The 55,578-nt window shown below is 72.0% G+C and carries 55 protein-coding genes (1 of these 55 only partly in view); 30 read left to right on the top strand and 25 right to left on the bottom strand.

Annotated features, from left to right (window positions below; genetic code table 11):
* Nucleotides 1-107 precede the first annotated feature (107 nt).
* A complete protein-coding gene (locus AC068Z_RS39145; RefSeq protein WP_478567517.1) occupies nucleotides 108-1,226 on the top strand; it encodes an acyltransferase family protein in 1,119 nt (372 codons plus the stop codon).
* 75 nt (nucleotides 1,227-1,301) lie between these two features.
* On the opposite strand, the gene AC068Z_RS39140 is transcribed toward AC068Z_RS39145, so the two are convergent.
* Together AC068Z_RS39140 and AC068Z_RS39135 are read right to left on the bottom strand one after the other, a co-directional pair.
* Nucleotides 1,302-1,475, bottom strand: a complete 174-nt coding sequence (locus AC068Z_RS39140) for a CsbD family protein (protein ID WP_478567428.1) — start codon at nucleotides 1,473-1,475, stop codon at nucleotides 1,302-1,304.
* 85 nt (nucleotides 1,476-1,560) lie between these two features.
* Nucleotides 1,561-2,229 (bottom strand): ANTAR domain-containing protein, encoded by a 669-nt coding sequence (locus AC068Z_RS39135; RefSeq protein ID WP_478567425.1) that lies wholly within the window; start codon nucleotides 2,227-2,229, stop codon nucleotides 1,561-1,563.
* A gap of 132 nt (nucleotides 2,230-2,361) precedes the next feature.
* Here AC068Z_RS39135 and AC068Z_RS39130 point away from each other — a divergent pair, with 132 nt between their 5' ends.
* A complete protein-coding gene (locus AC068Z_RS39130) occupies nucleotides 2,362-2,712 on the top strand; it encodes a MarR family transcriptional regulator (protein WP_478567422.1) in 351 nt (116 codons plus the stop codon).
* Here the strand turns inward: AC068Z_RS39130 and AC068Z_RS39125 are convergent.
* Complete coding sequence (locus AC068Z_RS39125) at nucleotides 2,685-3,164, bottom strand: N-acetyltransferase family protein (protein ID WP_478567419.1); 480 nt, start codon at nucleotides 3,162-3,164, stop codon at nucleotides 2,685-2,687. The two genes, AC068Z_RS39130 and AC068Z_RS39125, sit on opposite strands and share 28 nt — an antisense overlap.
* Nucleotides 3,161-3,679 carry a hypothetical protein gene (locus tag AC068Z_RS39120; protein ID WP_478567416.1) on the bottom strand — a complete coding sequence of 173 codons (519 nt, stop codon included), beginning with the start codon at nucleotides 3,677-3,679 and terminating at the stop codon, nucleotides 3,161-3,163. The genes AC068Z_RS39125 and AC068Z_RS39120 overlap by 4 nt, the downstream gene beginning before the upstream one ends.
* A gap of 258 nt (nucleotides 3,680-3,937) precedes the next feature.
* On the opposite strand from AC068Z_RS39120, the gene AC068Z_RS39115 reads away from it, so the two are divergent.
* The gene (locus AC068Z_RS39115) at nucleotides 3,938-4,552 is read left to right on the top strand and encodes a lipoprotein (protein ID WP_478567413.1); all 615 of its coding nucleotides are present in this window, start codon (nucleotides 3,938-3,940) and stop codon (nucleotides 4,550-4,552) included.
* Between the two features lie 175 nt (nucleotides 4,553-4,727).
* On the opposite strand, the gene AC068Z_RS39110 is transcribed toward AC068Z_RS39115, so the two are convergent.
* From AC068Z_RS39110 to AC068Z_RS39095, 4 genes are read right to left on the bottom strand one after another with little or no spacing between them, the layout of a single operon-like run.
* Nucleotides 4,728-6,086, bottom strand: coding sequence for a GH1 family beta-glucosidase (locus tag AC068Z_RS39110; protein ID WP_478567410.1), 1,359 nt, complete (start codon nucleotides 6,084-6,086; stop codon nucleotides 4,728-4,730).
* A 20-nt stretch (nucleotides 6,087-6,106) separates the two neighbouring features.
* Nucleotides 6,107-6,946, bottom strand: coding sequence for a carbohydrate ABC transporter permease (locus AC068Z_RS39105; protein ID WP_478567514.1), 840 nt, complete (start codon nucleotides 6,944-6,946; stop codon nucleotides 6,107-6,109).
* A gap of 7 nt (nucleotides 6,947-6,953) precedes the next feature.
* Complete coding sequence (locus tag AC068Z_RS39100; RefSeq protein WP_478567407.1) at nucleotides 6,954-7,949, bottom strand: carbohydrate ABC transporter permease; 996 nt, start codon at nucleotides 7,947-7,949, stop codon at nucleotides 6,954-6,956.
* A 4-nt stretch (nucleotides 7,950-7,953) separates the two neighbouring features.
* Nucleotides 7,954-9,270, bottom strand: coding sequence for an ABC transporter substrate-binding protein (locus tag AC068Z_RS39095; RefSeq protein WP_478567404.1), 1,317 nt, complete (start codon nucleotides 9,268-9,270; stop codon nucleotides 7,954-7,956).
* Between the two features lie 182 nt (nucleotides 9,271-9,452).
* On the opposite strand from AC068Z_RS39095, the gene AC068Z_RS39090 reads away from it, so the two are divergent.
* Complete coding sequence (locus AC068Z_RS39090; protein WP_478567401.1) at nucleotides 9,453-10,754, top strand: ROK family protein; 1,302 nt, start codon at nucleotides 9,453-9,455, stop codon at nucleotides 10,752-10,754.
* Nucleotides 10,755-10,803: 49 nt separating this feature from the next.
* On the opposite strand, the gene AC068Z_RS39085 is transcribed toward AC068Z_RS39090, so the two are convergent.
* A complete protein-coding gene (locus AC068Z_RS39085; RefSeq protein ID WP_478567398.1) occupies nucleotides 10,804-12,966 on the bottom strand; it encodes a discoidin domain-containing protein in 2,163 nt (720 codons plus the stop codon).
* A gap of 335 nt (nucleotides 12,967-13,301) precedes the next feature.
* On the opposite strand from AC068Z_RS39085, the gene AC068Z_RS39080 reads away from it, so the two are divergent.
* The 10 genes from AC068Z_RS39080 (at nucleotide 13,302) to AC068Z_RS39035 (ending at nucleotide 24,045) form a co-directional block, all read left to right on the top strand.
* On the top strand, nucleotides 13,302-13,829 hold the full coding sequence (locus AC068Z_RS39080) for a hypothetical protein (RefSeq protein ID WP_478567395.1): 528 nt from the start codon (nucleotides 13,302-13,304) through the stop codon (nucleotides 13,827-13,829).
* Between the two features lie 391 nt (nucleotides 13,830-14,220).
* Nucleotides 14,221-16,335 (top strand): hypothetical protein, encoded by a 2,115-nt coding sequence (locus tag AC068Z_RS39075; RefSeq protein ID WP_478567392.1) that lies wholly within the window; start codon nucleotides 14,221-14,223, stop codon nucleotides 16,333-16,335.
* Nucleotides 16,336-16,424: 89 nt separating this feature from the next.
* The gene (pelF, locus tag AC068Z_RS39070; RefSeq protein ID WP_478567389.1) at nucleotides 16,425-17,909 is read left to right on the top strand and encodes a GT4 family glycosyltransferase PelF; all 1,485 of its coding nucleotides are present in this window, start codon (nucleotides 16,425-16,427) and stop codon (nucleotides 17,907-17,909) included.
* A complete protein-coding gene (locus AC068Z_RS39065; RefSeq protein ID WP_478567386.1) occupies nucleotides 17,906-19,258 on the top strand; it encodes a hypothetical protein in 1,353 nt (450 codons plus the stop codon). Before pelF ends, AC068Z_RS39065 begins: the two co-directional genes overlap by 4 nt.
* Before the next feature lie 33 nt (nucleotides 19,259-19,291).
* Complete coding sequence (locus AC068Z_RS39060) at nucleotides 19,292-20,293, top strand: GDP-mannose 4,6-dehydratase (RefSeq protein ID WP_478567383.1); 1,002 nt, start codon at nucleotides 19,292-19,294, stop codon at nucleotides 20,291-20,293.
* A gap of 32 nt (nucleotides 20,294-20,325) precedes the next feature.
* A complete protein-coding gene (locus tag AC068Z_RS39055) occupies nucleotides 20,326-21,039 on the top strand; it encodes a nucleotidyltransferase family protein (protein ID WP_478567381.1) in 714 nt (237 codons plus the stop codon).
* Nucleotides 21,040-21,046: 7 nt separating this feature from the next.
* Nucleotides 21,047-21,940 (top strand): NAD-dependent epimerase/dehydratase family protein, encoded by an 894-nt coding sequence (locus AC068Z_RS39050; RefSeq protein ID WP_478567378.1) that lies wholly within the window; start codon nucleotides 21,047-21,049, stop codon nucleotides 21,938-21,940.
* Complete coding sequence (locus AC068Z_RS39045) at nucleotides 21,937-22,599, top strand: spherulation-specific family 4 protein (protein WP_478567375.1); 663 nt, start codon at nucleotides 21,937-21,939, stop codon at nucleotides 22,597-22,599. The genes AC068Z_RS39050 and AC068Z_RS39045 overlap by 4 nt, the downstream gene beginning before the upstream one ends.
* On the top strand, nucleotides 22,596-23,540 hold the full coding sequence (locus tag AC068Z_RS39040; RefSeq protein WP_478567372.1) for an endo alpha-1,4 polygalactosaminidase: 945 nt from the start codon (nucleotides 22,596-22,598) through the stop codon (nucleotides 23,538-23,540). Before AC068Z_RS39045 ends, AC068Z_RS39040 begins: the two co-directional genes overlap by 4 nt.
* A gap of 28 nt (nucleotides 23,541-23,568) precedes the next feature.
* Nucleotides 23,569-24,045 (top strand): molybdenum cofactor biosysynthesis protein, encoded by a 477-nt coding sequence (locus tag AC068Z_RS39035; RefSeq protein WP_478567369.1) that lies wholly within the window; start codon nucleotides 23,569-23,571, stop codon nucleotides 24,043-24,045.
* A gap of 9 nt (nucleotides 24,046-24,054) precedes the next feature.
* On the opposite strand, the gene AC068Z_RS39030 is transcribed toward AC068Z_RS39035, so the two are convergent.
* The 8 genes from AC068Z_RS39030 to AC068Z_RS38995 all read right to left on the bottom strand — a co-directional run bounded on the left by AC068Z_RS39030 (nucleotide 24,055) and on the right by AC068Z_RS38995 (nucleotide 30,069).
* Entirely contained in the window at nucleotides 24,055-25,437 is a 1,383-nt protein-coding gene (locus AC068Z_RS39030; RefSeq protein WP_478567366.1) for a glycoside hydrolase family 10 protein, read from the bottom strand.
* 178 nt (nucleotides 25,438-25,615) lie between these two features.
* Nucleotides 25,616-26,263 (bottom strand): SRPBCC family protein, encoded by a 648-nt coding sequence (locus AC068Z_RS39025; protein ID WP_478567363.1) that lies wholly within the window; start codon nucleotides 26,261-26,263, stop codon nucleotides 25,616-25,618.
* Complete coding sequence (locus AC068Z_RS39020; RefSeq protein WP_478567360.1) at nucleotides 26,256-26,606, bottom strand: ArsR/SmtB family transcription factor; 351 nt, start codon at nucleotides 26,604-26,606, stop codon at nucleotides 26,256-26,258. Before AC068Z_RS39020 ends, AC068Z_RS39025 begins: the two co-directional genes overlap by 8 nt.
* A gap of 76 nt (nucleotides 26,607-26,682) precedes the next feature.
* Nucleotides 26,683-27,195 (bottom strand): SAM-dependent methyltransferase, encoded by a 513-nt coding sequence (locus AC068Z_RS39015; RefSeq protein WP_478567357.1) that lies wholly within the window; start codon nucleotides 27,193-27,195, stop codon nucleotides 26,683-26,685.
* Between the two features lie 11 nt (nucleotides 27,196-27,206).
* Complete coding sequence (locus AC068Z_RS39010) at nucleotides 27,207-27,992, bottom strand: alpha/beta fold hydrolase (RefSeq protein ID WP_478567354.1); 786 nt, start codon at nucleotides 27,990-27,992, stop codon at nucleotides 27,207-27,209.
* Nucleotides 27,993-28,071: 79 nt separating this feature from the next.
* Nucleotides 28,072-29,214, bottom strand: a complete 1,143-nt coding sequence (locus AC068Z_RS39005; protein WP_478567351.1) for an RNA polymerase sigma factor — start codon at nucleotides 29,212-29,214, stop codon at nucleotides 28,072-28,074.
* A complete protein-coding gene (locus tag AC068Z_RS39000; RefSeq protein ID WP_478567348.1) occupies nucleotides 29,207-29,623 on the bottom strand; it encodes a YciI family protein in 417 nt (138 codons plus the stop codon). The genes AC068Z_RS39005 and AC068Z_RS39000 overlap by 8 nt, the downstream gene beginning before the upstream one ends.
* A 209-nt stretch (nucleotides 29,624-29,832) precedes the next feature.
* On the bottom strand, nucleotides 29,833-30,069 hold the full coding sequence (locus AC068Z_RS38995; RefSeq protein WP_478567345.1) for a hypothetical protein: 237 nt from the start codon (nucleotides 30,067-30,069) through the stop codon (nucleotides 29,833-29,835).
* 153 nt (nucleotides 30,070-30,222) lie between these two features.
* Between AC068Z_RS38995 and AC068Z_RS38990 the strand changes: the two genes are divergently transcribed.
* The 9 genes from AC068Z_RS38990 to AC068Z_RS38950 all read left to right on the top strand — a co-directional run bounded on the left by AC068Z_RS38990 (nucleotide 30,223) and on the right by AC068Z_RS38950 (nucleotide 38,134).
* Nucleotides 30,223-30,894 (top strand): TetR/AcrR family transcriptional regulator, encoded by a 672-nt coding sequence (locus AC068Z_RS38990; protein WP_478567342.1) that lies wholly within the window; start codon nucleotides 30,223-30,225, stop codon nucleotides 30,892-30,894.
* Nucleotides 30,891-31,670 (top strand): SDR family NAD(P)-dependent oxidoreductase, encoded by a 780-nt coding sequence (locus AC068Z_RS38985; protein WP_478567339.1) that lies wholly within the window; start codon nucleotides 30,891-30,893, stop codon nucleotides 31,668-31,670. The genes AC068Z_RS38990 and AC068Z_RS38985 overlap by 4 nt, the downstream gene beginning before the upstream one ends.
* Nucleotides 31,671-31,711: 41 nt before the next feature.
* Nucleotides 31,712-32,752, top strand: coding sequence for an NAD(P)-dependent alcohol dehydrogenase (locus AC068Z_RS38980; RefSeq protein WP_478567336.1), 1,041 nt, complete (start codon nucleotides 31,712-31,714; stop codon nucleotides 32,750-32,752).
* 192 nt (nucleotides 32,753-32,944) lie between these two features.
* Entirely contained in the window at nucleotides 32,945-34,309 is a 1,365-nt protein-coding gene (locus AC068Z_RS38975) for an ATP-binding protein (RefSeq protein WP_478567334.1), read from the top strand.
* On the top strand, nucleotides 34,306-34,728 hold the full coding sequence (locus tag AC068Z_RS38970) for a roadblock/LC7 domain-containing protein (protein WP_478567331.1): 423 nt from the start codon (nucleotides 34,306-34,308) through the stop codon (nucleotides 34,726-34,728). Before AC068Z_RS38975 ends, AC068Z_RS38970 begins: the two co-directional genes overlap by 4 nt.
* Nucleotides 34,725-35,087 (top strand): DUF742 domain-containing protein, encoded by a 363-nt coding sequence (locus tag AC068Z_RS38965; RefSeq protein WP_478567328.1) that lies wholly within the window; start codon nucleotides 34,725-34,727, stop codon nucleotides 35,085-35,087. The genes AC068Z_RS38970 and AC068Z_RS38965 overlap by 4 nt, the downstream gene beginning before the upstream one ends.
* Complete coding sequence (locus AC068Z_RS38960) at nucleotides 35,059-35,667, top strand: GTP-binding protein (RefSeq protein ID WP_478567325.1); 609 nt, start codon at nucleotides 35,059-35,061, stop codon at nucleotides 35,665-35,667. The genes AC068Z_RS38965 and AC068Z_RS38960 overlap by 29 nt, the downstream gene beginning before the upstream one ends.
* Nucleotides 35,664-36,902, top strand: coding sequence for a cytochrome P450 family protein (locus AC068Z_RS38955; protein ID WP_478567322.1), 1,239 nt, complete (start codon nucleotides 35,664-35,666; stop codon nucleotides 36,900-36,902). The genes AC068Z_RS38960 and AC068Z_RS38955 overlap by 4 nt, the downstream gene beginning before the upstream one ends.
* Complete coding sequence (locus AC068Z_RS38950) at nucleotides 36,899-38,134, top strand: cytochrome P450 family protein (RefSeq protein ID WP_478567319.1); 1,236 nt, start codon at nucleotides 36,899-36,901, stop codon at nucleotides 38,132-38,134. The genes AC068Z_RS38955 and AC068Z_RS38950 overlap by 4 nt, the downstream gene beginning before the upstream one ends.
* Nucleotides 38,135-38,264: 130 nt before the next feature.
* Here the strand turns inward: AC068Z_RS38950 and AC068Z_RS38945 are convergent, their stop codons facing one another.
* Nucleotides 38,265-39,755 carry a helix-turn-helix domain-containing protein gene (locus AC068Z_RS38945; protein WP_478567316.1) on the bottom strand — a complete coding sequence of 497 codons (1,491 nt, stop codon included), beginning with the start codon at nucleotides 39,753-39,755 and terminating at the stop codon, nucleotides 38,265-38,267.
* Between the two features lie 252 nt (nucleotides 39,756-40,007).
* Here AC068Z_RS38945 and AC068Z_RS38940 point away from each other — a divergent pair, with 252 nt between their 5' ends.
* The 3 genes from AC068Z_RS38940 (at nucleotide 40,008) to AC068Z_RS38930 (ending at nucleotide 42,274) form a co-directional block, all read left to right on the top strand.
* The gene (locus AC068Z_RS38940; protein WP_478567313.1) at nucleotides 40,008-40,628 is read left to right on the top strand and encodes an L-threonylcarbamoyladenylate synthase; all 621 of its coding nucleotides are present in this window, start codon (nucleotides 40,008-40,010) and stop codon (nucleotides 40,626-40,628) included.
* 88 nt (nucleotides 40,629-40,716) lie between these two features.
* A complete protein-coding gene (locus AC068Z_RS38935; RefSeq protein ID WP_478567310.1) occupies nucleotides 40,717-41,472 on the top strand; it encodes a dienelactone hydrolase family protein in 756 nt (251 codons plus the stop codon).
* A 22-nt stretch (nucleotides 41,473-41,494) separates the two neighbouring features.
* The gene (locus AC068Z_RS38930) at nucleotides 41,495-42,274 is read left to right on the top strand and encodes an SDR family NAD(P)-dependent oxidoreductase (RefSeq protein WP_478567307.1); all 780 of its coding nucleotides are present in this window, start codon (nucleotides 41,495-41,497) and stop codon (nucleotides 42,272-42,274) included.
* On the opposite strand, the gene AC068Z_RS38925 is transcribed toward AC068Z_RS38930, so the two are convergent.
* Together AC068Z_RS38925 and AC068Z_RS38920 are read right to left on the bottom strand one after the other, a co-directional pair.
* Nucleotides 42,228-42,920, bottom strand: a complete 693-nt coding sequence (locus tag AC068Z_RS38925) for an HAD-IA family hydrolase (protein ID WP_478567304.1) — start codon at nucleotides 42,918-42,920, stop codon at nucleotides 42,228-42,230. The genes AC068Z_RS38930 and AC068Z_RS38925 overlap by 47 nt on opposite strands.
* A gap of 33 nt (nucleotides 42,921-42,953) precedes the next feature.
* Entirely contained in the window at nucleotides 42,954-44,153 is a 1,200-nt protein-coding gene (locus tag AC068Z_RS38920; protein ID WP_478567302.1) for an MFS transporter, read from the bottom strand.
* Between the two features lie 90 nt (nucleotides 44,154-44,243).
* Here AC068Z_RS38920 and AC068Z_RS38915 point away from each other — a divergent pair, with 90 nt between their 5' ends.
* Nucleotides 44,244-45,005 (top strand): DeoR/GlpR family DNA-binding transcription regulator, encoded by a 762-nt coding sequence (locus AC068Z_RS38915; protein ID WP_478567299.1) that lies wholly within the window; start codon nucleotides 44,244-44,246, stop codon nucleotides 45,003-45,005.
* Between the two features lie 275 nt (nucleotides 45,006-45,280).
* On the opposite strand, the gene AC068Z_RS38910 is transcribed toward AC068Z_RS38915, so the two are convergent.
* The 3 genes from AC068Z_RS38910 to AC068Z_RS38900 all read right to left on the bottom strand — a co-directional run bounded on the left by AC068Z_RS38910 (nucleotide 45,281) and on the right by AC068Z_RS38900 (nucleotide 49,377).
* Nucleotides 45,281-47,674: an ATP-binding cassette domain-containing protein gene (locus tag AC068Z_RS38910; RefSeq protein WP_478567297.1), complete on the bottom strand. Its 2,394-nt coding sequence runs from the start codon at nucleotides 47,672-47,674 to the stop codon at nucleotides 45,281-45,283.
* A 97-nt stretch (nucleotides 47,675-47,771) separates the two neighbouring features.
* Entirely contained in the window at nucleotides 47,772-48,182 is a 411-nt protein-coding gene (locus AC068Z_RS38905) for a VOC family protein (RefSeq protein WP_478567294.1), read from the bottom strand.
* A gap of 253 nt (nucleotides 48,183-48,435) precedes the next feature.
* The gene (locus AC068Z_RS38900; RefSeq protein ID WP_478567292.1) at nucleotides 48,436-49,377 is read right to left on the bottom strand and encodes a DMT family transporter; all 942 of its coding nucleotides are present in this window, start codon (nucleotides 49,375-49,377) and stop codon (nucleotides 48,436-48,438) included.
* 208 nt (nucleotides 49,378-49,585) lie between these two features.
* Between AC068Z_RS38900 and AC068Z_RS38895 the strand changes: the two genes are divergently transcribed.
* Nucleotides 49,586-50,590: an AraC family transcriptional regulator gene (locus tag AC068Z_RS38895; RefSeq protein WP_478567289.1), complete on the top strand. Its 1,005-nt coding sequence runs from the start codon at nucleotides 49,586-49,588 to the stop codon at nucleotides 50,588-50,590.
* Between the two features lies 1 nt (nucleotide 50,591).
* Here the strand turns inward: AC068Z_RS38895 and AC068Z_RS38890 are convergent, their stop codons facing one another.
* The gene (locus tag AC068Z_RS38890) at nucleotides 50,592-51,545 is read right to left on the bottom strand and encodes an alpha/beta hydrolase (protein WP_478567286.1); all 954 of its coding nucleotides are present in this window, start codon (nucleotides 51,543-51,545) and stop codon (nucleotides 50,592-50,594) included.
* Nucleotides 51,546-51,773: 228 nt separating this feature from the next.
* On the opposite strand from AC068Z_RS38890, the gene AC068Z_RS38885 reads away from it, so the two are divergent.
* Nucleotides 51,774-52,715 carry a helix-turn-helix domain-containing protein gene (locus AC068Z_RS38885; RefSeq protein ID WP_478567283.1) on the top strand — a complete coding sequence of 314 codons (942 nt, stop codon included), beginning with the start codon at nucleotides 51,774-51,776 and terminating at the stop codon, nucleotides 52,713-52,715.
* Nucleotides 52,716-52,996: 281 nt separating this feature from the next.
* Here the strand turns inward: AC068Z_RS38885 and AC068Z_RS38880 are convergent, their stop codons facing one another.
* A complete protein-coding gene (locus tag AC068Z_RS38880) occupies nucleotides 52,997-53,893 on the bottom strand; it encodes an AraC family transcriptional regulator (protein ID WP_478567280.1) in 897 nt (298 codons plus the stop codon).
* A gap of 183 nt (nucleotides 53,894-54,076) precedes the next feature.
* Between AC068Z_RS38880 and AC068Z_RS38875 the strand changes: the two genes are divergently transcribed.
* Nucleotides 54,077-55,578, top strand: partial view of a BREX system ATP-binding domain-containing protein gene (locus AC068Z_RS38875; protein ID WP_478567277.1) — the 5' portion only. 1,210 nt of this gene lie beyond the right edge of the window; the window shows 1,502 of its 2,712 coding nt (coding positions 1-1,502); the start codon lies at nucleotides 54,077-54,079; its stop codon lies off the right edge, out of view.

Here is a 55,578-nt window from a genome sequence, read left to right as displayed (position 1 = left end):
TACGCGGCTGAGGTTGCGTGACTACGGTGTCCCGGTGTCGTCACAAGGGCCACACAGTTAACTCTTGTTAGAGGTGTTCTGCTCTGTCTGGGTTCCGTCAGGATGGGATCGCGCAGCAAACGCTGCCCACGCGCAGCCTCGGACAGGCTCAGGCACCCCCCGGGGCTGACGCCGCCGCGCAGACCGGACGGACTGCTCGGTCGGTCAAGGAGCGGGACGCGTTCTTCGACAACGCCAAGTACCTGGCCATCGTGCTGGTGGCGATGGGGCACGCCTGGGAGCCCCTGCGCGACGAGAGCCGGACGGTCACGGCGCTGTACATGGTCGTCTACGCCTTCCACATGCCCGCGTTCATCGTCATATCCGGCTACTTCTCGCGGAGTTTCGACGCGACCCCGGGACGCGTGAAGCGGCTGGTGACCGGCGTCGCCGTGCCGTACGTCGTCTTCGAGGTGGCGTACACCTTCTTCACGCGCTGGACGGACAACGAGCCGGACCGCGACATCAGCCTGCTGGACCCGCTGTATCTGACGTGGTTCCTCGCGGCGTTGTTCATCTGGCGGCTGACGACGCCGATCTGGCGGATCGTGAAGTGGCCGCTGCCCATCGCCCTCGGCATCGCCATGCTGGCCACCCTGACGCCGACCATCGGCAACGAACTCGACCTCCAGCGGGCGCTGCAGTTCCTGCCCTACTTCGTCCTCGGTCTGGTGCTGAAGCCGAAGCACTTCGAGCTGGTGCGCCGTCGTGAGGTGCGGATGCTGGCGGTGCCGACCTTCCTGTGCGCGGCCGTGGTGGCGTACTGGGCGGTCCCGCGGATGAACTACGCCTGGTTCTTCCACCGCACCAGCGCCCAGGAGCTGGCCGCGCCGCACTGGTACGGGCCGGTGATGACCCTGGTCCTGTTCGGCTGCTCGGTCGTCCTGGTCGCCTGCTTCCTCTCCCTGGTGCCCCGGCGCGGTACGTGGTTCACGGCCCTGGGCGCCGGCACGCTGTACGGCTATCTGCTGCACGGCTTCGTCGTCCAGGCCGCCAACCACTGGCACTGGTCCCACCTCGAAGGCGCTCACACACCGCTCGGGAAGATCGCGGTCACGCTGGTGGCCGGTGCGGTGGTGACAGTGCTGTGCACGCCGCCGGTGCGGCGGATGTTCCGGTTCGCGATGGAGCCGAAGATGGACTGGGCCTTCCGGCGCGATCCGGCGGACGTCGCCCGGTCCCGCTGAGACCGGGCGGCGGGGGCGGCGGCCACGCAGGCGCTCGGAGGCGGGCGTGGGGGCGCAGTGCCGGGACGCGGGGGCTCAGTGCCGGGTCGCGTCCTTGGTCTTCTCCTTGGCCTGGCGTACGTCGCCCTTCGCCTGTTCCACCCGGCCCTCGTCGGCCATCCGCTCATTGCCCATCGCGCGGCCTGCCGCTTCCTTGGCCTTGCCCTTGGCCTGCTCCATCTTTGCCTTGGCCTTCTGCTGTCGCGCCATGACGCCTCACCCCACACCGTGCTCGGGATCACTGTTCGGCCCCCGGGTGAACCAGGACGCGGAAGCTAAACGGAGCACATGGGCATCAGCGCTCGTCGCAGACCCTGGCGACCGCCGCCGACAGCTGCTTCTGCACCGGCTCACTGAGCGCCTCGCCCCTGACCGTCGCCACCAGGTCCTGGGCCAGGTGGTGGAGCTTGGTGTTGGTGTTCTGGGAGGCCATGACCAGGACCGCCCAGGCGTCCTCGGGCTTGAGCCCGAAGGAGGCCATCAGGATGCCCCGGGCCAGATCGATCGTGGGGCGGGTCTGCATGGCCCGCCGCAACTGGACGACTTCGATCCGCAGGTCTTGCAGCATGATCTCGTCCTCGGTCTCGTCCGAGAGGGAAGACTCCATGTCGTCGGCGTCCTCCTCCGCCGGGGCGAACAGGGAGAAGGTGCTGGTCAGCGTGAGGAGCCGTTCGGCCACGGGACCGGCCGAACGCACCAGCAGGGTCTTGCCCTCACGCAGGGCGCGCTGCCGCAGGCCGAGGAGGATGTTCAGCGCGGCGCAGTCCCAGAACTCCACTCCCGTCAGATCAAGGTCGACGCCATGGACCGAGCGACCCAGAGCCTCGCGCAGGGCGCGCTCCAGGTCCGGGACCACCTCGAGGTCGAGCTCGCCTCTGACGGCCACGGCCATACGGTCGCCGTCCGGCCGGATCCGGATCTCCGGCGCGTACGGCGAACCCATCGCCGACGTCGTGTCAGTCATGACCGCCTCCACCGGCCACCCGGGCCTTTCTGTCGCTTCCAGCGTCACTGCTACCCACGTAACACGTCAAGTGATACATGAAATCTTGTTCGTGTTTTTGAATACGCGAATGATCAACCGTACAATCGCCGCATGGAGGGAGTTCCGGAACCACACAGCGGATGGACGTTCTTGACCAATCACGCCCGCGTCCTGGCCGCCATCGCAGACGACCACAGTGCCCGTATCAGGGACATCGCCGTGCACTGCCGGCTCACCGAGCGGGCCGTGCAGAAGATCATCGCCGACCTGGAACAGGCCGGATACCTCTCCCACACCCGGGAGGGACGCAGCAACACATACCGGATCGAACCCGGTAAGGCGCTGCGTCACCCGGCCGAAGCGGCGGCGGGGGTGACAGTCGCGTCCCTGCTGTCGCTGCTCGCCCAGGACGAGGCCACGCGCAGCGGCCGGACTCAGTCGACGTCGACGGGAAGGGCGTAGCGCCGCTTCTCCTTGGCACGGGCGCCGAGACGGTCGTAGAACCTGATCGCGTCCGTGTTCCAGAGCGGTGTGTTCCACTGGACCTGGGCGAGTCCGCGCTCGCGCGCCTCGTCCACGACGGCCTTCATCAGCAACGGGCCGACGCCCAGGCCCCGGTGGCCGTCGCGGAGGAAGAGACAGTCCATGTGGAGGTACTCCGTGCCCTCCCAGGTGGACACTTCGGGGGCGCAGGAGGCGTAGCCGATGAGCGCGCCGCCGTCGAGCTCCGCGACGAAGCAGGACAGCCGTGGCGGGCTCGCCGGGCCGAACAGGAGCGTTTCCAGGCGCCGGGCCAGGTCTGCCGGGGGCGGCGACGCCTTCTCGTAGGCGGCGTGCTCGGCCGCCAGGGCGGCGACGTCCGCGAGGTCTTCGGGGCGGGCGGGCCGTACCCGCGCGGACCGGGCGGCCGTCAACGGACCTCACCCTCGAGTGTGTCGGCGCGCCAGGCGTCCAGCCGGGCGTCGAGAGTGCCGTCCCCGTCCAGCACCTGGCGGCTGAACGCGTCCCGTTCATGGGCCAGTACGGCCGCCTCCCACACGCAAGGCGCCAGCCCCGTGCGGCCGGGGCGCAGGGCGTCGGGGTCCCCGGCCGGGCCGGTGAAGACCGCGAGGTCGGACATGTGGCCCTCGATCCAGGTGTGCACCAGGACGTAGTCGCCGTCGCCGCCCGCGTGCAGCAACAGCACGGCAAGGCCCAGGGAGCCGCGCAGCCAGGCCGAACCGAGGTGGTCCTCAGCGATCCGCAGCGCCGCCTGGGCGTCCTGGTCCGTCAGCACACGTCCGGGCGCCTCGATGGCGTACGACTTCACCAGATGCCCGGCGATCTCATGTCCGCCCAGGGAGCGCACGGCACGTGCGTGGTGGCCCTCGGCCAGCGCCAGCAACCCGGCCGCCCGGGCGGAGGAGCGCAGTTCGTCGATGTCCGTCACCCGCTCATCATGCACTGCCGCCGGTCCCGCCATAAGTACCGCCTGCCGCCGACCAGTTGGCCCTCGACCAGCGCGTCTGCACTTGGTGCGGGGCGGCTGTCCTGCCGACACGGCCGAGGTCGACCTCGGTCGCAACCCAAGCAGCCGGAACCCGCGCCTCCGCGCGCGCCCCTGCATGGGAGCACCGCAGTCGGTGCTCGGGGGACCTGGCGGGCTCGGTTAGTCTGTGCCGCCGGGTTCGCGAGGGGGAGAAGAGAAGTGACAGGACGTCGTGCGGCTTGTGCTGCGGTGCTGGTCGCGCTGGTGACGGGGTGTTCGGAGGCGACGGAGGGGAGCGGCGACGCGAAGGCGTCGGCCAGTGCGTCGGCGACCACCGCCGGCTCCTCCGCCGTCCGCAGGGGTGGATCCATCGGGGCCGGGGGCTCCGCGTGCGAGCTGCCGGTCACGTTCGACACCGCCGAGAAATGGACGTCGGAGGCCGTCGAGGCCCCGTTGGAGCAGGGTCCGGTCGCCCTGGCCTGTGAGATCGACGCCAAGCCCGCGGGCAGCATCGGCTTCCTGCGGGTCTGGACCGGCAAGCCGGGCAACGCCGACGCCCGTGGCGTGCTGCAGGCCTTCGTCTCGGCCGACGGCGAGGCGAGCAAGGAGAAGTACGCCACCTTCACCGTCGGCGCCCTCAAGGGTGTGGAGGTCTCGTACCTCTACACCAACGAGTTCCTGGACGGGACGAAGGAAGAGCGGGCCCTGGCCGTCGAGACCGACCAGGGACCCGTCGTCCTGCATCTCGGCGGCCTGGACACCGAGGAGCACCGCGCGATGCTCCCGGCGTACGAGCTGGCGAAGAAGACCCTGCGCACCGGCGGGGACGAGTAGGGGCACTCAGCCCCTCTGTTCCACCCGCACCCAGTCCACCTCCGCCTGCGCTCCCCCGGCCGCGATCGGGTCCACGCTGGACCGCGGCAGGCCCCGGTAAGGGCCTCATGACGTGCACCGCTCCCCGCAGTGCGGTGGGCGCGGGCTCCGGCCCCCGCGCCCACCGCGGTCCGCGTCAGGCCGCCTTGCGGGCCTGGTTCCGGTGGTCCCGGATGACGTCGGCGTAGCGGCGTCCGGTGCCCTTGATCGTGCGCTTCTGGGTCCGGTAGTCCACGTGGATCAGGCCGAACCGCTTCTCGTAGCCGTAGGCCCACTCGAAGTTGTCCAGCAGCGACCAGGCGAAGTAGCCGGCCAGCGGGGCGCCCTTGCGGGCCGCCGAGGCGCAGGCGGCGAGGTGCCGGACCAGGTAGTCCTGGCGCTCGGGGTCGTCGACGGTGCCGTCGGGCCGTACCACGTCCGGGAAGGCCGAGCCGTTCTCGGTGACGTACAGCTTGCGCGGCCCGTACTCCTCCGTCAGGCGCAGCAGCAGTGTCTCCAGACCGCCCGCGTCGATCTCCCAGTCCATGCCGGTGCGCGGGGCGTCCGGGCGGCGCACCATGCGGGCGTACGGCGCGGGGCCCTCGGGGTCGTCCACCAGGTACTGCGGGAAGTAGTAGTTCAGGCCCAGCCAGTCCAGCGGCGTCGCGATCGTCTCCAGGTCGCCCGGAAGCTCGGGGAGGTCGACGCCGTAGGTCTCGATCATGTCGGCCGGGAAGCCGCGGCCGTGCACCGGGTCCAGCCACCAGCGGTTGACGTGGCCGTCCTGGCGGCGGACCGCCGCCAGGTCCTCGGGGCGGTCGCCGCCGGGGAACATCGTGGAGAGGTTGTTGACGATGCCGACCTCGGCGCCGGGCGCGGCGGCGCGGATCGCCTGGGTGGCCAGACCGTGCCCGAGCAGCAGGTGGTAGGAGGCGCGGACGGCGGCGGTCAGGTCGGTCAGGCCCGGCGCCATCTTGCCCTCCAGGTGGCCGATCCAGGCCGAGCAGGAGGGCTCGTTGAGGGTGGCGAAGTGCTTCACCCGGTCGCCGAGCCGGCCCGCGACCACCGAGGCGTACGCGGCGAAGTGCTCGGCGGTCTCCCGCTCGGGCCAGCCGCCGCGGTCCTGGAGGGCCTGCGGCAGGTCCCAGTGGTACAGCGTGACCGAGGGGGTGATGCCCGCCTCGAGCAGGGCGTCGATCAACTGGTCGTAGAAGTCCAGGCCCTTGGCGTTGACCGCGCCGTCGCCGCCGGGCAGCACCCGCGGCCAGGCGACGGACAACCGGTAGGCGTCGGTGCCCAGTTCACCCATGAGCGCGATGTCCTCGCGCCAGCGGTGGTAGTGGTCGCAGGCGAGGTCGCCGGTGTCGCCGTTCGCGACCTTGCCGGGGGTGTGCGAGAAGGTGTCCCAGATCGACGGCGATCGGCCATCCTCCGCCACGGCTCCCTCGATCTGATAGGCCGCTGTGGCCGTGCCCCACAGGAAGTCGTGCGGAAGCGCGCCGAAATCGATGGTCACGTAATTCCTTTCAGAGACGGTCACTTGACGGCTCCCGCCGTCAGACCGGCGACGAGGTAGCGCTGCATGAGGAGGAAGCCCGCGACGACCGGGACGCTGACGACCAGCGAGGCGGCCATGACCTGGTTCCAGTAGACGTCGTAGAGCGTGGAGTAGCCCTGGAGGCCGACGGCGAGGGTGCGGGTGGTCTCGTTGGTCATCACCGACGCGAACAGCACCTCGCCCCAGGCGGTCATGAAGGCGTAGACGGCGACCGCGACGATCCCGGGGATCGCCGCCGGCACGACCACGCGGAACAGCGCGCCGAGCGGGCCGCAGCCGTCGACCAGCGCCGCCTCGTCGAGATCGCGGGGCACCGAGTCGAAGTACCCGATCAGCATCCAGATCGAGAACGGCAGCGAGAAGGTCAGATACGTCAGGATCAGTCCGCCGCGCGAGCCGAACAGGGCGATGCCGGTGGCGTTGCCGATGTTGACGTAGATCAGGAACAGCGGGAGCAGGAACAGGATGCCCGGGAACATCTGCGTCGACAGGACGGTGACCGTGAAGACGCGCTTGCCGCGGAAGCTGTAGCGGCTGACGGCGTAGGCCGCGAAGACCGCGATCACCACCGAGCAGAAGGCCGCCGCGCCCGCCACGATCAGCGAGTTCACGAAGTACCGGGCGAGGGGGACGGTCGACCAGATGTCGATGTACGGGCGGATCGTCAGCTCGCTGGGCAGCCACCGGAACTGGCCGGTGACGTCGGACAGCGGCTTCAGCGAGCTGGAGATCATGACGTACACCGGCAGCAGGACGAAGCCGGCCAGCAGGGTCAGGAAGATCCGTCGGGTCCACAGGAACGAACGCGGGGGCGCCATCGGTGAGTCAGCCATGCTTGGGGCCCTTCCGTTCGCGCGAGGTGACGGCGAGGTAGACGCCCGTGACCAGCAGCAGGAAGAGCAGCAGCAGGACCGACATGGCCGAGCCGGTGCCGAAGTTCCAGCTGACGAAGGACGCCTGGTAGATGTGGACCGAGATCAGGTCGGCCGCCTCGGGCGGGGTCTTGCCGAACAGGACGTACGGCGTGTTGAAGTCGTTGAACGTCCACAGGAACAGCACGATCACCAGGACCTGGTTGACCGGGCGCAGCGAGGGCAGGGTGATGCGGCGGATCTGCTGCCAGATGCCGGCGCCGTCCAGGTTGGCCGCCTCGTACAGCTCCTTCGGGATGTTCTGCAGTCCGGCCATCACGATGAGGAAGGCGAACGGCCAGCCCTTCCACACGGACACGACCAGCAGCGCCCAGAAGCTGTTGTCGCCGATCAGCCAGAAGGACGGCTTGTCGGTGAGGCCGAGCTGGTCGTGCACGACATGGTTCACCAGGCCGTTGTCGTGCTGGAACATGAAGACCCAGGTGATGACGGCCGCGTAGACGGGCAGCGCGTACGGCACCAGGAACAGGGCCCGCAGCAGACCGCGGCCGCGGAAGGTGTCCTGCATGCAGATCGCCGCCGCCGTGCCGATCAGCCAGCACAGGCCGACCGAGGCCACGGTGAAGCCGACGGTGACGAAGAAGGACTTCAGCAGCGCCTCTCCGACGGCGCCGTCGAAGTCCACCGACACCTGGTAGTTGTCCAGGCCCGCCCAGGGGGCGGCGCCCCAGTCGCGGATGTAGAACTGGGTGAGTTCCTTGAAGCTCATCACGATGCCGATGGCCATCGGCACCAGATGGACGAGGAGTTCGAGGAGCAGTGCGGGCAGGAGGAGCAGGTAGGGCAGTCCGATGCGGCGGACGCGGTCCGGGAGGCGGCGGCGCGGTTTCCGCGCCGCCGTCTTGCCGGGAGCTCCCTCACGCACCGGGAGTTCGACAGTGCTGGTCATGCGCTCACGCCGCCGGCATCTGCTGCTGGGCCTTCTCCAGGGCCGCCTTCACCGACTCCGTGGTCACCTCGCGGCCGGCGGCCGCGTCGGCGAACAGCTCCTTGATGGCCGTACCCACGGCCGTCTCGAACTGGGACTCGTCGGCGACCTGGGGAGCGGCGACCGCGCTCTTGGCGAGGGTGTCCTTCAGGACGGCGTTGGCCGGGGTGTTGAAGGCCTCGTCCTCCTGGGCCGTCTTGACCGGCGGAATGGAGCTGTAGGCGGTGTTGAGGATCTTCTGCTCGGCGTCGCTCGTCATGAACTTGACGAACTCCTTGGCGCCGTCGACGTTGTCGGTGTTCTTGAAGACGGCCATGTTGATGCCCATGACCATCGAGTTGACGCCGGTGCCGGTGCCGGGGGTGCCGGACTTCACCGGCACCGGGGCGATGCCGAAGTCGTCCTCGCTCATGCCCTGCGAGATCAGGTTGGCGGAGGCGGACTGCCACAGCAGCATGCCGGTCTTGCCGGTCGCGAAGTCGCTCACCGACTGGTTCTGCGCGTACTCGGCGTTGCCGGGCGCGATGACCTTGTCCTTGGACATCAGCTCGACGAACTGCTTGACGCCGGCGACGGCGCCGTCGTTGGTGAAGTCGGCCTTGCCGTCGGGGGTGAAGAAGTCACCGCCGTTCTGCTTGGCGAAGACGACCGCGTGGTGGATGTTCTCCGACGGGTTCGCGCCCTCGAAGGCCGCGCCCCACTTTCCGTCCTTGGACAGCTTCTTGCCGGCCGCGACGAACTCGTCCCAGGTGACCGGCGGCTTCGCTATGCCCGCGTCGGCGAACATCTTCTTGTTGTAGTAGAGCGCGTAGGACATCGAGTACAGCGGCACGGCGGCCGGGTCCTGGCCCTCGGCGCCCGCGGAGGCGAGCGCCGAGTCGACGAAGCGGTCCTTGCCGCCGATCGCGTCGAAGTTCTTCGCGTCCCACGGCAGCAGGGCGCCGGTGGCCTGCAGCGAGGCGCTCCAGGTGTTGCCGATGTTCAGGACGTCCGGGCCCTGGCCCGAGGTGGTGGCGGTGAGGATCCGGTTGAGCAGGTCCGACCAGGGCACGACCTCCAGCTTCACCTTGATGCCGGTCTGCTTCTCGAACTTGTCGAGCTCGGGCTGGAGGACCTCCTTGTCGACCTCGATGCTCTTGCCCTGGTTGGAGGCCCAGTAGGTGAGGGTCTTGGGCTCGGCGTTGGATCCTTCCGAGTCGGACGACCCCCCGCCGCAGGCAGCCACGGTGAGGGCGAGCGAAAGAGTAAGGGCGCCGATGGCTGCGACTCTGCTTCTGCGCATGCTTCAGAGGCCTTCCGGGAAGTGGCACTGGTCGCCCGCAGGGGATCCGGAGCATCGCCCCGTGTGCGGACCCGCACCCCCCACGGCTTAATTTAGGACGTGAGTTAAGCGTCAAGCTAAGATCGCGTCAAGAGCCCCGGCCCAGGTGGTCGCGGCGAAGGCGTCGAGCCTAGGGAGCAGGGGTGAAGGGGCGCAGCGGCCGTACGGTACGTGACCTGCGGCGGGAGAATCGCACTGCCGTTTTGCAACGGCTCTATTTCAATGGGCCGCTGAGCCGCTTCGCGCTCGGTCCCGCCACCGGACTGAGCTCGGGCTCGGTGAGCAACGTCGTCTCCGAGCTGATGGCGGAGGGCCTGGTCGAGGAGGCCGGCAGCGTCGACTCGGTCGGCGGCCGGCCCCGCACGCTGTTGCGGGTCAGCCCGCGCAGCGGCCACATGATCGGCATCGACGTGGGCGAGACGAGGGTCCGCATCGAGCTGTTCGATCTCGCGCTCACCGAACTGGCGCGGGTGGAGAGGCCGCTGGCGACCGACGGACGCCGCATCGACCGCTACGACGTCGACGTGGTCGTGCGTCACCTGCGCGAGGGCATCGCCGAGGTGCTGGAGCGGGCCGGGATCGCCGCACAGGGCCTGCTGGGCGTCGGCATCGGCGTACCGGGCATCGTGGCGCACACGCCGCGGGAGGGCGCCCTCGTACACGGCCAGACGATCGGCTGGGACGCCGTACCGCTGGAGCGGTACCTGCGGGAGTCGCGGCTGCTGCCCGAGTCGGTGCCGTACTACGTCGACAACGGCGCCAAGACGCTCGGCCAGGCGGAGATGTGGTTCGGTGCCGGGCGGGGGGCGCAGAGCGCGGCCGTGGTGCTCTTCGGCTCCGGTGTCGGCGCGTGCGTGGTCACCGGCGACATGGGTCCGGGCCGGGCCGTGGAATGGGGGCATCTGACCGTACGGGTCCGGGGGCGGCGCTGCCGGTGCGGCGCCCAGGGCTGCCTGGAGGCGTACGCCGGCGCCGAGGCGCTCCTGGAGCGCTGGGCGGAGGCGGGCGGAGTGCCGCCTGCCGGGGTGGACGAGGAGACCGCGCTGACCGCGATGCTCGCCGCCGCCTACCCGGCCGAGGGCCCCGCCGACGACACGGCGCTGGCCGTGCTGGAGGAGACCGCCGAGTATCTGGGCGCGGGCTTCTCCGACCTGATCAACCTGTTCCAGCCGGAGCGGATCCTGGTCGGCGGCTGGGCGGGCCTGCAGCTGGGGCGCCGTTTCCTGGACGCCGTGAAGGCCCACGCCACCGCCTACTCGCTGCGCTACCCCGCCGCCCACGTCCGGATCGACCTGGGCACGCTCGGCCCGGACGCGGTGACGGTCGGCGCCGCGATCCTGCCGCTGGCGGACTTCTTCGCGCGGGGCGGGCGGCCCGTGGAGGTGGAACCGAAGGAGCCGGATCCGGCCTGGCAGACCAACCTCCAGGACCGCGCCGCGCAGTAGGGGCCCTCCGGGCCGGGTGCGGGGAAGACCCCGGCCCGGAGGGAGTCGGTCACGGATAGGACGTGACGGTGGACGGCACGGTCGAGGTGCCGGAGGGGACGGTGGAGGCTCCCGTGTCGTTGATGACGTGCTCGTAGTGGCCGTTGCCGCTGAGCGAGACCACCAGCAGGCTGTGGAACTTCACCCCCGCCTTCACCGGTGCCTTGAAGCCGTGGTCCTGGCGGATGCTCGGGTCGACGTTGTAGAAGCAGTAACTGCCCAGCCCCCACGCCTCGTGCGTGTTCACCGAGTCGTCGACGCGATAGGCCGCGTACCCCTTGGTGGTGCCGTTCTGGATGGCGGCCTGGTTCGGGGCGTCGTAGGCCTTCTCGTTCTGGAAGAAGATGGTCCGGCCGCGTTCGCCGTACCACTCGACGTCGTACTTGTTGAAGTGCTCAACGAACAGGCCGGTCGCCAGGACGTCGTCACCGTTGACCCGGACGCCGTAGTCGGCCCGGTTGGTCTCCCAGCCGACGCCCTCGCCGTGGTCGGCGCGCCACACCCAGGTGTGGTCGATGATCGTGTCGTCGTTGTTGATCACCATGCTGGTGGTGGCCTTGCCGGCGCCCGCGCCACCGATCCGGATGTAGACGTCCTGGACGGTGGTGGGGTTGCCGGCGTGGTCGGCGCTCGCGCCCTGCGGACCGACCTCCAGCAGGGTGATGGAGTTGACCGTGCCCGCGTCGATCAGGAAGCCCGCCAGCCGGACGCCGTCCACATCACCCACGCGCATCGCCGTGACGCCGTTGTCCGGGATGATCGTGGCCAGGCCCAGGCCGAGCACGATCGTGTTCGCCCGGTCGATCTGGATCGTCTGGTCGACGTGGTACACGCCCGGCGTGAACAGCAGGTGCAGGCCCTGGCGCACGGCCTGGTTGATGGTCGCCGCGCTGGCGCCCGGCTTGACGACGTAGAAGTTGCTGAGCGGGATGGACTGGCCCTGCGGGGTGCCGCTCTCCCACGTCGTGCCGCGCGCGTTAGTGCGCAGCGCGGGCGCGAACACCTTGTACTCGTTGCCGTCCAGGTAGAGGAACGGCTTCTCGCGCGAGAGAGGCGTGTTGGCCAGCGTGGTGTACCTCGGCTCGGGGAAGCCGGTCGCCGGGGCGCCGACCGTGCCGGAGAAGACCTGGTTCCACACCGAGTTGGACCAGCCGCCGATGGAACTGTCCCGCGTGTACCACTGCTGCTGCGAGTAGTTGCCGACCTGGCCGTCGATCTTCGAGTCGGCGATGTAGCCGCCGCTGGCCCAGCCGTAGCCGTTCGGCGCGAGGTTCAGGCCGCCCTTGACGTGCATCCGGCGGAACGAGGAGGCCTGGGAGACCGCCCAGCGGTTGGTGCCGTTCACCGGGTTGACGGCGAGGTTCTCGGCTCCGCGCCAGAAGTTCTGGGTGGCGTTGCCGTTGAACCAGCCGGCGTCGACCGTGATGTCGCCGTTGATGGTGGTGTCGTCGGGGCGCAGGCCGAGCCCGGCGATCTGGGTGTAGAAGCCGATCTGGGCGTTGAGGCCGCTGTAGGTGCCGGGCTTGAAGAGGAAGGCGTGCCGGCCGCTGCCGAACTGGGCCGACTCCTGCTGCCGGAACACCTCGTCCAGCTTGGCCTGGATGCCGGGCGTGGACGGTTCGAAGACATGGACGTTCGGGCCGAGGTCACCGCCGCCCGGGATGGTGGGGCCGCCGTCCTGGGTGCCGTAGACCTTGAACTCCCAGAGCGAGTAGCCGTATCCGGTGGCGCGGGCGGTGCCGTACACCCGGACGTAGCGGGCGGTGCCGGAGACGTTCAGGGTCTGGACCCCGCCCGTGGCGGTGGTGGTGGAGTAGGCGGTCGACCAGTCGGTGCCGTTCTGCGAGATCTCGATGCGGTAGGCGGTCGCGTAGGCGGTCTCCCAGCGCAGTTCGACCTGGCTGAGCGCCGCGGGGGCGCCGAGGTCGACGCGGATCCACTGCGGGTCGGAGAAGGCGCTGGACCAGCGGGTGCCGTTGTCGCCGTCCACCGCGGCGGTGGCGGGTGTGCCGGCGTTCTCCTGGCTGGAGGCGGTCACCGGCTTGCCCTGCGAGAGGAGTGCCGGGGCGGCCTCGGCTCGGGGCGCGGGCACCACGGCGAGCAGGGCCGCGGCCAGGACGAGGACCAGCACGGCGATCAGTGAGCGTCTGTGGGGCGGATCGGCTGCGGACATGAATGCGGCTCCTGAGTACGAGAGTTGACGGAAAAGCGCGCGCTCTCGGGAACCCTGCCGCTGGTCCTCCGGTCCGGTCAATAACTCCGTCACGACTTTTCTTTCGCCTTTCATTAAGTAGGGATGGGCACCCTGCCGGCAGTCGGCCCCCACTCGTCACCCCTGCGATACGAGCCAATCGGCGCCCGAGCGGGCGAGACGCCGGCCGCACCGCCCGCACGCCTTCCCGCCACTTCACATGGCCCCCACGAATCCATCACGTGAGGATCACTTCCGGTCGACCCGGCTCCAGTGGTGCAGACGGGGCGGCCGGCGCCTGCCTAGCCTCCCGGGCCATGCGATCACCTCTGATGAGACGCTTCGGTCTCACCGCCGTCCTCGCTCTTCTGCTCGCCGCGTTCGGCCTGGCCCCGAGCGCGAGCGCGGCCGAACCCGCACCGGCCACCCTGACGTTCAGCTCCGACAGCGCGACCACCACGCCCGGCGGCACGGTGAACCTGTCGATGACGCTCACCAACAACGCCACGTACGACATCTGGTTCATGTACCAGACGATCGACCCGACCTGGCTGACCACTCAGCGCCCGGACCTGAAGTACTCCTTCACGTCCTGCACCCTGACCACCGCCACGGGCGGCACGCCGTGCGCCGGCACCGGTCCCGCCAACCTCGGCGCCAACTACGGCGCCACCGTCCCGCCCGGCCAGAGCCGCACCGTCACGCTCACCCTCCAGGTCGCCGCCGACTCCGGCTGCAACGGGAACATCGGCTTCTACTCCTACTTCTACGCCGAGTTCAGCGACCGCACGAGCCTCAGTGACGGCCCGGTCTACACCCCCGAGACGCGGGTCCTGTGCGCCTGATCGGCCACGGTTGACCTGAAACAGGTCTGTGATCGGCATCCCCGCGTGGTCCAGACCTCCGGAAGAAACACCGGCGGGCCCCAGTGGCCCGCCGGTGTCGTGTTCAGGCCCCCGGCCAGCACTCCAGCCACTTCGCGCCCCCCTTTCACCACCCCTTCGGCCAGGCATCGGCACGTCATGTACCGCCCGGTCATGACCAGTTGGACACCTGCGCTTTTCCGTCATGTTTCGCAAGATGACCACGAAAGCTACACAGAGACACCACCATGTGACGCGACGGATGCGTGGGCGACCGGCTACTGAGGGGGGCTCGGCGTCGCGCAAGGGGGTGCGTCCGCTCGTCTCGTCTGCGAGCAGTGCCCACCCCTGCCCGGGGAGGGGACAAAGCCGCATGAAGCGGATGTTATGCACGACCGCGCTGACGGTGGGCGCGCTCATCGCCGCACTCGGCCTGCCGGCCGGAGCGGCGGCCGCCGACAGCGCACCACGCGTCGATCTACGGGTCCTGGTCGTGAGCGACGGCGGCCCGTCCACGGACGCGATCGCCGCCGAACTCGACGTGGCGGGAACGCCGTACACCGAGATCGACCTCACACGGGCCGACCGGCCCGTGATCGACGCGGAACTGCTCGCGGACACCGTCGACGGGCGGCCCCGGGCCAAGTTCCAGGCGGTCGTCCTGCCCAGCGACAACCCGTTCGCGCCCGGCTCCGCCGAGATGGCGGCCCTGGTCGCCTACGAGCAGACGTACGGCATCCCGCAGGTCGACGCCTACACCTACGCGCGTCCCGAGGCCGGGCTGAAGTACCCGGTCGAGGGCGGCTACTCCGGCAGCCTCGACGGGGCGCGGGCCGAGGTCACCGCCGCCGGGCTCGCGGGGCCCTTCGGCTACCTCGACGGCGCGGTGCCCTTCGAGGACAACTCCCCCACCGTCGGCGAGAGTTACGGCTACCTCTCGACCCCGGCCGCGGGCGCCGACTTCACCCCGTACGTCGAGGCGACGGTCCCCGGGACCACCCGGCGCGGCTCGCTGGTGGGCGAGTACCGGCACGACGGGCGCCGCGAGCTGGTCGTCACCTTCGTCTACAACCAGTACCAGCAGCAGTTCCGGCTGCTGGCCCGCGGGATCGTCGAGTGGATGACGGGCGGGGTGCACCTGGGCGCGGCACGGAACTACTTCGCCGTCCACGTGGACGACGTGTTCGCCGCCGACGACCGCTGGAACACCGAGCTCAACTGCACGCCCGGTGACGTCGACTGTCCCGAGGGGGCGGGCACGCCCGACCCGATCCGGATGACACCCGAGGACGTCACCTACGCCGCCGACTGGCAGGACGGCCACGGCTTCACCCTCGACATGGCCTACAACGGCGCCGGGAGCGTCGAGCACCGCGAGGACAACGGCGGCGCCGACCCGCTCGCCGACCGCTTCCTCGCCGACCGGGCCCGCTTCCGCTGGATCAACCACACCTACACGCACGCCTTCCTCGGCTGCGAGCAGGACACCACCGTCGTGCCGTGGCGCTGCGCCACCGAGGCCGACGGCAGTGTGCGCTGGGTGAGCCGGACGGCCGTCGCCGACGAGATCGCCGCCAACGAGGCCTGGGGCACGAGCGCCGGACTGCCGCTGGAGAAGGACGAGTTGGTCACCGGGGAGCACTCGGGCCTGAAGGTGCTGCCGCAGCAGAGCGAGGACAACCCGAACCTGGCGCTCGCCCTGGCCGACACCGGCATCGAGTGGCTCGCCTCGGACAACTCCCGGGATCCGCGTCAGCGGCAGGTCGGCCCCGCGGTCACCGTGCCCCGCTACCCGATGAACGTCTTCTACAACGCGGGCCGGGCGGCCGAGCAGGTCGACGAGTACAACTGGATCTACACCAGCCGAGCCCAGGGCGGAAGCGGCATCTGCGAGGACAACCCGGCCACCTCCACCTGCCTGACCGAGCCGCTGAACACGGCCACCGGCTACGGCGACCACATCGTGCCGCTGGAGACGCGGACGGCCCTCGGCCATGTGCTCTCCGGCGATCCCCGGCCGCACTTCATCCACCAGTCCAACCTCGCCGAGGACCGCATCGCCTACCCGGTGCTCAACGGCGTCCTCGACGGGTACGCGGCGCTGTTCGCAGCGGACACCCCTGTGGTGAACCTGCGGATGAAGGACATCGGCGTCGAACTCCAGCGGCGCGCGGCCTGGCGGACGGCGCTGGACGCCGGGCAGGTCACCGCCTACCGCGTCGGCGACACGGTCACCGTCGAGGCCCCGGAGGGTGTCGCGGTCACCGCCACCATGCCCGACGGCACCACCCTGGCAGGCGCCGCGTTCGGCGAGGCGTACGCGGGCGAGCGGTCCGGCTGGACGGCCTCCGCGGGGGCGCCGCTCACGCTCGGACTGCCGTCGTCGGTGACCGAGGTCAGCGGCAGTACGGCCGACTCGGCACCGGTCACGAGCCCGGCGCCGGACACCTTCGTCCCGGAGGGGACGAAGGAGCCCTCGGTGAACTGAGGCGGCGCACCGACCGACGGTCCCGGCCGCCCCCTGCGCGGCTGCCGGGACCGGCACGACCACCCACTTCCCGGCCGTGGAGCACATCGATGCACGTTCCCCACGGCGCGCGACGCCTCGACGCGACGCGCGTCACCCTGCTCACCGAAGGCACCTATCCGCACAGCCACGGAGGCGTGAGCGTCTGGTGCGACCAGCTCGTCCAGGGCATGCCCGACCTGGACTTCGACATCGTCGCCGTCACCGGCACCGGCCACGAACCCGTCGTATGGGAGCTGCCCTCCCATGTGTCCCACGTCTGGTCCGTCCCCATGTGGGGCGCTCCCCCGAAGGGCGACCCGCCCCGAGGACGCGCCCGGCGCCGGCTCACCCACGCCTACGAGCGGTTCCTGACAGCGCTGCTGGACCCCTGCGCCGAGGACGGCTTCGCGCCCGCCCTGTATGTGATGGCGCGGGCGGCGGCGGACGGCACGCTCAGCCCCTTCCTCCGCGGCGACGGGGCGGTCGCCGTGCTGGCCTCCGTCTGGAACCGGCCCGGGCTCGTCGTCCGGGAGGCCCGGCCGTCCCTGCACGACGCGCTCACCGCCACCGGACTGCTGGAGCACGCCCTGCGGCCGCTGACCGCTCCGGTGCCGAGCACCGGGGTCACGCACGCGGTGAGCGGCGGCGTCGCCGTGCTGCCCGGCCTCGCCGCGCTGGAACGTTACGGCACTCCCCTGCTCCTCACCGAGCACGGCGTCTACCTGCGCGAACGCTACCTCGGCTATCGCACCGCCCCCTACCGCTGGCCGGTGAAGGCGGTCGTCCTGGGCTTCTTCCGGCTGCTGGCCGAGGAGACCTACCGCAGGGCCGCCCTGATCACCCCCGGCAACCGCTACAACCGGCTGTGGGAGGAACAGGGCGGCGCGGCACCGGAGTCGATCCGTACCGTCTACAACGGCGTGGATCCGGCGGCCTTCCCGCCCGCCGGGCCCGAACCGGAGGGGCTCACCCTCAGCTGGGCCGGCCGGGTCGACCCGATCAAGGACCTGGAGACCCTGATCCGCGCCTTCTCCCTCGTGCGGGAGCAACTGCCCGACGTAAGCCTGCGGTTGTTCGGCGGGACACCCCGCGGGGGCGAGGCCTACCGGGAGCGCTGCGAGGCGCTGGCCGCCGAACTGGGGCACGCGGACGCCGTCACGTTCGAGGGCCGGGTGGACGACATCAAGGACGCCTACGCCGCGGGCACGGTGGTGATGCTCTCCAGCATCAGCGAGGGCTTCCCGTTCACGCTGATCGAAGCGATGTCCTGCGGCCGGGCGACCGTCTCCACCGACGTGGGCGGGGTACGGGAGGCCGTCGGCGACACGGGGTTGGTGGTGCCGCCGAGGGATCCGGCCGCTATGGCGGCCGCCGCCGTGGAGCTGCTGAGCGATCCGGCGCGGCGGACGGCGATGGGCGAGGCGGCCCGGCTGCGGGTGATCGAGCAGTTCACCCTGCGCCAGACCATCGACACCTTCCGCGCCATATACCACGAACTCCCCGACACGGAACGGCGGTTGCCCGCCGCGCCGAGAGTGGCCGTGGCCCTGTGAGCGGCCCCATGGCACTCGAGCCCGGCGGCATCGAGCAGGACACGCTCGCGCTACGCCTCGCCGACGACGCCACCCTCGCCCTGCGGCTGCCGGGCGGCGCCACGCACCGGGCCGAGGTCGACCTCCTCGCCGCCGAGCTGGCCGACCGCATCGGACCGGCCGTCCATCCCTACGAGGTGGCGGCCCTGCTGGAGTCGGAAGGGCTGTCCCCGGCGGTGGTCGAGGAACGGTACGGGCATCCGACCGTCTTCTCGCTCGCCTCCGCCCTGTACGAGCGGGTCCCCCGGGTCTTCCCCGAGCCCGCGCCCGCGCCCGATCCCTGGCGTCCGGACCATGTGCGCTGTCTGCTGCGCGGGGCGCTGTTCGCGCTCCCCGGGCTCGCCTACCTGCTCACCGCGCCGCTGTGGCACGCCGAGCGGCACGTCGCCGCGCTGATCGTGGCCGGACTCGTCTCCTGGGCGTGGGGCCAGGCCCTGGGCCACCGGGCCCACCTGCGCCTGGCGGCGGGCCGTCGGGAGGCGGGCCGCACGCTGCTCCTCGGCGCTCCCCTGGGCGCCGCGCTGGCGACGGCCTGCGCCGCGGTGCCCGCGCAGGGCGGCCCGGTGACCCTGGTGGCGGCCGCGCAGGCCGTCTATCTCGCCGCCGCGGGCGTGCTGCTGGTGCTCGGCGCCGAGTGGCTGCTGCTGGCCGCGCTCACTCCCCTGGTGGCCGGGGCGGCGGTCCTGCCGTGGTGGGACCCGGGCACGACGCTGCGGGCCGGGCTGCCCCTGCTGGCACTGCTCGCCACACTCGCCGTCACCGCCCTCACCCTGCGCACGGTCCTGGCCACGGCACCCGGGCCCGCCGCTCCCCCGCCCGCGGCGCACCGGTCGCTGCCGTACGGCCTGTTCGGGCTCGCGGCCGGGGTCCTGGTGCTCGTGGAGGGTCGGGAGCATCCGTACGCGGTGATCGCGCTGACCGTGTCCATGGGGCCCGCCGAATGGCTGCTGTACCGCTACCGGGGCCTGTCCGTCGGCGCACTGCGCGCCGCCCCCACGCCCACCGCGTTCCTGTGGCGCTCGGCGGGAGTCCTCGGCCTGTGCCTGCTGGCCTACCTGCTGCCCCTGCTGCCCGCCGCGCTGCTCACCGGCAGTGACCCGGGCGCGCTGCTGCCGCTCGCGGCCACCCTGTGGACCGCGCTGCTGCTCCAGGCGTTCGGCATCGCCTGGCCACCGGCGGCGATCTGCCTGACCGCCGCGGCCGGCGCCGCCGCGACCCCGGACCACCTCTTCCTGCCCTACGGGGCGGCCGCCCTGTGTCTCACGGTCTGCGTGCTATGGACCCTCGGCCGCCCCGCGCTCCATGTCTGATCCCAGGCCCGACCATCCGGAAGGACAACAGAGTTGACCTCTGCACCGCTCGCCGCCGTCACCGGAGCCGAAGGTTTCATCGGCTCGCACCTCACCGAGGCGCTCGTCGCCTCCGGGCACCGGGTCAGGGCGATGGCCCAGTACAACTCCTTCTCCTCCTACGGCTGGCTGGAGACCCTGTCGCCGGACGTCCTGGAGCACGTCGAGATCGTCCTCGGCGACGTCCGCGACCCCGGCTCGGTCCGGGGCCTGATGGAGGGCGCCGAGGCCGTCTACCACCTGGCCGCCCTGATCGCGATCCCGTACTCCTACCAGGCGCCGCACAGTTACGTGGACACGAACGTGACCGGCACCCTCAACGTCCTCGAGGCCGCCCGCTCCCTGGGCACGCCCCGGCTGGTGCACACCTCCACCAGCGAGACCTACGGCACCGCGCAGACCGTGCCGATCACCGAGGACCACCCGATCAACACCCAGTCCCCGTACGCCGCTTCGAAGGCGGGCGGCGACCGGCTGGCCGACAGCTACCACGCGAGCTTCGCCATCCCGGTGGTGACGCTGCGGCCGTTCAACACCTTCGGGCCCCGCCAGTCCATGCGCGCCGTGATCCCCACGGTGATCGGGCAGGTGGCCGCCGGAGAACGGACGATCACGCTCGGCGATCTGCGGCCCACCCGGGACTTCACCTACGTCAAAGACACCGCGCAGGCCTTCCTCGCGGTCGGCACCGCGCCCGCCGAGCAGGTCGTGGGCCGCACCTTCAACGCCGGTACCGGCGGCGAGATCTCGGTCGGCGACCTGGTCGCGCTGATCGGCAAGGTGATGGACACCGCCCTCGACGTCCGCGAGGACCCCGAGCGGCTGCGGCCCACCGCGTCCGAGGTGATGCGGCTGGTCGCGGACGCCTCCCGGCTCACCGCGGCCACCGGCTGGCAGCCCGCCCACACCCTGGAGGAAGGCCTCGCCCACACCGTCGAGTTCTTCCGCGACCCGGCCAACCTGGCCCGCTACAAGACCGGCATCTACAACATCTGACCCCCCTCGGCACGTCACGAAGGAGCACCTCCATGCACGCAGTGATCCTGGCCGGAGGCAAGGGCGTCCGGCTGCGGCCCTACACCACGGCCCTGCCCAAGCCGCTCGTCCCCATCGGCGACCAGCACGCCATCCTGGAGATCGTGCTGCGCCAGCTCTCGGCGTCCGGTTTCACCCACTGCACCCTCGCCATAGGTCATCTCGGCGAGATCATCCGCGCCTACGTCGGCGACGGCTCCCAGTGGGGCCTGCACGTCACCTACGCCACCGAGGACAGCCCCCTCGGCACCATCGGCCCGCTGCTGTCGCTGCGCGAGCAACTGCCGGAGACCTTCCTGGTGATGAACGGCGACATCCTCACCGACCTCGACTACGCCGACGTGCTGCACCGGCACCGGGAGTCCAAGGCGCCGCTGACCATCGCCACCTACGCCCGCAAGGTGCACATCGACTTCGGGGTGCTGACCACAGACGCCAGCAAGGTGGTCGCGTTCACCGAGAAGCCGAGCATGGACTACCGCGTCTCGATGGGCGTCTACGGCCTGTCCCGCGACACCCTCGACACCTACACCCCCGGCCTGCCGCTCGGCTTCGACGAACTGGTCCTCGACCTGCTCGCCGCCGGAAGCCCGCCGCACGCCTACGAGTTCGACGGATACTGGCTGGACATCGGCCGCCCCGACGACTACGACCGGGCCAACGCGGAGTTCACCAGCCGCAAGTCGCTTCTGCTCAAGGGAGCCTGAGCACCGTATGCGCATTCTCGTCCTGGGCTTCACCGGCTATCTGGGCGGCCACGTCGTCGAGCGACTGCGGGCCCTGCCGGGCACGCGGGTGCTCGGCGGCGGTCGCTCGCCGGACGCCGACCATCACATCGACCTCGCCACGGCCGACCCCGAACGGCTGGCGAAGACCCTGGCGTCGGCGGCTCCCGACGCCGTCGTCAACTGCGCCGGCGCCACCGCCGGTGACGCCGTCACCCTCGCCGAGGTCAACGCCCGCGGCCCCGCCGTCCTGTGCGCGGCGCTGCGGGAGGCGGCACCGGCGGCCCGTCTGATCCATCTGGGCTCGGCCGCCGAGTACGGCCCCGGAACCCCCGACGTCCCGGTCACCGAGTCGGCGCCGACCACCCCGGTCGGTCCCTACGGCGCGACCAAGCTCGCGGGCACGGTCGCGGTGACCGCCTCGGGGCTGGACGCCGTGGTCCTGCGCGTGGGCAACCCGGTGGGGCCGGGCGCCCCGGTGACCGGACTGCCCGGCCGGGTCGCCGCCCTGCTGCGCGAGGCGGGCGAGGACCCGGAGGCGGTGCTGCGGCTCGGGGACCTGTCGGCCTACCGCGACTTCGTCGACGTACGCGATCTGGCGCGGGCCGTGGAACTGGCGGTAGGGGCGAACGGGCCACTGCCGTCGGTGCTGAACATCGGCGGCGGGGCGGCCGTGCGGGTGCGCGAAGTCGTGGACCGACTGGCCGAGGCGGCCGGATTCCGCGGCCGTATCGAGGAGTCCGCCGCCAGCTCGGCACGTTCGGCACGCGTGTCGTGGCAGTGCTCGGACATCACGGCCGCGCACGACGCGCTCGGCTGGCGGCCGGCCCGCACCCTCGCGGAGTCGCTGGGCGCGCTGTGGGACGGCGGCAGAGCACCGTGAGTCTGCTGATTCCGCTCTACGTCCATCCCGCCGAGGACCCGGGCGCCTGGCACCGGCTGATCTCGGGCGCCGCCCGCACCTACGGGGTGATCCTCAACCCCGCGAGCGGACCCGGCCGGGAACCCGACCCCGCGTTCACCGCGGCGGCCCGGGCACTGCGCACGGCCGGGGCCCGGCTGCTCGGGTACGCGGACACGGCGTACGGGCGCCGGGATCCGGCCGAGGTCGTGGAGGACGTGCGCCGGCACCAGGAGTGGTACGCGGCCGACGGCTGCTTCCTGGACCGGGTGCCGGCGGAGCGGGCCGGACTCGCCGGGTGCCGCAAGCTGGTCCGCTCCGTCCGGCGGACCGGCGCCGGCACCGTGGTGCTCAATCCGGGCGTCCACCCGGCGCCGGGGTACACCCGGCTCGCCGATCTGACGGTCACCTTCGAGGGCCACTGGTCGACGTACGTCTCGGCGTTCAGCCGCCCGGACTGGACCGCGCGGCACCCGGCCGAACGGTTCTGCCATCTGGTGTACGGGGTGCCCGAGGCGCTCGTCCCGCTGGCCGTGCGGACGGCGCACGAGCGGGGGGCCGCGGTGTCGGGGCCGGTCACGGGGGAACAGCCCAATCCCTGGGCAGTACTGACGCCCGCGCTGACGGGGGTCGGGGGATGAGGAGGTTGCTCACGGCGCTCGTGGCCCTGGGGCTGCTGACCGGCTGCTCCGGCACGGCCGGCGACGCCACGGGCGGCGACGATTCGACGACCCGGCCCGCCGCGTCCGCAGGCACCACCCCCTCCGCGACCCCCACCGTCTCCGCGACCCCCACCGGCTCCGGGAGCCCGCCGAAATCCGCGAGCCCCACCGCCTCCGCGAGCCCGTCCACCCCCGCAAGTCCAACCGCCTCCGCCGCCCCCGCCCGCTGGAAGCCGCGCCCCGGTCTCGCCTGGCAGTGGCAGCTCGACGGCCGCGTCAACCCGTCCGTGGACGTGCCGGTCTACGACATCGACGGCTTCGAGAACTCCAAGGCGGACGTGGCCCGCCTGCACCGCGACGGACGCAAGGTGATCTGCTACGTCAACGTCGGCGCCTGGGAGGACTTCCGCCCCGACAAGGACGCCTTCCCCGCCTCGGTCCTCGGCCGCCCCAACGGCTGGCAGGGCGAGCGCTGGCTGGACATCCGCCGGCTGTCCGTCCTCCGGCCGATCATGGAACGCCGTTTCGACATGTGCCGCGACAAGGGCTTCGACGCGGTCGAGCCCGACCTGATGGAGGGATACGGCAACGACACCGGCTTCCCGCTCACCGCGCGCGACCAGCTCCGCTACAACCGCATGATCGCGGACATCGCCCACCGGCGGGGCCTGTCCGTGGGGCTCAAGAACGACCTGGCCCAGATCCCGCAGCTGGTGCGCCACTTCGACTTCGCCGTCAACGAGGAGTGCGCGCAGTACGACGAGTGCGAGGCCCTGAGGCCGTTCATCGCGGCGGGCAAGGCCGTGTTCCATGTGGAGTACGCCGTACCGACGGGCGCCTTCTGCGCCGACTCCCGGCGGCTGAAGCTGTCGTCGATGCGGAAGGAACTGGAGCTGGGGGTGTGGCGGGCGCCGTGCTGACCTGGGCGGTCGTCCGTAGGGTGAGGGCATGCGGATAGAGGTCGTGCAATTGCTGGTGTCCTCCGAGCACCGGCTGGCCGGGCGGCCCGCCGACGGGCTGCCGGTGGAGCGGGAGGGGGAGCTCGTGGAGCGGGCCGAGGTGCGCGCGGGGCTCGGTCTGGTCGGGGACCGGTACTTCGGGCAGCGGGCGCACCGGGATGCGTCGGTGACGCTGATGAGCGCCGAGAACCTGCCGGAGCCTGCGGTCGATCTGCGCAGCACTCGCCGCAATGTCCTGCTGCGGGGTGTCGACGTGGACTCCCTCGTCGGCTCGGTGCTCAGCCTGGACTGCGGTGAGGGGCCGGTGGCCTTCGCGGTGAACCGCCCGGCCCGGCCCTGCGCCTGGATGGACGTGACCATCGGGCCGGGCGCCCAGCGTGCGCTGCGCGGGAAGAGCGGTGTGCGATGCACCCCGCTGTCGGACGGGGTGCTCGCAGTCGGACCGGCGACGTTCCAGGTGCGGTGACGCGGGTCGTCAGGACGCGGTGCAGGAACCCAGCACCGGCGCCGCGCTGTTGCCGTTCTTCATGACGGTGAAGCCGAAGCTCGTCGACGCCCCGGCGGCGAGGCTGCCGTTGCCGTTCGGGCGCATCGTCATGACGTTGCCGGAACTGTCCCAGGTGGGCGTGCCGTTCCAGGTGGCGGAGATCTTCTGCGGGGAGGTGACGGTGACGGTGGTCGTCCAGCCGGTGATCGCCGAACTGCCCGCGGTGACGGTCACCCTGCCGTTGAAGCGGTCGCTCCACTCCTCCTGCTTGCTGTAGCTCACGGAGCAGGAAGCGGTTCCCCCGCCCCCGCCTCCGCCGGATCCCGATCCGCCGAGGGCGGTCAGTACGGCCGTGTAGGCGGGCTTCTTGGCGTAGTTGCCGTCGAAGAGCAGGGGCGTTCCGGAGGCGCGCCAGGAGTACTTGTCGGTGACGCCCCAGACGGTGATGCCGGTGCAGCGGCTCACCGCGAGACAAGCCCGCACCACGTTGCTGTAGCTGTTGGCCTGAGCGGTGCCGGAGCCCTCGATGTCGAGTTCGGTGATCTGGACGTCGACACCGAGGTCGGCGAAGCGCTGGAGGTTCGCCTGGTAGTCGGAGGGCACGGGCGAGGCGCTGTTGAAGTGGGACTGGAAGCCGACGCAGTCGATCGGCACGCCGCGCGCCTTGAAGTCGCGGACCATGTTGTAGACGGCATTGCTCTTCGCGTTGACGCCGTCGGTGTTGTAGTCGTTGTAGCAGAGCTTGGCGGCCGGGTCGGCGGCGCGGGCGGTGCGGAACGCCTCCTCGATGAAGCCGTTGCCGAGCTTGTCCTGGAAGGGCGAGCTGCGCCGGGCTCCGCTGGAGCCGTCCTGGAAGGCCTCGTTGACGACGTCCCAGGAGTGGATCTTGCCCTTCCAGTGGGTCATCACCTGGGTGATGTGGTTGTTCATCGCCGACCTCAGATCGGCGGCGGACAACGAGCCGACCCAGCCGGGCAGTTGGGAGTGCCAGACCAGGGTGTGGCCGCGGACCTTCATGCCCCGGCTCTGGGCGTGGTTGACGATCTGGTCGGCGGCGCCGTAGGTGAAGTTGCCGCGACTGGGCTCGACGGCGTCCCACTTCATCTCGTTCTCGGGGGTGGCCGAGTTGAACTCGGTGTTGAGCGTCGAGGCGTAGGCGGCTTCGCCGAGGTGGTTCGCGGCGACCGCGGTACCGAAGTAGCGGCCCTTCTCGGCCGCCGCCGCGCCGAGCGTGGACGCGGCCTGCGCCGGCGAGGTCAGGGCGGTGACGCCGGCGGTCGCGAGCAGGCCGGCGAGGCCGAGGATCAGGGCGGTGCGGGGGCGGCGGTGCGGACGTTCGGGGGCCTTGCGGATGGATGTGCGGGTAACCATCTCGTCCCCTTCCGGGCTCCGAAAGTTTCGGAATCATTTCCGAATTGCGTCGCAGACCATACGGGTGGACTGACGCACCGTCAACGCTTCGCGTGGCCACCTGTCACAGTTGACTCGCGACAGGCGGCCACACGCACCCATATCATCCAACGCCAGGAGCTTCGAAAGTTTCGACGCGTCAGGAAGGAGATTCGGCACCCGTGTAGAACGCGATGGTCGCCGCCGTGGTGGATGCGACGGCCTCCGGGTCCGCGCCCGAGGCGGTGTATGCCGCGCCCCACAGCTCGCCCGACCGGGTGTGGGCCGCCTTGCCCTCGTCGGACATCGCCCACTCCTGCGCCTTCTCCGGGCTGCTGAATCCGCCGCCCGCGAGATGCAGGCCGAGCCCGAGGAGGACCATGTCCCAGCCGACACCGGTGGCGCCGGGCCCGTACTGACCCCAGAACTCCTCCGGGACGACCGCCACATGCTCCAGTTCGAGGACCGTACGCTCCTCGCCTTCCGGAGTAAGGCGCAGGACGACCTCGCTGAAGCCCGGGTCGGGGCCGAACAGCCAGCTCACGCGCAGCAGGTTCGGCTCGTCGCACTGGAGGATCTCCCCTCCGGCCTGCCCTTGCAGCTGGTAGCGGCCGCCGACCTTGAACTCCCCGCTCACCGGCAGGAACCAGCGCGCGATGCGCTCCGGGGAGGTCACCGCGTCCCACACATCGGCGACGTCGGCGTCGTAGGACCGGCGCAGCAGTACGGTCCGGGCGTCTCCCGCCGCGACCCGCCTGGTGCCGACCTCGCGGTGCAGCCGGTTGATCTCGTCGACGAAGTCAGTCATCCCTGGTCCCTTCATTGAGTCGGCGCGCGCGTCTGCCGCGCGCCAGTTCCGTCCCGAGCGCGTCGAGCCGCTGTTCCCAGAAGCCCCGGAACCGTTCCAGCCAGTCGTCCACCTGGCGCAGCGGAGCGGCGTCGACGGCGTACAGCCGCCGGGTGCCCTCCGCGCGCACGGACGCGAAGCCGTTCTCCCGCAGCACTCTCAGGTGCTGGGACACGGCCGGCTGCGAGATCCCGAACTCCTCCTGGATGGCGGCACTGATCTCGCCCGATGCCCGCTCACCCGTGGCGAGCAGCTCCAATATCCGGCGCCTGACCGGATCCCCCAGAACATCGAAGGCGTGCACACGGCCGACTATGCCACTCCCCGCTTATATAAGGCAACTCTTAAATAGAGGCCCTGCGGAGATCCGGCCCTCGACGTCAGCGGCGGCCCACGATGCCCACGAGCGGCGCCGACCGGATCACCTCGGGGTTGAATCCGGCCATCTCGAAAGCGGCCGCCACCTTCGCGGCGACCTCCTCCTCGCGCTGCCCGGGGGTTTCGTAGAACGCGTACAGCGCGCCGCCGGGAGCCAGCAGGGCGGCCGCGAGGGCCAGTTCGGCGCCGGCCGGGCCGGTCCAGAAGAGGTTGACGTTGATGGCGAAGATCTTGTCGAAGCGCCGGCCGGACAGGCCCGCGGCCGACAGCTCCGGTGCGGTGAAGGAGACCTGGGCGAATGCGGCCCGCCCGGCCTCGACCTCGCCGGTATTGCGTCCGACGGCCCGTTCCACGGCGGTCGCCGAGCGGTCGACGGCCGTGATCGTGCCGGTCTCCAGGAGCGGGCAGACCAGCTGGACGGCGACTCCGCCGCCGCAGCCGATCTCCAGGAGGCGGTCGGCCGGGCGCACGTCGAGCAGGGCCACCGCCCGTGTGATGCGTTCCGGGACCGCCACGGGCGTACCTCTCAGACGGGTGTCGGCGCCGTCACGAAGGAGTCGATCGCCGCGGTGAGTTCCTTCGGCCGCTCCACGGGGAGTTCATGGCCTGCGTCGATGATGCGCACCACGGCGTCGGGGTACGCCTTCGCCATCCGCAGCATCTGGGTGACGGGCAGCTGGATGTCGTGGTAGCCGTGCACTATCAGGGTGGGCGTGCGGATCTCGCCGAGCCGGTCGAGGACGTCGAACGCGCGCATGGCGCCGTACAGCGTCATGACGACCTCGCGCGGGGTGCCCGCGGAGGCGCGGATGTACTCGCGGATCTCCTCCTTGGGGTGGCCGGGGGCGAAGGCACGCTGGATGTTGGCGGCCACGAAGAGCTTGAAGGGCGCCAGCGTCGAGGCGGCCATCAGCAGGCCACGGCCGCGGCTGTACGTCATCCTGCCGATGGAGTTGACCAGCACCAGCCGTTCGACCCGGCCGGGGTGGGCGAGGGTGACGGTCTGGGCGATCATGCCGCCCATCGAGTGGCCGACCAGGACGCACCGTTCGATCTCCAGGTGGTCCAGGAGCGCGAGGACGTCCGCGGCCAGCTCCTCGATCGTGCGCACGCCCGCCCCGCCGCTCTCGCCGTGTCCGCGCAGGTCGAGCCGGACCACCCGGCGCCGCTCGGCGAAGTGGGACATCTGGTGGTCCCAGCGGTGCCGGTTCGCCGTCCAGCCGTGGATGAACACCAGCGGCGCCTCGGCGCCGTCGCGGGGGCCCTCGTCGTCGTACGTCAGCGCTGCGCCCTCGACTTCGAGCTGCGGCATGAAGGCCTCCTGCGTGCGGTCCGGTTACTGGCCGGTACGGTAGCCGGTCACCGGGCTTCGCGTCACGGGTCCGCTGCCCTCAACGCCGCCGGGTGTTGAGCCGGGCCGCCTGCCGGGTCAGATGGTCGAGCTCGGCGAGGTTGGACGCCTTGCGGGCCGCCTCGGCGTACAGCCGTGCCGCCGTCGCCAGGTCGCCGTCGCGCTCGTGGAGGTAGGCGGCCACCGCGGTCCAGCGGGGCAGGGAGTCGTCCAGAGCCGCGAGTTCCGCGAGTCCGGCGCGCGGTCCGTCGGCCTCACCCACGGCCACCGCCCGGTTGAGGCGGACGACCGGACTGTCGGTCAGCCGGGCCAGTTCGTCGTACCACTCCACGATCTGCACCCAGTCGGTCTCCTCGGCGGTGGGCGCGTCGGCGTGCAGGGCGGCGATCGCCGCCTGGGCCTGGAACTCGCCCAGCCGGTCGCGGGCGAGGGCCGCCTGGAGGATCTCGACGCCCTCCGCGATCAGCTCGGTGTCCCAGCGGCCGCGGTCCTGCTCGGCGAGCGGGACCAGGCTGCCGTCGGGGGCGGTGCGGGCGGCGCGGCGCGCGTGGTGGAGCAGCATGAGGGCGAGCAGCCCGGACACCTCGGGGTGGTCGACGGCGCCCGCGAGCTGCCGGGTGAGCCGGATGGCCTCGGCGGCGAGGTCGACGTCGCCGGAGTAGCCCTCGTTGAACACCAGGTACAGCACGCGCAGCACGGTGGCGACGTCGCCCGGCTGGTCGAACCGTACGCCGGAGACGGTGCGCTTGGCCCGGCTGATGCGCTGCGCCATGGTCGCCTCGGGGACCAGGTAGGCCTGGGCGATCTGGCGTGTGGTGAGGCCGCCGACGGCGCGCAGGGTGAGCGCGACCGCGGAGGACGGGGTCAGCGAGGGGTGGGCGCACAGGAAGTAGAGCTGGAGCGTGTCGTCCGACGCGGGCGCCGGACCGGGCGCGGGTTCCTCGTCAACGCGGTCCTCACGGCGGCGGCGGGCGGTGTCGGCCCGGGTCGCGTCGAGGAACTTGCGCCAGGCGACGGTGACCAGCCAGCCCTTCGGATCCCGGGGCGGATCGTCGGACCAGCCGCGGACCGCCTCCACCAGCGCGTCCTGCACGGCGTCCTCGGCCGCCGCGAAGTCTGCTCCGCGGCGGACGAGGATCGCGAGCACGCTCGGGGTGAGGCTCCTCAGGAGGGCCTCATCCATGGCAGTCCGCGGTGGTGGGCGGCGCGGCCAGGAAGGGACGCAGCTCGAGCCACTCGTGGATCGGCTTGCCGCCCGCGCCGGGGGCGGCGGACAGCTCGCCGGCCAGCTCGACGGCGCGGTCGTAGCTGTCGACGTCGATCACCATCCAGCCGGCGATGAGGTCCTTGGTCTCGGCGAACGGGCCGTCGGTGACCGGGGGGCGCCCCTCGCCGTCGTAGCGGACCCAGGTGCCCTCGGGGGCGAGGGCCTGGCCGTCGACGAACTCGCCCGTCTTCTCCAGGCGCTGCGCGAAGTCCCGCATGTACTGGACGTGCGCCGAGATCTCCTCGGGCGTCCACTGCTCCATGGGGACGTCGTTGGCGGGGGCCGGGGCGCCGCGGTAGTGCTTCAGCAGCAAGTACTTGGCCATGGTGTGTCTCCCGGGTGCTGGTGCGACCCATTGTGGTCGCGTTCACCTCGGGGACGGAGCGGATCACGGGTTCTCGACATCGCCGCAGGAAGATTCTCGCCGGGAATCTCAGTGCGGCGCGTACGCCGCGAATCTCAGCGAGGCGCGTACCGAAGCCCGGACACCGCTTGCGGCGCGATGTCCGGGCAGGTCCGCGGGGCGGGTGCCGTTCAGCCGCCGCTGAGGCGGCTGCGGAGCAGTTCCTTTCCCAGTTCCGCGCCCTTGCGGCTGTCCGCCTGGGCCTTGCGGAACAGGTCCGCGACCTCGCTGTCCTTCTCGCGCTCCGCGTCCTGGATGTACGACTCCAGGCGCAGCGCGTTGTTGAGGCACGCCTCGACGTACCAGATCAGGTTGTAGTCCTTGTCCGCCGTGCCGGTCACACCGCCGGTCTCGGCACTGCTGGCCATGAGGGACTCCTTCCTCGGTCGGGCCGGTTCTCCCGGCCCCTCTGTGGGTGCGGGCCGAGTACCCGGCGTGGTCGTGGCCAGTCCGCACAGAACCAGACATGTCTCGTCGGGACACATGTCCCATTGGGACATCACGGGTGTACCGTAGAAAGCATGAAGGCGACACAGCCCCCCGAGGACCGTCGGCAGCGCAAGGCGCGGCAGACCCGCAACGCGCTCGCCGCGGCCGCCCTGGATCTGATCCTGGAGCGCGGTCTGGCCGGTACGACGGTGGAGGAGATCGCCGAGCGCGCGGACGTCACGCGCCGCACCTTCAGCCGGCACTTCACCGGCAAGGAGGACGCGGCCCTGGACTTCGTCCGCGGTGACGGCGACCGGATCAACGCCCTGCTGCGCACCCGCCCGGCCGCGGAACCGCCTCTGCTGGCCTACCGGCTCGCGGTGCGCGCCTGGCTCGCCGACCAGGAGAACCCGGCCTGGCATGTGCGCCCTCGGATGCGGGAGCTGCTGGCCCTGGTGGACCGGGAGCCCGCTCTGTTCGCCGCCTACGAACGCATCCGGGTCGACGCCCAGGAGGAGTCGATCCGGATCGTCGCCGACCGGCTCGGCACCGACGACGTCCGGGACGTGCGCCCGGCCGTCGTGGTCGACGCCGCCGCCGGTGTCCTCACCGCCGCCCTGCGCAACTGGGCGCGGCGCGGCGACGACCCGGAATCGGGAGCCGCAGACCTCGCCGCCCTGGTGGAGCAGGCCTACGACGCCCTCACCTCGCAGGCCGCGGCCGCGGTCTCGCACAGCACCACCGAAAGGCCCACAGCACCATGAGCACCTCTCCCCTCACCGACTACTCCGCCGAGTTCGCCGGCCGGACCGCCCTGGTCACCGGTGCCGCCTCCGGTATCGGTCTGGCGACCGCCCGCCGCCTCGGGGCCGGCGGCGCGCGGGTCGTCATCGCCGACTTCAACGCCGAGGGTGCCGAGAAGGCCGCCGCCGAACTGGCCGCCGAGGGGATCACGGCCGCGGCCGTGGAACTGGACGTCACGCGTCCGGAGTCCGTCGAGGCGGCCGTGCGGTTCACCGTGGACACCTTCGGCGGCCTGGACCTGGCCGTGAACAACGCCGGTATCGGCGGCCCGAGCGCGCCGACCGGCGAGTACGACATCGCCGCCTACGACCGCGTGGTGCGCACCAACCTCGACGGCGTCTTCTACTCGATGCGCCACGAGCTGCCCGCCATCGAGGCCGGCGGCAAGGGCGGCGCGATCGTCAACGTGGCCTCGATCCTCGGTTCGGTCGCCTTCGCCGGCTCCCCCGCCTACGTCGCCGCCAAGCACGGCGTGGTCGGCCTGACCAAGGCCACCGCCGCCGAGTACGCCGCCAAGGGCATCCGCGTCAACGCCGTGGGTCCCGGCTTCATCGACACCCCGCTGCTGAAGACCATGGACCAGGACGCCTACGCCGGCCTCGTCGCCCTGCACCCCGCCGGCCGCCTCGGCCGCCCCGAGGAGGTCGCCGAGCTGATCGCCTTCCTGTTGTCCGGGCGCGCCTCCTTCGTCCACGGCAGCTACCACCTCGTGGACGGCGCCTACACCGCCGTCTGACCACACCCCCGCACGAACCCATCGGACGAAGGAGTCCGGCCATGAAGGCACTGCAGTACCGCACCATCGGCGCCCCGCCCGAGGTGGTGACCGTCCCCGATCCCGAACCCGGCCCCGGGCAGGTCCTGTTGAAGGTCACCGCCGCCGGTGTGTGCCATTCCGACATCGCGGTGATGAGCTGGCCCGCCGAAGGCTTCCCGTACGCGCTTCCGCTCACCCTCGGCCACGAAGGCGTCGGCACGGTCGCCGCGGTGGGCGCGGGCGTGACCGGCGTACGCGAGGGCGAGTCGGTGGCGGTGTACGGGCCCTGGGGCTGCGGCACCTGCGCCAAGTGCGCCGAGGGCAAGGAGAACTACTGCCTGCGCGCCCAGGAGCTGAACATCTTCCCGCCCGGGCTCGGTGCGCCGGGCTCGATGGCCGAGTACATGCTCGTCGACGATCCGCGCCACCTGGTGCCGCTGGACGGTCTCGACCCGGTGCTCGCGGTCCCGCTCACCGACGCGGGCCTGACGCCCTATCACGCGATCAAGCGCGCGCTGCCCAAGCTGGTGCCGGGATCGACCGCGGTGGTCATCGGCACCGGCGGGCTCGGCCATGTCGCGATCCAGCTGCTGCGCGCGCTCACTCCCGCCCGGGTGATCGCCCTGGACGTCAGCGCGGACAAGCTGCGCCTCGCGCGGGAGGTCGGCGCCCATGAGGCGGTGCTCTCCGACGAGCGGGCCGCGGGTGCGGTACGGGAGCTGACCGGCGGGGTGGGCGCCGAGGCGGTGTTCGACTTCGTCGGGGCTCAGCCGACGGTCACCACCGCGGGGGCCGTGGCGGCGGTCGAGGGCGAGGTCGTCATCGTCGGCATCGGCGGCGGGGCGCTGCCGGTGGGGTTCGGGCAGCTGCCGTTCGAGGTGTCGGTGAGCGCGCCGTACTGGGGCAGCCGCAGCGAGCTGGTGGAGGTGCTGGCGCTGGCCCGGTCCGGGGCGGTGTCGGTGCACACGGAGACCTTCTCGCTGGACGAGGCTCCGCTCGCCTACGAGCGACTGCACGCGGGGAAGATCAACGGGCGTGCGGTGATCCTCCCGAACGGCTGACTTCTGGTCAACTCGCCGCAGCCGTACGGCAATTCAGACACTTAACGCAGAAGTGAACAGAGAGTGGGCGGATTCGGAGCGAAGTACCTCCGGACCGTGCGAGCGCGGTCGATGACGGTGTGTACTGTGCTGCGAGCGCCTCGTGAGGGGATCTCGCACTCACCCCTGCCCACTTCTCTGGATACCGATTCGATGATCGAATTACCGGACCTGGCCGTCGGCGGCCTCGCCGTCGGCACACTGTCCGCGCTCGCCCTCGGCGGCGGGCTGTTCCGGTCGCGACGGCAACGGGCCGCGCAGCGCGACGAGATCGCCGCGCTGCGCGCCCATCTCGACGGCGTGGTGCAGACGTTCGCCGCCGAGATCGAGCATCTGGCCGCCAAGCGCGTCCCCGCCGCCGCCCGCCGGCTCGCGCACCCGCACGTCGCGGTGCCGGGCCCGCTCCAGCTCCGGGCCGCCGGGTCCTCGCTCGGGGTCGCGATGGAGAACGTCCTCGACCAGCTGCGCGTCGAACTCACCGCGCAGCACCTGCGGGTCGACGCCGCCGCCCAGGCCGGAATGCGCGGCGCCACCCGGGAGATCCAGGCCGCGCTCTACCGGCTCCAGGACGCCCTGCGCGGCCTCCAGCAGCGCTACGACGACCCCGAGTTGACGCAGACCCTGTTCGAACTGGACCACGAGAACGAGCAGTCGCTGCGGCGCGCCCAGGTCGCCGCGGTGGTGTGCGGGGCCTGGGTGGGCCTCGCCCGTGAGGAGTCCCACCTCGTCGACGCGGTGACCGGCGGCCAGGCCCGGCTCGCCGGGTATCACCGGGTCCGGGTGCACAACCACTGCCGGCCGGGTACCGCCCTGGTCTCGCACGCCGTCGAGCCGGTCGCGATCATCGTCGCCGAGCTGCTGGACAACGCGCTGCGGCACTCCGCCCCCGACACGGACGTCGTGGTCAACCTCGAGCATGTCCACCACGGCGTCTGCGTCACCGTCGACGACGCGGGCCTCGGCATGACGCAGGACGAACGCGAGCGCGCCCAGCGGATGGTGGCCGGTTCCGAGCCGATCCTCCTCACCGACCTCGGCGATCCGCCGCGGATGGGCCTCGCCGCGATCGGGCAGCTGACCCGGCAGTTCGACCTGACCGTGGACCTGTCCTCGCCGTCGCCCTACGGCGGTGTCCGGGCGGTCCTGCGCGTCGACAGCCATCTGCTGACCCGGATCGACCCCGAGGAACAGCCGCCGGCCGCCAGCGCCCCGCGCCCGACCCGCCGGGCGACCGCCGAGGAGCCGCCCACCCCCGCTCCCGGCGCCGGGCACGACTACGTGCCCGAGCCGGACGACGCCACGCCCGCCTCCGGGCACGCCGACGGGCTGCCGCAGCGCCGGCGCCGTACCCGAGCGGCCGCCGCCGACCCCGCCGTACCCGGACAGCGTCCGCCCGCACGGCGTCCGGAGGAGGCCGCCGCCGCGCTCGGCGGGCTCCAGGCCGCCACCGCCGCGGCCCGCGCCACCGCCGGTGAGAACACCGACGACGACCACCACGAAGGGGGAACGGCCCGATGACCGGCCGCGAAGCAGGAGACACGGCGTGGGTTCTGGAACCGATCCTGCAGGTGCCGCACGTCGTGGCCGCCGTGCTGCTCACCCGGGACGGACTGGTCACCGGGTACACCGACGCGCTCACCCAGCCCTCGGCGGAGCGGGTGGCCGCGATCACCAGCACCGTGCAGGGAGCCTGCCGTACCGCCGCGGCCGCCTTCGCGGACCGGGAGCGGGCCGAGGTGCGGCAGGTCGTCATCGAGTCCGACCACGGGTATGTGCTGATCGTGCCGACCGACCACGGCACCTGTGTGGCCGCCTACGGCGACGGCGAAGTGCGCCTCGACCTGCTCGCGCACCGGGTGCACTCGCAGGTGGCGCGGCTCGGTGAGAAGGCGATGGCCGCCGCGCCCCGAGGAGGCGACTCAGGCGCGCCGGCATGACCGGCCGCCCGGGCGGCCGTCCGCTGGTCCCGGCGTATCTGTCGACCGGCGGCGTGGCCCGGCCCAGCCGCCCCCACCTGGAGCGGCTCTCGGTGCTCTCCGGCAGCGACGAGCCCGTCCCGGCGGGGCTGCCCGCCGCCGAACTCGCCCTGCTGGACGCCCTGGAGGGCGGCTCCCTGACGGTGGTGGAGGCGGCGGCGCACCTGCGGCTGCCGGTCTCCGCCGTACGGGTCCTGGCCGGCGCCCTGCTCGACCGGAAGCTGGTCCTCGTCCGCGCCCCCATCCCGCCCGCCGAACGCTTCGACCCCGACTTGCTGAAGAGAGTGGCCGATGGCCTTCGCGCCCTCAAGCACGACTAGCTCCATCCATCTGCCGGACACGGCCCGCGACCTGGTGAAGATCCTCGTCGCGGGTCCGTTCGGGGTGGGCAAGACCACGCTGATCGACTCCGTGTCCGAGATCCGGCCGCTGCACACCGAGGAACGGCTCAGCGAGGCGTCCGCCCCGGTGGACGACCTCGCCGGGGTGCGGGACAAGGCGACGACCACGGTCGCCATCGACTTCGGGCGGATCAGCCTGAACGACACAATCGTGCTCTACCTGTTCGGCACACCCGGTCAGGAACGGTTCCGCTCGCTGTGGGACGACATCGCCTATGGGGCGCTCGGCGCGCTGGTCCTGGTCGACAGCCGCCGCATCGACGCCTCCTTCGACGTGCTCGGCCTGGTGGAGGAGAGCGGACTGCCCTACGCCGTCGCCTTCAACGCCTTCCCCGACGCGCCGAGCCACTACAGCGAGGAACAGTTGCGTGCCGCGCTGGACCTGGAGCCGGGCACACCGATGGTGACCTGCGACGCGCGGGACGCGAACTCCTCGATCGACGCCCTGCTCGCCCTGGTCCAGCACCTGATCGACCACCACCCTCCGGAGAACCGGTGACCGCCTACCCCGCTGCCCAGCAGACCTTCTCCCGCTCCGCGCCGGTCCGGCTGTGGGAGGACGGCTTCGCGCTGGACCCCTACCGCTACTACGCCGACCTGCGCGCCCAAGGCCCGGTCGGCTGGGCCGAGTTGGCGCCGGGCGTACCCGCGTACGTCGTCACCGACCGGCGGGCGGCGCTGGACCTGCTGCGCGACACCGACACCTTCTCGCACGACCCGCGCCCGTGGGAGGCGACGGTCGCCGACGACTCGCCGGTGCTCGGCATGATGCGCTGGCGGCCCAACACCCTGTTCGCCGACGGCGCCGCGCACGTCCGCTACCGGACCACCCTGATCGACGCCTTCGACCGGGTCGAGCCGCACGACCTGCGCGCCCGCGTGCACCGCGCGGTACGGCTGCTGGTGGGCAGGATCGGACCGCGCGGACAGGCCGATCTGGTGGGCGGGTTCGCCCGGCCGCTGATGGCGCTGGTCTTCAATGACCTGTTCGGACTGCCCGACAGCGCGAGCGACCGCCTCAACACGGCGCTGGGCAAGATGATGGAGGGCGGCGCCGAAGCGGCCGAGGGCGAGGCCGAGTTCGGCGGTTATGTGCTGGAGCTGATCGCCGCCAAGGCCGAGCGGCGCGGCGAGGACCTGCCGAGCTGGCTGCTGGACCACCCGGCCGGGCTCACCCCGGAGGAGGTCACCTGGCAGGTGTTCCTCACCCTCGGCGCGGGGCACGAACCGACCGCGAACCTGGTCTCGAACGCCCTGTCCCGCATCCTCGGCAACCCCTCCTACTACTCCACGCTCACCAGCGGGGCGCGCCCGGTGATGGACGCCGTCGTCGAGGTGCTGCACCACGAGACACCGCTCGCGAACTACGGCATCCACTACGCGCGCCGGCCGGTGACCTTCCACGGCGCGTGGATCAGGGCCGCGGTACCGGTCGTCATCTCCTACGGCGCCCTCGCGCACGCCGCGGAGCAGGACGACGACGGCCGCCGCCGCCCCGGGGACGCCTCGCACCTGTCCTGGTCGGCGGGCCCGCACGCCTGCCCGGTCAAACAGCACACGCTGCTCATCGCGACCGAGGCGATCGAGCGGCTCACCCAGTGGCTGCCCGACCTCGAACCCGTCCTGCCCCGCGAGCGCCTGACCTGGCGGCCGGGCCCCTTCCACCGTTCGCTGACCTCCCTTCCCGTGCGGTTCAGCCCCCGCTCCCCCGATCTGCCTGGAGGCCCGTCGTGACCGTCACCGACCGCACCGAACGCTTCGCCCTCGACCCGTTCGGCTCCGACATCGCCGCCGAATCGGCCCGGCTGCGCGCCCTCGGCCCGATCGTCCCCGTCGACCTGCCCGGCGGCATCCCCGCCTGGGCACCCACCGGCTACGACACCCTCAAGGAACTGATCCTCGACCCGCGGGTCAGCAAGGACCCCCGCCAGCACTGGCGACTGTGGCCCGAGATCGGCGAACACCCCTCCTGGGGCTGGATCCTGGGCTGGGTCGGCGTGGTCAACATGCTCTCCACCTACGGCCCCGACCACGCGCGGCTGCGCAAGCTGGTGGCGCCCAGCTTCACCCAGCGGCGCACCGAGGCGATGCGCGCCCGGGTCGAGGCCATCACCGCGGAACTGCTGGACGAGGTCGCCGAGTCGGACGACGCCGTCCTCGACATCAAGGCCGCGCTCGCCCACCCCCTGCCGCTGCGGTTCATCTGCGAACTCTTCGGCGTGCCCGACGAGCTGGTGGCCGACACCACCCGGCTGATCGCGGCCATCATGGACACCTCCGACCCCTCCCCCGAGCACGCCGCCTCCGTGCAGCGGCAGATCGGCACCGTGCTGCCCGCGCTGATCGCCCACCGCACCGAACACCCCGGGGACGATCTGACGACCGAGCTGATCCGGGTGCGCGACGAGGACGGCGACCGGCTCAGCGACGAGGAACTGCTGTACACCCTGCTGCTGGTGATCGGCGCCGGGTTCGAGACGACGGTGAACCTCATCGGCAACGCGGTCGTGGCGCTGCTCGGCGACCCCGAGCAGCTGGCGGCCGTACGGTCCGGGGAGATCGGCTGGGACGCGGTGGTCGACGAGACCCTGCGGGTCCACCCGTCCATCGCCTCGCTGCCGCTGCGGTTCGCGGTGACCGACGTGGAGGTCGGGGGCGTCACCATCCCGGCCGGGGACGCCATCATCACGACGTACGCCGCCGCGGGCCTGGACCCCGCGCACTACGGGCCGGACGCGGACGTTTTCGACGCCCGGCGCGGAGCCGACGACCACATGGCGTTCGGGATCGGCGTGCACCGGTGCATCGGCGCCCCGCTGGCCCGGGTCGAGGCGCTGACCGCGCTGCCGGCCCTGTTCCAGCGGTTCCCCGAGATGCGGCTCGCGGTCGCCGCGGACGAGCTGGAGCAGGTGCCGTCTTTCATCGCCTTCGGCTGGCGGAAGATCCCGGTCGTCCTGGGCGGCTGAGCCGTCCGCATCGGGACGCGGAGGCCGACCGGTCCCCCGTTCCGGTCGCGCCTCCGCGGCTCGTCGAACTTACGCGGAGGGCGAGGGGCTTGGGAACCGTGCCGATGCCCAGCCGCGGGGCGTTCGGGGCTCACCTGTGCACAAGTGAGTCCGGTTCGCCCCGCTTCACTCCGGGCAGGACGGGCTGGTCGAGGTCCCCGGCCGCCAGATGAGCGAGCACCACCTCGTACAGATCGCCGCCCCCGGCGAGGAGCTGCCGCTCCAGGACCGGCTCAGCGGCGCGGACGTGCTCGCGCACGGTCTGGGCGTGCACGCCCAGGCTCTGCGCGGCGCGTTCGGCGTTGCCGCCGACCGCGATCCAGGTGCGCAGCGTGCGGCGCAGGTCGCGGGCGTCGGCGTCCAGCCGGACCAGCAGGTCGTTCGCCCACGCCCGCAGCGCGGGCCCGCTCAGCAGCGTGCCGAGGTCGGCGGGCACGGCGGACCGGTGGCCCAGGTCGTGCTCCAGGCTCTCCTGGGTGTTGAGCGCGAGATGGACCACGGCACGAGCCGTGAGGTCGGCGAGATCGGTGCCCAGCAGGGCCTCCACCCGCTCCATCCGGGCCCGGACCGTGTTGCGGCTGACGCCGAGGACCTTCGCCGCGCTGACGGCGGTGAACTCCAGGCCCAGACGTGTCGTGGCCAGCAGTTCCGCGCGGGTGTGATGGGACAGGCCGTCCAGAGGACGCAGCACCCGGTCCGTCCAGCCGTGCAGCGCGGCGGGCTCCATCATGCGCTCGGGGTGGGTCCGCTCGGCGTACACCGCCGCCTGGTCCGGCCTGAAGCGCGCCAGGGCCAGCGCGCTGACCGCCTGTCCGTAGGCGGTGGCGGTCCTGGCCAGGTTCTGCCGGGCGCTGCCGCCGAGGTAGACACGCGGGTGGGACCCGATCAGGGAGCGCAGCGCCCCGGCCACGCTGTCGCGGGGCGTCACCACGATGACGTGCCCGTCCATCGCCGGGCAGCGCACGACCAGCGCCTGCTCCCCGGTCACGTCCCGGCACTCCTCGGCGAGCCGGTCGCGCTCCTCCGGATGGCTCTCCACGACATAGACGCAGGTGGTGTCCGTGTCCAGCAGTCCCGGCCACAGGCCCGCGGCGACCCGGCGGGCGGCGACGGTGTCCTCCACCATCAGCAGCTGCAGGATGGCGAGTCGCAGGTCGGAGGTGGCCCGCTCCAGGCGGCGCCCGGCGAAGGCCGACTCCTCGGCCCTGAGCAGCACTTCGAGCACCTGGACGGTGTGCGTGACGATCTCCGAAGCGCGCCGGTCGAAGGCCTCCGTACGCGACACGGCCAGCACACCCGCCCGCGCCGTCACCCGCACCAGCCGCAGATGCCGGCCCGGCCCCTCCCACGCGGCGGAGGCGATCCGGCCCGTCGCGATGTCCCCGAGCAGCTCCGCGAACGGCCCGCTGTCCAGGGGCGTGCCGGCACGCACGGTACCGCTGTCGTCCTGCAGACAGGCCGTACCGCCCACGGCGTCGCCGAGCCACTCGACGACCCGCCGGACCCGCTGCGCGCCCGGCCGCAGCAGTTCCAGCAGCTCCCGCTCCCACGCCCGCCCTTCGGCACCCTCTTGGCCAGCCACCTTCGGCCTTCCTCACCCTTCGTCCCGTTCTCGACCTACCGGTCCGGGACGTTACCGCACACCGGCCGGCCCGGCAGCCGACGCTCACAGCGAGGACGAGTGCCCAGCACACCGGGCTTCAGGCACCTCTGGTACGGACCGTGAGTCCCGGGGCTCCCTGGTATGAGGCTCAAGCCCGGTGGGAGACCCGAGCCGGTCACCGACGGGCCTGCCGTGCGTCGCGCGCGGGCTCGCAGGGCATACGCTCGGCGGATGGCGAAGTACTTCGATGTGCACCCCGACAACCCTCAGCCGCGTGTCGTCTCCCAGGTCGCCGACAGCGTCCGCGCCGACGCGCTGATCGCGTACCCGACCGACTCCTGCTACGCCCTGGGCTGCCGGCTCGGCAGCAAGGACGGGATGGAGCGGATCCGGGCCATCCGCCGTCTCGACGACCGGCACCACTTCACCCTCGTGTGCCAGGACTTCGCGCAGCTTGGGCAGTTCGTGCGGGTGGACAACGACGTGTTCCGCGCGATCAAGGCCTCCACGCCGGGCGGTTACACCTTCATCCTGCCCGCCACGCGGGAGGTCCCGCGCATGCTCCAGCACCCCAAGAAGAAGACCGTGGGCGTGCGCATCCCCGACCACATCGTCACCCAGGCGCTCCTCGCCGAGCTGGGCGAACCCCTGCTGTCCAGCACCCTGCTGCTGCCCGACGAGGACGAACCGATGACGCAGGGCTGGGAGATCAAGGACCGCCTCGACCATGTGCTGGACGCGGTCGTCGACTCCGGGGAGTGCGGCACCGAGCCCACCACGGTCATCGACTTCTCCGGCGGCGAGGCCGAGATCGTGCGGCACGGCGCCGGGGACACCGCGCGCTTCGAGTGAAGTGCGCGGGGGCCGGCCGAAGGGGCAACGGCGACGCGTGCCACGATGGCCGTCGCCGAACTCCCCCCACAGAGAGGCGAATCCCCCCATGACCGCCGTACAGGGAACGTCCGTCGACATCGTCACCGCGGACGGCACCGCCGACGCCTATCTGACCCACCCCGGTGACGGAGCCCCGCGTCCCGGGGTCCTGCTGTACATGGACGCGTTCGGAATCCGGCCGCGGCTGCGGGCCATGGCCGACCGGATCGCCGAGGCGGGTCACACCGTCCTGGTGCCGAACGTGTTCTACCGTCACGGGCGCACCCCGGTGGTCGACCTGCCCGAGTTCATCGACCCCTCGGCCCGGCCGGACATCTTCGAGCGGCTCGGGCCGATGATCCACTCTCTGACGCCGGAGCCCGCCATGCGGGACGCTGGCGCCTGGCTGGACTGGCTGGCGGCCAGCCCCCTCGTCGCCGACGGTCCGGTCGCGACGACCGGGTACTGCATGGGCGCCCGGCTCTCCCTGCTGACGGCCGGCACCTATCCGGAGCGGGTCGCGGCGGCGGCCGGATTCCACGGCGGGCGGCTGGCCACCGAGACCCCGGACAGCCCGCACCTGGTCGCCGAACGCATCACCGCGGAACTGTACTTCGGCCACGCCGACCAGGATCCGTCGCTGCCCGTGGAGCAGATCGAGCGGCTGGAGAAAGCGCTGAAGGCGGCGGGCGTACGGCACCGCTGCGAGGTCTACCCGGGCGCGCATCACGGCTTCACCCAGGCCGACACCGCCGCGTACGACAAGGATGCGGACGAGCGGCACTGGGCCGCGCTGCTGGATCTTCTCGAGCGCACGCTCTGATCCGATGATCTAGGGTGCGGCCATGACTTCGCAGGCCTATCTCTCCGAACTGTTCTCCCTCGACGGCAAGGTCGCCCTGGTGACCGGCGGCAGCTCCGGCATCGGGCGGGCCATCGCCGGGGCGCTCGCCCGGGCCGGGGCGAGTGTCGTGGTGGTGGCCCGCAAGGAGGCGGAACTGGCCGCGACGGTGGAGGAGTTGACGGCCGAGGGCTGCCGGGCCGCCTGGGTGAGCTCCGATCTGAGCACGCGTGAGGGCGTGCGGGCGGGGGCCGAGTCGGCGGCCGAGGTGTTCGGGGAGCCCGACATCCTCGTCAACTGCGCCGGGATCAACCTGCGGCCGCCGATGGGCGAACTGGACGAGGACGTCTGGGACGCGACGATGGCGGTGAACCTGGAGGCGCCCTATCTGCTGGGCCGTCGGTTCGGGCCGGGGATGGCCGAGCGCGGCTTCGGGCGGATCATCCACATCACCTCTCAGCAGGCGCATCGCGCCTTCGTGCAGAGCGGCGCCTACGGCGTCTCCAAGGGCGCGCTGGAGTCGCTGGCCCGGTCGCAGGCGGAGGCCTGGTCGCCGTACGGCGTCACCTGCAACACGCTGGTCCCGGGGTTCGTGCTGACACCGCTCAACCAGCGGCTGCAGAACGACCCCGAGAAGGTGACGGCGCTCGCCGCCCGCACGATGGTCGGCCGCAACGGTCTGGCCGAGGACTTCGCGGGGGCGGCGGTCTTCCTCGCGAGCGGTGCCTCCGCGTATGTCACCGGCCAGGCTCTCTTCGTGGACGGCGGGTTCTCCGTGCACTGATCCGGCCGGCGATCACGGCCGCCAGCTCGTCGTGGCCGCTGAAGACGTGCCCGTGCATGCCGGTGGCCTGCGCGGCCCGTACGTTCTCCGCTCGGTCGTCGACGAAGAGGAAGTCGGACGGGGCGGCCCGCAGGGCGGTGGCGCAGTGCCAGAAGGCCGCCGGATCGGGCTTCGCCACTTTGATCCTCCCCGAGAAGGCGACGTGGTCCAGACGGTTCAGCCACGGCTGCGCGGCGAGGAAGGCATCGGCGTGGTCCGCCGGGATGTTGGACAGGAGGGCCACCTCGGCGACGTCGCGCAGGGAGTTGACGTAGGCGACCATCCGGTCGTCGACGCGCGACCAGCTGTCGATGTCGGTGCGGCGCAGCTCCTCGATCGTGTCGGCGTCGGCTTCGGCTTCGACTCCGGCTCCGGCTTGGGTTTCGACTCCGGCTCCGGCTGACAGCCGGTGCAGTACGGCGGTCCAGTACTCGGGCGCGGTCTGGCGTCCCGCGTCGTAGGGCGGGCGGCAGGCCCAGTAGGCCGTGGTGAAGGCGTCGGTGGGGGTGTGGCAGAGGGCGGCCATCTCGGCCAGGGCGCCCGGGCGTTGGTGGTGGGCGATGACCCCGAAGAGGTCGAACAGGACGATGTTCCGGTCGCTGGGCACGGCGCTGGTTCCTCCGGTTCCCTAGGGGGGCGGTCAGTGACCGGCCGTCGCCGTCTCGCGGGCGCGGTCGGGGCCGGCGCGCAGGACTCCCGCCGCCACGGCGGTGATCGCGCACAGCAGGGTCAGCAGGACGAAGGCGTGGTTCAGGGCGACCAGGTGGGTCAGCCAGCCGATGACGGCGGGGCCGGCGAGCATGCCCAGGTAGCCGAGCCCGGCGACGCGGGAGACGTTGGCGCCCGCGGCGGCGGGATCGGCGTGCCCGGCCGCGCTGAACAGCTGCGGGACGCAGCCGGACAGTCCCAGACCGAACAGCGCCCAGCCGGCGAACGCGGCCCAGATCCACGGGGAGAAGGCCGCGATCGTGATGCCGACGGCGGCCGTGGCCGCGCCGTGGCGGAGGATCGCCAGGGACCCGAAGCGGGCGACGAGGCGGTCGGCGAGCAGTCTGCCGATGGTCATCGTCGCCGCGAAGGTGCCGTACGCGAAGGCGGCGGTGCTCGCGGGGGCGCCGAGGACGTCCTTCAGGTGCAGCGCGCTCCAGTCGTTGGCGGCCCCTTCGCACAGCATGACCATCAGAGCGAGGGCGGCGAGGAGCCGGATGCGCCCGCCGGGGCCGCCGTGCTGTGCGGCCGGAGCCTGCACGGCGTCGGGTACGGCGCCGGGGTCCGGGGCGCCGGCGGCCGGCAACAGGGGGCGGGCCGCTGCCAGGGCGATCACGATGCTCAAGGCTCCTACGGCGGCCATGCCGACGGCCGGGCTCAGGTCGGCGCTCGCCGTGGCCGCGCCGACCAGCGCGGCGAGGACCCCGCCGACGGAGAAGGTGGCGTGGAAGGCGGACATGACGGGTCGGCCGTACGCCTTCTCGACGTACACGGCGTGGGCGTTCATGGCGACGTCCAGGCAGCCGTTGCAGAACCCGAAGACCAGCAGGGCGCCCGCCAGCGTCCACGGGTCCCGGGCCAGGCCGGGCAGGACGAGGGCCGCGCCGCACAGGACCGCGGTGGCGGGGACGACGATCCGCGCCCCGAGCCGGTCGGTCAGCGGCCCGGCCACCCGCATGCCGAGGAAGGCCCCGAGCCCGAGCAGCACCAGGAGTCCGCCGAGGGTGGCGTGGCTGACGCCCGCGCGCTCCTCGATGGCGGGGATGTTGACCACCCAGGTGCCCATCGTGGTGCCGCAGAGGATGAAGTAGACGAAGGTCGCCACTCGGGCGGAGCGCAGCGGGTGATTCATGCCGATCACCGTAATGAACAGTCTGCGTGTTTGAACACTGGTGATTCACACACATTGCTTGTTCGTTTCGGGTGGGGGTTCAATCGCTGCATGAGCAACGCGGACCGACACGGGATGATCGCGCAGGCCGTCCGGGAGGCGGGCCGGAGCACGGTCCAGGAACTCGCCGCGCTGACCGGCGCCTCCGAGATGACCATCCGGCGCGACCTGGACGTACTGGCGGCGCAAGGGGTCCTGGAGCGCGTCCGGGGCGGCGCGCGCACCCTGCTGCTCCGCGGTGAGGAACCGCCCTTCGGGCTGCGCGCGCACGAGGCCCTCGACGCCAAGCGCCGCATCGCGGCGGAGGTGTCCTCGCTCATCGCCGACGGCGAGACCGTCCTCCTCGACAGCGGCACCACCTGCCTGGAGGTCGCCCGGCTGCTGCGGCGGCGGCCGGTCACGGTGATGGCCCTGTCCCTCCAGGCCATCCACGTGCTCGGCGAGGGCCCGGCCCCGGTCACGCTGCTGGTGCCCGGCGGGCAGCCGAGGGCCGCCGAGGGAGCCCTCACCGGCCCCCTCACCCTCACCTCCCTGGCGGCCCTCCGCTTCGACACCGCCGTCATGGGCTGCTGCGGTCTGAGCGCGGCCGAGGGCCTGACCGCCTACGACCTCGACGACGCGGCGGTGAAGAAGGCCGCCCTGGCCTCCTCGCGCCGCGTCGTCGTCGCCTCGGACGGCGGCAAGCTCGGCCGCACCGCCCACGCCCACGTGGGCGCCGCCACGCTCCTGGACACCCTCGTCACCGACACCTCGGCACCGGCCGAGGAGGTCACCGCGCTCGAGGACGCGGGCGTCGTCGTCAAGGCCGTATGACCGAAAGCCGCATGACCGAAAGCCGCATGGCCGAAGCCGCATGGCCGAAGCCGCATGGCTGAAGGCCGTGTAACCGAAGGCCGTGTAACCGAAGGCCGTGTAACCGAAGGCCGTGTGACCGAAGGCCGTGTGACCCCGAAGACCTTGTGACCCCGGAGCCGCATGACCGCAGGCCGCATGACCGCAGGCCGCATGACCGCAGGCCGCATGACCGCAGGCCGTGCGGCCGGAAAGCGGGATGGCCGCAAGCCGTACGACCGTCGGCCGGTCCCGGGTCAGGCGCCGACGTACTCCGCGAGGTGCTCGCCGGTGAGGGTGGAGCGGGCGGCGACCAGGTCGGCGGGCGTGCCCTCGAAGACGACCTTGCCGCCGTCGTGTCCCGCGCCCGGACCCAGGTCGATGATCCAGTCGGCGTGGGCCATGACGGCCTGGTGATGCTCGATGACGATGACCGACTTGCCGGCGTCCACGAGCCGGTCGAGCAGGCCGAGCAGTTGCTCGACGTCGGCGAGGTGCAGACCGGTCGTCGGCTCGTCGAGGACGTAGACCCCGCCCTTGTCGGCCATGTGCGTGGCCAGCTTCAGCCGCTGGCGCTCACCGCCGGACAGCGTGGTCAGCGGCTGGCCGAGGGTGAGGTAGCCGAGGCCGACGTCGGCGAGCCGGCTGAGGATGGCGTGCGCGGCGGGGGTGCGGGCGTCGCCGGAGCCGAAGAACTCCTCCGCCTCGGTCACCGACATCCCGAGCACCTCGCTGATGTCCCGGCCGCCGAGGTGGTACTCCAGCACCGAGGCCTGGAACCGCTTGCCCTCGCAGTCCTCGCACGGGGTCGCGACGCTCTGCATGATCGCCAGGTCGGTGTAGATGACGCCGGCGCCGTTGCACGTGGGGCAGGCGCCCTCGGAGTTGGCGCTGAACAGGGCGGGCTTGACGCCGTTGACCTTGGCGAAGGCCTTGCGGATCGGTTCGAGCAGTCCGGTGTACGTCGCCGGGTTGCTGCGCCGGGAGCCGCGGATGGGGCTCTGGTCGACGGAGACCACGCCCTCGGCGGCGGGGATCGAGCCGTGCACCAGCGAGCTCTTGCCGGAGCCCGCCACGCCGGTGATGACGGTCAGCACGCCGAGCGGGATGTCGACGTCCACGTCCCGGAGGTTGTTGGCGCTCGCGCCGCGGATCTCCAGGGCACCGGTTGGCTTGCGCACCTCCTCCTTCAGTGCGGCCCGGTCGTCGAGGTGGCGGCCGGTGACGGTGCCGGAGGAGCGCAGGTCCTCCAGGGTGCCCTCGAAGCAGACGGTGCCGCCGGCCGATCCGGCGCCGGGCCCGAGGTCGACGATGTGGTCGGCGATCGCGATGGCCTCCGGCTTGTGTTCCACGACCAGCACCGTGTTGCCCTTGTCGCGCAGCCGCTTGAGCAGGTTGTTCATCCGCTGGATGTCATGGGGGTGCAGACCGATGGTGGGCTCGTCGAAGACGTAGGTGACGTCCGTGAGCGAGGACCCGAGGTGGCGGATCATCTTGACGCGCTGGGCCTCGCCGCCGGACAGGGTGCCCGAGGGCCGGTCCAGGGCGAGGTAGCCGAGGCCGATCTCCACGAACGAGTCGAGGGTCTGCTGGAGCGCGGTGAGCAGCGGGGCCACCGAGGGCTCCTTGAGCCCGCGCACCCACTCCGCCAGGTCGCGGATCTCCATCGCGCAGGCGTCGGCGATCGAGATCCGCTTGATCTTCGAGTTGCGGGCGCCCTCGCTGAGCCGGGTGCCGTCGCACTCGGGGCAGACGGTGAAGGTGACCGCACGCTCGACGAAGGCCCGGATGTGCGGCTGCATCGCCTCCTTGTCCTTGGACAGGAAGGACTTCTGGATCTTCGGGATGAGGCCTTCATAGGTGAGGTTGATGCCGTTGACCTTGACCTTGGTCGGCTCGCCGTAGAGGAAGGCGTGCATCTCCTTCTTGGTGAACTTGCGGATCGGCTTGTTCGGGTCGAGGAACCCGGACTGGGCGTAGAGGCCGACGGTCCACTGGCTGTCCGACTTCCAGCCCGGAATGGTGAACGCGCCCTCGGCGATCGACTTGGAGTCGTCGTAGAGCTGGGTGAGGTCGATGTCGGAGACCTTGCCGCGGCCCTCGCAGTGGGTGCACATGCCGCCGGTGCGCTCGAAAGTGGCCTTCTCGGCCTTGGTCTTGTCGCCGCGCTGCACGGTGATCGCGCCGCTCGCCTTCACCGAGGCCGTGTTGAAGGAGTACGCGCTGGGCGGGCCGATGTGCGGCTTGCCGAGGCGGCTGAAGAGGATGCGCAGCATCGCGTTGGCGTCGGTGGCGGTGCCGACCGTGGAGCGCGGGTCGGCTCCCATGCGCTGCTGGTCCACGCTGATCACGGTGGTCAGACCGTCCAGCACGTCGACCTCGGGGCGGGCCAGGTTCGCCATGAAACCCTGCACGAAGGCGGGGTAGGTCTCGTTGATCAGCCGCTGCGACTCGGCGGCGATCGTGTCGAACACCAGCGAGCTCTTGCCGGATCCCGACACGCCGGTGAACACCGTCAGCCGGCGCTTGGGGATCTCGACGTCGACGTCCTTGAGATTGTTCTCGCGGGCGCCGTGCACACGGATCAGGTCGTGGCTGTCGGCGACGTGCGGCTCGGGCGACGGCGTGTCTTTCTTGGTGGCCCTGCTCATCGTGTCTCCGTCTCCTCTGGGTCGCCTGGCCGGATCCGACCGGCTTCGAACAGTAATCGAAGGTCTGCTTGATCGCCGCGAGAAACGGCTATGCCCGTCAGACCTGCTGCTGGATGCGGATCATGTTGCCGGAAGGGTCGCGGAAGACGCAGTCACGGATGCCCCAGGGCTGGTCGACGGGTTCCTGGACGACCTCGGCGTCGGTGGCCTGGAGCCGGTCGAAGGTGGCGTCCACGTCGGCGGTGGCGAGCAGGATGAGGCCGTAGGTCCCCTTGTCCATCATCTCGGTGATGGTGCGGCGCTCCTCGTCGGAGACGGCGGGGTCGGCGGCGGGCGGCGTGAGCACGATCGAGGTGTCGGGCCGGCCGAGGGGTCCGACGGTGATCCAGCGCATCGCGCCCTGGCCGACGTCCTTGCGGACCTCGAAGCCGAGGAGGTCGCGGTAGAAGGCCAGGGAGGCCTCGGGGTCGGTGTGCGGAAGGAAGCTGGCGTTGATGGTGATGTCCATGCCCGCCACGCTAGCCAGGGCCCGGCGGCGCGCGCTTCTCCGATCCTGACCGGTCCGCTACGGCGTGACGGGGCGCTCGAAGGAGGTCTCCAGGACGACGCCGGCCCGGGTCCCGCTCACCCGTCGATGGCGTGGATACGGCGGGGCACGTCCTGGAGTTCCCGCGAAGCCCCGCCGACCTCCGCCGGGGCGACCTCGACGGTTGTCGCCCGGACCGGCGGGCACAGGTTGTGCCCGCCGGTCCGCTCGCCGGCTAGGCAGGCAAGGTCAGCAGGACGAGTCCCGCCGCCAGGACCGCAAGTCCGCCCCAGGACGCGGCCGGGAGGCGTTCGCCGAGTACGGTGACGCCGAGTACCGCCGCCACCGCGGGCTCGGCCAGCGTCAGTGTGGTGGCCACGGACGCGGGCGTACGGCGCAGTCCGCGTCCGAACAGCCGGTAGGCCAAGTACACGGTGAACAGGGCGAGATACCCGGCCACCGCCGCACCCCGGCCGGTGGCGAGCCACGCCGTGCCGGCGAACAGGACGACGGGCAGCACGAGCAGTCCGGCGGCGCCGAAGAGCAGGCCCATCACCGCGTCCGAGGAGTGTCCCCGGCCGATGAGCCCGCCGCCGATCAACGAGTAGACGGCGTACGACAGTCCGGCCACCGCGGCGAGCGCGATGCCCGTCGGGTCGACCGGAGTGGCGTGGCCGGTGAGCCCGGGGCCCGTCACCAGCAGGGTGCAGCCCAGGACGGCGGCCGTGGTGGCGGCCGTCCAGCGTGCGGTGGGCCGGGCCTGTCCGGTGATCCAGCCGAGCAGTCCGGCGAAGACGGGCGCGCTGCCCAGCGCGATCACCGTGGCCACGGCCACGCCGGTGGACGCCACCGCGGGGTAGAAGGTCACCGGGTACCCGGCAACCGCCAGTACGCAGAGGAGGAGCAGCCCCCGCTCGCGGCGCGTGCAGGCGGACGGCAGCCTGAACGCGCCGCCGGAGGTGAGGAACAGCAGGATTCCGCCCAGGGTGAGTCCGGCGCAGCCGATGGCGGCAGCCGGGGTGCCGGCCGGGGCCAGCGAGCTCGCGGTGCCGGTCGTGCCCCACAGCACGGCCGAGGCGAGGATGGGGGCGGGTCCGCCCAGGAACCGGGAACGGGTGGGGCGCGGGCCGATGGCGGCCGGGCGCGCGGGAGTCAGCGAAGAAGTACGGTTCGGCACTGTCGTGTGGTCTTCCGTCGTCGAATGCGTCTGGGAGCCGATTCGAAACGGGCGCACGACACGAGCCCATGACCGCCCTCAGGGCCGGTCGGGGCCGGGAATCGAGCCGCAGGTGTCCGCGCCCGTCAGGCGCAGAGCGGCGGCAGAACGACGTGCCAGTAGGTGTTCACGCAGGGATCTTATCCGATCACCCGATGGCCTCGAATCCGTGCAGAATGGCCACAAGCACAGCTGTATTGGGGGGTCCGTGCTGCTCTTGGATCTTGCGACAGTGCCGCCTCGTGAGCGGCCCGAGGCTTTTCGCCATGGCCTGACGAACGATCTGGTGCCCAACGACGTGTTCCACGAGGAACCGGAGACGGGCATGCACGCGCGCCTGGAACTGTGGCAGGTGGGCGACCTCACTCTGCTGTCCGCCCGCAGTTCGGGCTTCGAGGTGCGGCGGACCGAGCGTCATGTGCATCACCATCGGAGCAATCCTGTGGTGGCCGTCTCGCTCCAGCCCGAGGGCACCCACCGCGCCGAGGTGGCCGGCCGGCGTCGCCTGCTGGGCGCTGACGACATCTGCGTGTTCCACGAGCTGTCGGTCCGCAATTACGGCTGGTCCGGCGACGGCGCCTCGCACTCGATGATGATCGACATGGACCGCCTCGGCGTGCCCGTGGACACGGTGGAGCAGGCCTCGCTGCGGCTTCGCGCGAGCCCGATGCACGACCTCGTCCTGAACCATCTGCGGACGGTGTTCCGTGATCCGGGCCGGCTGCAGAACGACCCCGGCGCCGAGGCGCTGGCCGGCGCCACCACCGAGCTGGTCCGGGCGCTTCTGCTGTCCGCGGCACACGCCGAGGACAGCGACCCGGTCCGCTCGGTCATGGACGACACCCTCCTGACCCGGGTCATGGCCTACGCCCGCCGGCACCTGGCGGACCGCTCGCTGACGCCCGAGCGGATCGCGGCCGAGCACGCCGTCTCGGTGCGCAGGCTCTATCTCCTGCTCAGCGCGGCCGGGATCAGCCTGGAGCAGTGGCTGATCACCGAACGGCTGGCGAAGGCACGGCGGATGCTGGCCTCCACGCGCTACGACCGGCTCACCGTAGCCGCCGTGGCCACACGCTGCGGCTTCAGCAGCCCCAGCCACTTCAGCCGCCGCTTCCAGGCGGCGTACGGGGTGACACCGAGCGAGTGGCGGGCGCACCGGAGCCAGGGCGCCTGACTCACAGGGAGTGCAGGGCGGCGTGCAGGGTGTCCGTCACCTGGATACGGGCCGCCCTGGACGCGTCCGTGTCGCGCAGCCGGTCGAAGAGCACGAACCCGTGGATCGTGCCGTGGTACCGCACGCACACGACGGGGACGTCCGCCGCCCGCAGCCCCGCCGCGTACGCCTCTCCCTCGTCGCGCAGCACATCGGCCTCCGCGGTGAGGACGAGCGCCGGCGGCAGTCCGCGCAGCGTGTCGCCGGTGGCGCGCAGCGGTGAGACGGTGGCCTGCGTCCGGGTCTCCGGGTCGGGCGCGTACCGCCGCCAGTAGGCCGACATGGCAGCCCGGCTCAGGAAGTACCCGGTGGCGAACTGGCGGTAGGAGGCGGTGTCCATCGCGGCGTCGGTGACGGGGCAGACCAGCACCTGGTGGCGGAAGTCCGGTCCGCCGCGCTCTCGCGCCACGAGGGTGAGGGCGGCGGCCTGGTGGGCGCCCGCGCTGGCGCCGACGACCGCCAGCCTGGTGCCGTCCAGTCGCCATTCCTCCCCGTGCCGTGCCAGCCAGCGGGCGATGGTGTACGCCCGTTCGACGGCGCCCGGGTGGCAAGCGTCCTCCGGCAGGTCGTACTCGGGCACGACGACGGCGGCGTCCGCGCCGAGGACCAGGTCGGCCAGGAGGCGCCGGTGCGCGTAGGCGTCGGTCAGCATCCAGCCGAGGCCGTGCAGGTACAGCACCACCGGCAGGTCCTCGCCGCTGTCCGCCGGGCGCAGGATGCGCACCCGGATCCTGCGGCCGCCGTCGCCCGGCAGGGCCAGCCACTCCTCCTCGACATCGGGCTCGTCGGCGCCGTCGCCGTTCCACAGCGCGGCCATGCGCGCCCGGGAGTCCGGCCAGGGATGCCGTCGGAGGAAGTCCCGTGCCGGCCGTTCCAGGACAGGCTCCCGCTGCGCGGCGCGAACGTCGTCAACCACCGGAGCTCCTGCGCGTGGGGGGCGATCACGAAGGAACAGCCTAGAGGCCGGAGACGGGCGCACGAGGGGGCTCCCGGCACCGATCCGTGCCGCTGCGTGCACACTTCGCGCGGCGCGCCCGGGGAAGTGCAGTCATTTGACCTAATGCCCGCGTACAGGACCGCCACAGACTCGTGTCACGGACCGGGGGAACACCTCCCCACCACTGGACGGCTGAAGGGAGCCCTTGTGAACGCTCTGTCCGGGACGATCCTCGCGCCGGGTGCCGGGGTGACGGCCGCGCTGTCGGCTTGGCTCACGCCGGTCGAGGCCGAGGAGACGGAGCAGGCCGACCGCGGCGACGAGTACGTGACGCTGCATCACTTCGGCTACGTCCGCATGATCACCTGCGTGGCGGGGCCGCTGCGGCTGCGGCGACGGCCCGGGGCCGGGGAGTCGGAGGCGGCGGTGGCCCTGGTGCTGCCGCGCTCGGGGACCGCGGAGGTGTCCCAGGACGGCCGCGCGACCTGCCTGGAGAGCGGGCAGATGGCCCTGCTGGACCTGCGCCGTGCCTTCGCCGTGCGCCTGCCGGACCGGGCGGCGCGGGTGCTGCTGTTCCGTCTGCCCGGTCACGCGCTGCACGCCCCGGCGGCCTCGCTGCGGTCCGCGACCGCGCGCCCGCTCACGCCGTCGGCGGACCCGTTGCCGCTCGTGCTGCGGCATCTGGACGAGACGGCCGCCCGGTTGCCCGCCCTGGTGGGTGAGCGGCTCGGCGGCATGGTCACCGATCTGGTGGCGGGCCTGGTCGACGAGCTGGCGGAGGAGTCCGCCGGGCCGGGGCAGCCGGGGCAGCCCCATCTGCTCCTCGCCGTACGCCAGTACGTCGAGCGGCACTTGGGCGACCCCGACCTGTCCGCCGAGCGCATCGCGCGGGCGCATCTGATCTCGGTGCGCTATCTGCACCGCCTGTTCGAGGGCGAGGGGATCACGGTGGGCCGGCTGATCCAGCGGATGCGGGTCGAACAGTGCGCCCGGGAACTGAGCCGACGCGGCAGGGTGAGCCCTTCGATCGCGGTGGTGGCGGCCCGCTGGGGCTTCCGCAGCGCGGCTCACTTCAGCCGCGCCTTCAAGGCGGTCCACGGCTGCTCACCACAACAGTGGCGCAGAACCACGAGCACGGAGTCGGCCTGAGGCCGGTCGCCGTGGCCGTGGCCGTGGCGTGAGGTTGCCTGAGCCGCGGACCAGGAGACCGGACCCGGCGGGCACGGGTGTCAGCCTGGAAGCCGGGAACCCTGGCCCGGTGGGTGGACCGTGTGCCACCACCGCGTCAGCGGCCTGCCTGCGGACCCGGACGGCCGGCTCGGCCGACCCGGCATCAACCGCACCGGGATCCCGGAGGACGGACCCGGCAGACCCACCGCGTCGGCGTCTGCCCGGGCCACGAACCGGCGGGCTGGTCCGCGGGCACGGAGTCAGCTCGAAGGACGGATCCGGCCGTCGCGCCAGTCGCTCGGGGACATCCCGTACGCGGCGCGGAAGCTGCGGCTGAAGTGCGTGGCGCTGGCGAAGCCCCAGCGTCGTGCCACCGCCGACACCGTGAGGTCGGCGCGCCCGGGCCGGGCCAGCTCCCGCCGGGCCTCCTCCAGGCGGCGGTGCTGGATCCATCGGCCGATCGTGCTGCCCTGGCTCTCGAAGAGCCGGTGCAGATAGCGCACCGAGATGTGCTGCGCGGCGGCCACGCTGGCGGGCGTGAGCCGCCGGTCCCACAGATGCGCGTCGACATGCGCCCGCACCCGCCGCACCAAGTCCTCCCGCTCCTGCCCGCCCTGCGCCGGAGCACCCTCCCGTGACCCGCCGTGGGCCAGAGCGTCACCCCGGGGCCCGGCGTCCCGAAGCCCGCCGCCCCGAACGCCGCCGTCCCACGGCCCGCCGTCCTCCGCGGCCAGCAGAACCACCAACTCGGCCACGCTGCCCGCCAGCTGAAGGCCCACCCGCTCGCCGCGCACGTCCGTGAGCTCGCGCAGGACTCCGCCGAGCAGCGGCGCCACAGGGCCCTCGGCCGACGGCGCCCGGGCGGTCAGTGCCCACACCTGACGGTCCGTGAGCGCGAGGGTGCGTCTGGGCAGCCGTACGAGATGGAGTGTGTAGGGCTCGGACTCGTGCAGGACGAAGGGGGCCGCGCCGACGAACAGGTCACCGGGGCGGCAGGGCTCGGGGTTCCCGTCGCGGACCAGGGTCGCCCGGCCGGCGGTGTGGAGGCCGATCACGACGTGGCCGGCGTCGGGCTCGTGAGCGAGGGTCCCCGCCGCTCCCCGTGTCGTGCTCACCCTGAGGAACCCGAAGGTGCGGTCCTGCGCTGTGGAGTTCATGGGGCCCCCTGGTCCGTGCGTGTGCTCCACCTCAGCTTGCGGCCTGCTCCACCGCAGGTGAGAGGGGGTTCGGCGAGCTGTGCGGGCAGGGGCAAGAGCCCTGCACGGTGAGGCAAGCCGCCGCTGCCACCGTGGTGCCGAGGGCACGCGGAGCGGTCGCGGCCCCGCGGCTGAGGAGCGGCCTTGGGGAACTCACCGGACGACACGACGCTCGTCGGGCGGCGGCGCGAACGGGAGCTGCTGGAACGGTCCCTGGAGAACGCCCGGTCCGGAGCGGGCGGTTCCGCGACCGTGCTGCGGGGTGAGCCCGGCATCGGCAAGACCGCCCTGCTGGACTGGACGGCGGAGCGCGCCGAGCGGGCCGGGTTCACCGTGCTGCGCGCGGCCGGCGGGGAGTCGGAGCTGGGCATCGCCTTCGGCGTCCTGCGGCAGGTACTGCGGCCGCTGCGGGCGAACTCGCGGGCGCTGCCCCCGCGCCAGCGCCTCGCTCTGGAACGGGCTCTCGGGCTGCGGGAAGGTTTGCCCCCGGACGGCTTCATGGTCGGTGCCTCCGCGCTGGCCCTGCTCGCCGAGGAGGCGCGCCACCGCCCGGTGCTGGTGCTGGTGGACGACCTGCACTGGGTGGACTCCTCCAGCGCGGCCGTCCTGGTCTTCCTGCACCAGCGGATGCCGGGCCTGCGGTCGGTCATGGTGTGCGCGAGCCGGCCCGAGGGTTCCGCGCTGGACGGCTGGCCCGCACACCCGGTGGACGTGGAGGCCCTGTCCGGCGAGGACGCCCGGGCGCTGCTGCGGCAGTGGCATCCGGGGCTCGCGGCGGCCACCGCGGAGCGGGTGATGACCGAGGCCGCCGGCAATCCGCTGGCCCTGGCCGAGCTGCCCGGCCAGCTGGCGCACGAGCACCGCAGGGGCATCGCCCCGCTGCCGGAGCGACTGCCGCCGGGGCAGCGGCTCGAGGCGCTGTTCGCCCGGCGGCTGCGGGCGCTGCCCCCGGAGGCCGCGCGGCTGCTCCTGCTCACCGCGCTGGACGGCACCGCGGGCTCCGTGGGCGAGCGCGGTGAGCCGGAGCTGGACCGGGTGGAGGCCGAGGGGCTCGCCCGGCTCGACGACACCGGGCGGCTGGTCTTCCGGCATCCGCTGGTGCGCAGCGCGGTGATCGCCTCCGCCTCCGAGGCGGACCGGCGGGCCGCGCACCGGACGCTGGCCGGGCGGCTGCGCGAGGACGACCCCCGCCGGCTGCTGCACGAGGCGGCCGCCGCCGAGGGCCCGGACGAGCCGCTCGCCGCCCGGCTCCAGGAGGCCGGCACCCGGATCGCCCTGCGCGGCGGAGACGCGGAGGGCGCGCTGCTGCTGGACCGCGCCGCCGCACTCAGCGTCGACCCCGCCCACCGGGCCCGCCGGCTGACCTGGGCGGCGGCGATGTCGGCCCGGGGCGGCCGGCTGGCGTACGCGGCGGAGCTGGTCGAGGAGCTGAAGCGGGGACCGGTGCCGCGGGACATCGCGCCGCTGTTCGCCTACACGGTGGTGTACGTCGACCAGAGCCACCACGTCGACTTCACCTCCTCCTTCGAGCTGCTGCCCGACGCGCTGGACGCGCTGACCGCCCCCGGCGCCCCGGCGTACGGCGACCTCGTCGAGCAGATGGCCTTCAAGCTGCTGCTGGCCTCCGCCTACACCGGCGACCCACG

It is taken from the genome of Streptomyces sp. NPDC043726 (assembly GCF_056436565.1).
The sequence above is the reverse complement of the archived record's forward strand: the minus strand, read 5'-3'. Positions and strand labels throughout refer to the sequence as shown.

Bases quoted from the DNA above. Each gene is read 5' to 3' on its own strand.
- AC068Z_RS39140 (WP_478567428.1), bottom strand. From the start codon at position 1,475: ATGGCGCGACAGCAGAAGGCCAAGGCAAAGATGGAGCAGGCCAAGGGC.
- AC068Z_RS39135 (WP_478567425.1), bottom strand. From the start codon at position 2,229: ATGACTGACACGACGTCGGCGATGGGTTCGCCGTACGCGCCGGAGATC.
- AC068Z_RS39130 (WP_478567422.1), top strand. From the start codon at position 2,362: ATGGAGGGAGTTCCGGAACCACACAGCGGATGGACGTTCTTGACCAAT.
- AC068Z_RS39105 (WP_478567514.1), bottom strand. From the start codon at position 6,946: ATGGCGCCCCCGCGTTCGTTCCTGTGGACCCGACGGATCTTCCTGACC.
- AC068Z_RS39100 (WP_478567407.1), bottom strand. From the start codon at position 7,949: ATGACCAGCACTGTCGAACTCCCGGTGCGTGAGGGAGCTCCCGGCAAG.
- AC068Z_RS39095 (WP_478567404.1), bottom strand. From the start codon at position 9,270: ATGCGCAGAAGCAGAGTCGCAGCCATCGGCGCCCTTACTCTTTCGCTC.
- AC068Z_RS39085 (WP_478567398.1), bottom strand. From the start codon at position 12,966: ATGTCCGCAGCCGATCCGCCCCACAGACGCTCACTGATCGCCGTGCTG.
- AC068Z_RS39080 (WP_478567395.1), top strand. From the start codon at position 13,302: ATGCGATCACCTCTGATGAGACGCTTCGGTCTCACCGCCGTCCTCGCT.
- AC068Z_RS39075 (WP_478567392.1), top strand. From the start codon at position 14,221: ATGAAGCGGATGTTATGCACGACCGCGCTGACGGTGGGCGCGCTCATC.
- pelF (WP_478567389.1), top strand. From the start codon at position 16,425: ATGCACGTTCCCCACGGCGCGCGACGCCTCGACGCGACGCGCGTCACC.
- AC068Z_RS39055 (WP_478567381.1), top strand. From the start codon at position 20,326: ATGCACGCAGTGATCCTGGCCGGAGGCAAGGGCGTCCGGCTGCGGCCC.
- AC068Z_RS39050 (WP_478567378.1), top strand. From the start codon at position 21,047: ATGCGCATTCTCGTCCTGGGCTTCACCGGCTATCTGGGCGGCCACGTC.
- AC068Z_RS39040 (WP_478567372.1), top strand. From the start codon at position 22,596: ATGAGGAGGTTGCTCACGGCGCTCGTGGCCCTGGGGCTGCTGACCGGC.
- AC068Z_RS39035 (WP_478567369.1), top strand. From the start codon at position 23,569: ATGCGGATAGAGGTCGTGCAATTGCTGGTGTCCTCCGAGCACCGGCTG.
- AC068Z_RS39030 (WP_478567366.1), bottom strand. From the start codon at position 25,437: ATGGTTACCCGCACATCCATCCGCAAGGCCCCCGAACGTCCGCACCGC.
- AC068Z_RS39025 (WP_478567363.1), bottom strand. From the start codon at position 26,263: ATGACTGACTTCGTCGACGAGATCAACCGGCTGCACCGCGAGGTCGGC.
- AC068Z_RS39010 (WP_478567354.1), bottom strand. From the start codon at position 27,992: ATGCCGCAGCTCGAAGTCGAGGGCGCAGCGCTGACGTACGACGACGAG.
- AC068Z_RS39005 (WP_478567351.1), bottom strand. From the start codon at position 29,214: ATGGATGAGGCCCTCCTGAGGAGCCTCACCCCGAGCGTGCTCGCGATC.
- AC068Z_RS39000 (WP_478567348.1), bottom strand. From the start codon at position 29,623: ATGGCCAAGTACTTGCTGCTGAAGCACTACCGCGGCGCCCCGGCCCCC.
- AC068Z_RS38995 (WP_478567345.1), bottom strand. From the start codon at position 30,069: ATGGCCAGCAGTGCCGAGACCGGCGGTGTGACCGGCACGGCGGACAAG.
- AC068Z_RS38990 (WP_478567342.1), top strand. From the start codon at position 30,223: ATGAAGGCGACACAGCCCCCCGAGGACCGTCGGCAGCGCAAGGCGCGG.
- AC068Z_RS38985 (WP_478567339.1), top strand. From the start codon at position 30,891: ATGAGCACCTCTCCCCTCACCGACTACTCCGCCGAGTTCGCCGGCCGG.
- AC068Z_RS38980 (WP_478567336.1), top strand. From the start codon at position 31,712: ATGAAGGCACTGCAGTACCGCACCATCGGCGCCCCGCCCGAGGTGGTG.
- AC068Z_RS38975 (WP_478567334.1), top strand. From the start codon at position 32,945: ATGATCGAATTACCGGACCTGGCCGTCGGCGGCCTCGCCGTCGGCACA.
- AC068Z_RS38970 (WP_478567331.1), top strand. From the start codon at position 34,306: ATGACCGGCCGCGAAGCAGGAGACACGGCGTGGGTTCTGGAACCGATC.
- AC068Z_RS38965 (WP_478567328.1), top strand. From the start codon at position 34,725: ATGACCGGCCGCCCGGGCGGCCGTCCGCTGGTCCCGGCGTATCTGTCG.
- AC068Z_RS38960 (WP_478567325.1), top strand. From the start codon at position 35,059: ATGGCCTTCGCGCCCTCAAGCACGACTAGCTCCATCCATCTGCCGGAC.
- AC068Z_RS38940 (WP_478567313.1), top strand. From the start codon at position 40,008: ATGGCGAAGTACTTCGATGTGCACCCCGACAACCCTCAGCCGCGTGTC.
- AC068Z_RS38935 (WP_478567310.1), top strand. From the start codon at position 40,717: ATGACCGCCGTACAGGGAACGTCCGTCGACATCGTCACCGCGGACGGC.
- AC068Z_RS38930 (WP_478567307.1), top strand. From the start codon at position 41,495: ATGACTTCGCAGGCCTATCTCTCCGAACTGTTCTCCCTCGACGGCAAG.
- AC068Z_RS38920 (WP_478567302.1), bottom strand. From the start codon at position 44,153: ATGAATCACCCGCTGCGCTCCGCCCGAGTGGCGACCTTCGTCTACTTC.
- AC068Z_RS38915 (WP_478567299.1), top strand. From the start codon at position 44,244: ATGAGCAACGCGGACCGACACGGGATGATCGCGCAGGCCGTCCGGGAG.
- AC068Z_RS38910 (WP_478567297.1), bottom strand. From the start codon at position 47,674: ATGAGCAGGGCCACCAAGAAAGACACGCCGTCGCCCGAGCCGCACGTC.
- AC068Z_RS38905 (WP_478567294.1), bottom strand. From the start codon at position 48,182: ATGGACATCACCATCAACGCCAGCTTCCTTCCGCACACCGACCCCGAG.
- AC068Z_RS38880 (WP_478567280.1), bottom strand. From the start codon at position 53,893: ATGAACTCCACAGCGCAGGACCGCACCTTCGGGTTCCTCAGGGTGAGC.